This is a genomic window from Coprococcus sp. LG101-27 (genome assembly GCF_027695515.1).
Classification (GTDB): domain Bacteria; phylum Bacillota; class Clostridia; order Lachnospirales; family Lachnospiraceae; genus Allocoprococcus; species Allocoprococcus comes.
The window spans coordinates 1-57,042 of record NZ_JAQEUJ010000015.1; the positions used below are offsets into that span (position 1 = coordinate 1).

The window sequence follows — 57,042 nt, forward strand, 5'->3', positions numbered from 1 at the left end:
GACCACCTTGTCCTTGGCCTTGAGGTCAGACGCGTCGAAGGTGAAGGTAACGTCCACATCACCGAAAGCGGTTTCGGGAATGAACTCGGTCTCGGCTGTGACGGGGTTGCCGTCGGCATCGAGGAGCTGCTTTTTGGAGACCTTGCCGTCCTTGTCGGTGACCTTCTCGTAGAGGGTGCCGGAAACCTTGTAGGTCTTGCCGGGAGTCACGTTCATGTAATGGACGGTATCGACGATGGTGGCATTATCCTCGCCGATGAGGTTCTTATCACCATCAAGGGCATCCGTTGCGGTAGTGGAGAGCTTGGGCTTCGTGATGATGACAGTCTGGCCGGAATCATTCACGTCGGCATGGGAAGCAATCTCCTTGTCGTTGTGGGACAGGGACTCGAAGGCAACGAGAGAGGTACCTTCCTTGAGCGAACTGCCATCGAAGTAGAAGGTCACATCGACGTTTCCGTAGGAGTCCTCTGCGGTGAAGTTTGCTTCCGCAGTGACGGGGGTACCGTTCTTGTCTTTGAATACCTTCTTCGTGACCTTTCCGTTCTTGTCAAGAACCTTCTCATAGAGGGTACCGGTGACCTTGTAGGTCTTACCGGGGGTCACGTTGTTGTAGTGGACAGTATCGCGGACAGCGACATTTTCCTCACCCGTGACCGTCTTGTCACCGTCGGCAGCATCGACGGCGGTGGTGCCGATAACGGGAGCCTTCACGGTAACGGTCTGGTCAATGTCGTTGATATCCTTGTGGTCGGCAATCTCGATACCGTTCGTGGCAACAGTCTCGAAGGCGACGAGCTTGGTGCCGGTCTTGATGCCGCTGGCATCGAAGGTGAAGGTCACGGTCGTGGTACCGCTTTCGGCTTCCGCCGTGAACTCCGCAGTCGCGGTGACGGGGGTGCCGTCGGCATCCATGAAAGCCTTCTTGGTGGACTTGTCCATAAGGGTTCCCGTGAGCGTGTAGGTCTGCCCGGCGGTAAGCCCGGTGTAACGGACATAATCGGTAACGGTAACATCATCCTCAGCGGTGACGGACTTGCTATTGTCCGCATCGCCCACGGCGCTTGTCGAGAGCTTCGGCGTGAGCACGGTCACCTGCTGGGAAACGTCGGATTTATCCCTATGCTCGGCGAGCTTCGCACCCTTTGCATCGGTAAGCGTCTCATAGACCACGAGGGTCTTCCCCTTGAGGTCGTAGGAATCGAAAGCGTAGTCAAGCGTGACGGAACCTGCGGAGTCCTCAGCCGTGAAGGTCTTCTCGGCAGTGATAGCCTGACCGTTAACCGTGACGGCATCGCCGGTAGCGGCATCATGCAGCTCACCGATGACGGTGTAGGTCTTACCCGCGACGAGATGGCTGTACTCTACCTTGTCGGAAATCTTGACGGTGCCGACCCCAACGTAATGGTCGCTATCAGAAGCGTCGTAGGCGGTGGTGTGGATTTCCGGCTCCGGGTCATCGAAGGTGCCGAGGTCGATGGTCTTGGCATCACGGGTCACAGTAACAGTCGTGTTGATGAGCGCATAGCCCTCATTAGCGGAGCAGCGAAGCTCTTCGACGGAATAGGTGTCAAAGGGCAGGGCACCGAGCTTGTTGTCCGCCTTGACGGCATCGGAGGTGGAAGTGGTGCCGTTCCCATCGAGCACGCTGTTGTTGCCGAACCAGAAACCGGCGTTAGCATCGAGCTTCGTGCTGTCGATGGTGTCGCTTGCGGTCAGCGCCCAATCGTTCGCGTTGGTGTTCGAGTCATGCGCGTTCCAAGAGGACGCGGAGCTGAAATAGCCGTTCTCGTCGGTCACGGCGATGTGGGACTCGCCGGTAGTGAGGGAGGTCACCTTGAAGGGCACGCCTGCAAGGCGGTCGGAACCGTTGTCGGATTTCTTAGTGAACTCGATATCGGAACGGTAGACCTGCTCGGCAACCTCCGGGGCATTGTAGGTGATAACACCTTCAACGGAATTGTTTTCCTGAATCTTCTGGAAAGACACTTCATCAGACTTTACGTAGCCCATTGGGGCTTTAGTCTCACGTATGACAACGGTGCCACGTGGAAGTGCAGGAGTCCCATCAAGTCGATACCAGAAGGCATCGCCAGAGACAAAATGAGCAATGTCAAAGCTACAGAAACCGTTGGAGTCTGTACTAAACGTCCAAGAACGCATCGGCTTCACGTCGGCGTTCTTAAGGTCATCGTAGCTCTTGTAGTCAAGGGTGGCGTAGTAATCGACGGTGAACTCGGCACCTGCAAGGGTGGCGGAACCCTGCGGGAGGTTACCGGCGCCGTTATAGGTCTTCTGGCCGTCGAATTTACCGAGAAGCATACTCATAGGGTCATTTGCGGGATTGTCGCTGACTGAGAGCTTCACAGGCGAGGATTCGCGATTCGCGCCGGAAACATCTGCGGTGTAAACCTGCGAATCGGTGAAATATCCCTTGGGAGCCTTGGTCTCCTTCACATAGTAGCGTCCGGGATTGAGCGAGACGGTGTTCGCGTTCCCGCTTGCGTTCGTCGTAAGGGTCGCTACCTTGTTCGAACAGTTGGAGTCAGTGTAGACCCCATATTCGGCACCTGCGAGGGAATAGCAGTCATTGGCATCGGTAAGGGTCTTATTTGAGGAGTCCTTATGCAGTGTCAGATATCCCTTGTGCAACGTCTTGATGACACGGTAGTAGCGAACGGGATACTTGGGCGTGATTTTGGAAATCACGTTGCCGCCTGCGGAGTTCGGAAAATAGCCCTTTACAATTCCGTCCGCGTGGCTGGAAGAGTGCCAGTAAAGGTCTTCCGAGCTGCTGCTACCCCAGAAGAAGCCGATATGGCAGTCTGAATTGCTATGATTCCAGTCCACCGGCTCCATGTAGATGATATCGCCCTTCTCAAGGATGCCGGACGCGAGCATCTGCTCTTTGGAGCTGAACGTGTAGCTGACGGCATTGTTGTCGCGACAATACTCTTCCCATTTGGAGGCGTTCGCTTCGTTGCCCCTGTTGTAGCCGTCCTTGGCGGTATAGTTTCCGATGATGGATGTGTTCGCTCCGCAGGCACGGAGGACGGCAACCACAAAACCGGCGCAGTTCATATAGGCACCGCTACCGTACTCACCCTTCGGTTTCCAGCAGTCCCAAGTGTTGATTGCACCGCCCTCGCCATGAGGTCCTTTGTTGCCGTAAGGTGTGGTGAGGTAATACTCGTCGTTCTCGTGCTGGGAGAGCACGGACTCGACCGTCTTGGTGGCACCGAGTGCTTGGTCGATGGTCTGACCGGCAGCATAGGTGCTAACACCCGATTTCTGCGCGGCGTAGGCAAGCCCCGCAGGGCACGCCGATTGGAAGATGAGCACTGCGGTCATGACCGCAGTGAGCACCTTAGATTTCTTGATTCGTCCGAGAATCTTCATGTGTTCTTTTCTCCTTCCTTGTTTGCGTGGTTTTCTGTAGCTTCGTTGGTGGTTCGTTTGAACTGCGTTTCTCGTTTCGTTCTATCTCTAACCGAAGTCATATCCGCCGATAGCCCCGGTGTTGTTTTCCTCGTTTTGCCCTTCCCCATCATCGTCCACGAAACCCTCGTCCTGAGAGATTTCTGCATCGCGGATGCGCTCGATGGCGGATTCGGTGTAGCCCATGATGCGGGCAATCTCATCATCCGGGTACGTCGGGTGCGCGTGCTTCAAGTAGTCGAACACGGCGATGGCGCGACGGTTGACGGATTGCACTGTGGCATCGGAGTAACACAGCTGCTCCATGGCGAAGAACCGCTCACCGTTTATCAGCTCATCGCCCTCCCGCCACAGGAGCTTTTCGCCGTCCTTCTTGAGCCAGACTACATCGTCCAGCTCATCTGGCGAGACGAGGAGCATGGCACTCCCGACCTGACGGGTGGCGGCGGGAACCTTGGTGCCCTCAAGGGTCACCTGTCCGCCTGCGTGCTGCGGATTTCCGTCATACCAGTGCTCTGCGAGAATGATGCCGTTTTCCTCAAGGGCACCGAGGTAGAGGTTCCAGTCGGTAAGGATGTTCGTTCCCTTCGCGCGGAACGGCTCGGAGTTCGTTTGGGCGGATGAGTCGAACTTCTCGTAGCGGAAGGACTTGTAGAGCACCTCGATTACCATGAACTGTCACCTCTTTCCTCTGTACTACTGGGCGATATCCTGCCCGGTTCGCGACTTGGTGGACTTGGCGGGGTCATCGCCTGCGAGCGCGTCCTTCCCGGTCTCCATGTCGCGTGCTTCCCCCGCAAGGCTCACGCCGTCCTTGGCGGCGGCACGCTCTGCGGCTTTTCCGGCCTTATAGGCATCCTGCGCCACCTTGAGTGCGTGGGTGAGGTCAGTGGCCTTCACCTCGTAGCGCTGATACGGGTGCTCGGCATCGTCCTTCTTCCCCGTCCAGATGGGCACCGGCTCGTCCTTCTTGAACGAGACCGTGGCGCGTCCCTTCTCAAGCATGTCCTTCTTCATGTAGTCGGAGAGGAACACATCGGTTGAGAAGCCGCTCACGTCGATGCCGTTCACCTTCGTCCCCTTGGGGAAGGAAACGAAGCACTTCTCGAAGGTGCGCCCGTCGCTTGTCTGAATGTCGTGGGGCGTGAGGAAGGCGGCGGGCATGTTGATTTTGGCGTAGTTGTCTGCCTTGGGAGCCTGCTCTGGCCCCGGTGTCTTCTTGGGCATGTTTTTTCATCCTTTCTGTCTGTGCGGAACTTGTAGTCCCGCGCGGTGTGTATACGGTACCCGATTTTAGCACAATGGTGTGTTTTGGCTGCTTAGGATAGCTGTCGGCGAACGGATGCAAGTCCGGTTCGAGTGAAAGCGGCTCATGCTTATCGCACCCCCTTCACATGGTTCGTGGGTTGTTCCGCGCGGGTCGTATCGCAGGTTTCGAGCACGGCGCTTCCGGAAGTGCAGTCATGGGATTCGGCGTTCAGGTCGTAACCGCTTTCCAAGGCATCCGTGAACTCGCTACCGTATACGTTTTCGAGTGCCGCGTGGCACGCATCCTGCATTTTGGCAAGGCTCATATGGTCTGCCGATGCGAACTCGTTTAAGTCACGCATATTGCCCATGACTTCGGTATCGAAGGTGAAGGCCGGGTAGGAGCAGAACCCCGAACGCATGAACTGGCCGGTGAAGGCTCCGAGCTGGGAGATTTTCGAGAGCATCGCTTCTCCCATGTTATTGGTGTCGAGGAAAACGGTCGCGTCCTGTTGCAGTGGGGAACCGAAGTTCACGGTGACGCTGCTCCAAGGCTGTCCGAACGATTCGTCGGTTGGGTCGGAGAGATAGGCGGTCACTGCAAGGTTGCCGTCCGCATAGGACTCCTGTACAAGTTCGACCTGCTGGGTGTATCCGAAGGCATCGAAGGAGAACTCGATGCCCGATTTCTCACTGTCGTTTCCTCGCAGGTTCCCGGAAAGCATGTCCGGGGAGAGCGGTATGGCAGGGCGGTCTGGTGCGGATGTGGTCGTATCGTAGGGCGCTTCCGGGGTCTGGGCTTCTGGCGCGTGGGGCATGGAAGCCTGCCCGAAATCCATGTTCCGAATATCCTCGGGAAGCATATCCGGTGATAGGAGTGTTGCCATGTCATTCCTTCCTTTCTGGCGCTACCTGCGGCCTTTCTTCGTGGGTTTTCTCGGTGTGAAAATGGGTTCTATCGACCCATCCTTTTGAAGAACGACTTTGCAGTCAAAGGTCTTCCCGGCCTTGGACTTGCAGCCCCTTAGCGGAACCGCCTTCCCGTCAAGAAGGGATGCGGCCTGCCCCTCGGTGAACTTCTTGGTGCAGAAGCCGAACAACTTGAACCCGCAGCCCGCGACCTCCTTCCAAGTGCCGTCTTCCTGCTTCTCGTTCTTGATGGAGGAGCAGGCGTAGATGGAGCCGGTCTTTATAACGTCCTTGCCGCACCTCGGGCACTTGCCCACTACGGTCTTTCCGGTACCTGCGATGGATGCGCCCACGTAGGCGGTCTCGCGGTGGTGATTGAAGACCTCGATGACGGAATCTTGCAGGGCGTTCACGTCCGCCTTACCGTCTGCGATATCCTGTTGGATGAGCCACCATCTTGCGGTCACGTCTGCACCGCGAATCTCCGGCGGGAGGAGTGCGTAGAACGCCTTGGCCTTATCGGTTGCTCGAACCTTTCCCTTTCGTTCCTCAAGGTAGCCACGGGTTTTCAGACCCTCGATGATGGAGGAGCGGGTGGCCGTCGTTCCGATACCGCCGTGTTCGCCCTTCTTGCCGTCATCCTTACGCTTAAGGGTTTCCCGGATTTCCGGGTCTTTGACGTACTTCGCGATGGATGCCATGTCTGTGATGAGGGTGCCCTCCGTATAGGGTGCGGGCGGGGTGGTCTCCCCTTCCGTGATTGAGCAGGAGATACCGGCAAGGGTGTGGCTTCCTGCGGGAACCCATGGGTTCCCCGTATCGGAATCCTCTCTGACACGGCTGTTTGAGATGTTCGGGAAGACAGCCGTGAACCCCGCGTCCGAAAGGCGCTTCGCTGTGAGCTTAAGCGTTCCGCCGTCCACGCTTACCGTGCTCTCGCTCACGTCGTACACGGCGGGAGGAAGAAATTGCACCGCATAGCGCTCACAGATGGCGGTGTAGACCTTGGCTTCGTCCGGTTCCATCGCGGACACGGGTGCATCCGCTTCCTGCGGGATGATGCCGTGGTGGGCGGTCACGTTCCCATCGTTGAACGCCTTGGAGTGGAGCCGGTAATCCAAAGACCAGCGCACGCCGAGGTTCTTCATCGCCTGCGCAAGGACTGCCGGTGCCTGCTCTCGGTGCTCTTCCTTGAGGTATTGGGAATCGGAGCGGTTGTAGGTGATGGCTTTGTACTTATCACGCAAATCCTGCGTGATTTGCTGAGTCTCGGCGGCAGTGAAGCCGAAGCGCTCGCTCATGTCGGAAAGCAGCACGGTCAAGTTGTAGGGAAGCGGCGGGTTCTCCTGCTTTTTCGATACGGTCGTTTCAAAGTGCAGGTCGCGTCCGTCGAGCTTTTCCTTAAGGGCTTCCAGCGTATGCCGCTCGAACAGATGCTTCTCACCGGCAAGCAGCTCCTTTCCCGGCAGATACTTGAAGGTGAGTTCTCCGGCATCCGAATCACCGCTTGCAAACAGCTCGTAGAACTTTCGGGTGACGTGGTGGGCGATGGCTTCGTCGCGTTTCACCACAAGCCCCAGCGTCGGGGTCTGCACGCGTCCGACGGTGAACAGGCCGTCGAGACGCTTGGTGGCGAGTCTCGTCTCGTTCACGCCGAAGCACATATCCGCCATCTGTCGGGCATAGGCGGCGTTGCCAGCGCCCCGGCAGGAGTCGTTGGGCACGAGCTTGTCGAATGCCTTCACGATGTTCTTCTCGATGTTGTCGTTCACGTAGACGCGCTCGACCTTACCGGCGTAGCCAAGGTAATCCAAAAGCTCGTCCACGATAAGCTGCCCCTCATCGTCCGGGTCACCGGCGGCGATGACGGAATCGCAAGTTTTAAGGAGTCCCGCAATCTGGTCTATGAGGGGCTTCTTACTCTCTCCGGTCTTCTTATCGACCGCCGGTTCCTTCGGCCAGTCGTGAACCTCGATAGGAAGTACATCAAGGCTCCAAGGCATTCCCCATTTTGGGTCGATGGTATCCGGTTCCACCAGTTCCAAAAGGTGCCCGGCGCAGGCACAGACCGTGTAGCCGTTTCCCGAGATGGGAAGGCGGGCACTTTCGGACACCTCTTTTCCTGTGATGGCGCGGGCGATATCGCGGGCGAGCATCGGCTTCTCCGCGATGACTAATTTGCTCATATGGCTTTCTCCTTTCTGCTTCATTCAAGGGGCGAAGGTTAATATCCCCTATCCAGCCGGTAATCGTTAACGGCCTGCGTATCTATCCAAGGCACTTCGGGCGTTGCAGAATCCTGTCAATATCGAGACCGGAGCAGTTTCCCGCAAGCGGAAGACCGGATAGGTCTTCGAGCGCTTCGATTTTCTTTCCGCTTACGAACACGAAGGCATCCATATCCCGTAACAGGGCGAAGTAACGGATGAAGTTTTGCCTGCTGTAGACGCTTAAGACCATATTCGTCTCCACTTCGCGCCCTCCGTAGTTTCCTGTGCCGTCCGGCTTGATGCCCGCGATGAGTGGAGTGTCGTAGGCATCGGTCGCGAGAAGAATGGCAAGCAAAACATCGTCCCTGTTCGGGCTGTTGGCGAGAACCACCGGGGAAGCAAGAAGCTCGGGAAAGCGCTTTACCTGTGCGATGGAGAAGCCGTGCCGGTGGGGGTTGTAATCGGATTTCGGCGTGAGAGCCTGAAAGAGATGCTTCTGCGTGTAGAGCATGGGGCGTTGCTCGAACCCGGTCTTCAAGAATATCTCCGGCGTGTCGCAGACTTTCAGGGCATCGTAGGGGTTGTATGCGCCGCAGGCGGCAAGGTCAACTTCGTGCCCGAACCGCAGGTACTCGCTGCATCTATTCGCATGGGCTTCTTGTGCGCTTGCGCTTCCGTTCCCATCCTTAAGGCGGGCGATGCCGCACGTGTCAAGATAAGTCAGGCGTTCATCATCTGGCATTGCCACGGAGTTCTCATATTCGCAGATGGTAGCGATAATCTCGAAGTCTTTTTCTCCTTTCGTCATTCGCACCTCCCGTTCTTTCTCGCGTTTGTGGAGATGCCGCTCCCATACGGGATGCGGCATCATGTCTTTCTGTTTTTTGTCACTTCGTGTTCTATCCGATGTTCTGGTTATCCTTTCCGGGCGCATCCCTTGCAGGCGCATCCGCCGCGAGCGCGTTCCTGCCGAACAGGGAACCTATCTCCTTGAAATTATCAGTCATCTATTTCACCTCCTTGTCCGGGTCAACTTCCGGTTCATCCTTGGTCTCCGTCTGGGTGTCGATTTCCTTCCGTGCAGAAGCCATTTCATGTGCTTCCTCGCCGCATCCATATTCCTCATCGCCAAGGGTGCAATCATCGAAGAAGTCCTTTGGCAAGTTCGCACCCATGACCATGTTCATCATGTTCAAGGCAGAGTCGGAGTTGGGGCACTGTATCCATGGGTAATCGTCCTTCTGTACGCGCCCGCGCAGTAAAAGCTCGCCGAGGGCTTGCTGCCATGGGGTGATATCGACTTCCCTGTTGTACAGCCGGAAATCGGTTATGGTCTTGCTGCCAAAGCAGGAAATCATGTCCGCGATATCGGAAAGCGGCACCTCGTCAAGGTCGATGGACTCGCAGGCCACCTTCCAAGCGCCGGTGGCATGTCCGGTCTCCGGGTCGCGGACTGGAAATGCGGTAGCCAGACTGACGATGGCACCAAAAAGTCCGTTGGTTTTTTTCCTCTTTGAGAAAGCGAAGTTGTCTTGAATCTCCGTAAAGTTGTTGTCGAGATATTCATCTTCCAAACGGCTCCAATCGCCGAACCATTTGGGATTCGATATGTTGTTAAACATCTATTCCATCTCCTTGTTCTGATTGATTTTCGGGGTGCCATCAAGTCCCGCCCGCTCCGCAAGCGCTTCCTTGCCGGATGCCATGTCACGGGATTCGGACTTGACACCGGTTTCGGTAACTTGTGTCTTCTCGGGTTCTGCATGTGCCAGCAGATGCTCCTTCATGGATTCCAGAGCCGGAAACGGGGTGCCGTCCTTAGCTTCCGCGAGCAGATAGCGCATCTGCTGGGAGGTAAGGGCTGGGGTGTGCATAAGGATTGTGGAGACCTTTGCCATAGTGGCATCGGAAAACTCTGCCGCCGTTGCATCGAAGACGGCCATGAGCTGTTGCGCGTTCATCCCTGCGCACGCCTGCATGGTCATCATGAGAAGCGGCGCGTTATATCCGCACCGGTTCACGGCATAGGCACAGGCGCTCATCTGCTCTACGGAGAGGGAAGCCGGGAACAGCCCTGCAAAGTCCGCATCGCTCAGGTCTGCAACCGGGGTCTGCCCGCGCATGGCGGCAAGAAGCGCGATTTGCTGCTCCGGTCTGTAGTCCGGGTTCATGATACGCGCCACCTGCGCTTCGGTCAGCGATTGCTCACCGGTATAGGGGTCATAACATGCGTTTTCCATGGCGGCGGCGATGACCTCCATGCTCTCAGGGGTAAACGCGGGCTTCGCGATGGCGCGGACGGTCTCATAGGGGATATGGCCTTGCAGAAGGATGTTGTTGATGGTAAGCAACTGGGAGCGGGAGAGACATTCCACAGGCAAGTCGCTCCCGCCGTGTGCCACGACCAGATAGGCGGCTTCCATGCGCCGTGCGTCCATCTGCGGGTATAGGAAGCGTGTGAAGTCTCCGCCCCTGATGGCGATTTTCGCGATGGCCGTCATCTGGGCTGCGGTGTACTTGGGGGTCGCGAGTGCATCCAGCACGTCTTCTCCCACCGCCGGGTTCAGCGCGGCGGCGATGATGGCATTGGCCTGAAAGCCATTATATTCGTGCTCGGTCAGGCGCATCGCATCGGCTTCGGTTAAGCCACGGTCGATGGCCTGTTCGTACTGAACGAGCTGCTTGTCGGTAACGGCTTCCGGGTCGAATGTTTTTCCAACCGGTGCCATAGGCATTCCTCCTTTCTCAGGAAGCAGTTCCGCTACAGGGACGTATCCGCCTGTTCCGAGCGCGTCGGGGCATCCTTCGTCCCCGATTGGTCATCGAGCGCGGTGGATGCGGCCTTCGCATCGTGGGCTTCGGATGCGAGAGATGCGTCAGGTTCTTCCTGCTCGGCAGATACAGGCTTCTCGGTTGCACGCATGGCTTCGGCAGGGGAAGCGCCATCCATCAGCGCGAGGTCTACCGAACGCAGCTGCGCAAGGTCAAGCTCCGTCACGGGGAGGTCTTTGCCGCCGTGGAACAGCACGGAAACAGCCGCCTTAAGTGTCTGCTCGTCCATATTGCGAAAATCGAGGGGGTTCTTGCCGACAGAAGCGATATCCAGAAGACCGCGCATCTTACCGGACGAAAGAGTCTTGTCGGCTATCGTCTCAAGCGTCTCTGACGAGACGTGCGGGTTACGGGCGGCTTCCATGAGGATATCCGCCTGCCTGTGAGAGAAATCATGTTTAGCAATCTGCGTAGCGATGGGAAGCGGCACATGGCTCTCCATCGCTTCCGCGTAACGGGGGTAGTCTACGTTTTCAGGCACCGTCGCAACGCCCTCCGGCACCGCTTCATAGGAGACGATATTTCCGTCGATGCAATAGCCGAGGTCGATGGAAAGATAGCTGTCAGCTTCCTTGGTCTCGGGGGAAAGCTCGCTCTCCTTAACGAGTCCCATGATGCGGTACACGTCCTCGGGGGTCGCACCGGAATCGAGAAGTTCGTGAAGGGTGTTCTCGATAGCACCGGACACATCCTCCATCTCCGGGTCGGACGTGCGCTCACCGAACGCGAAGCAGGGACGGGCGAAGTTGGTGTTCAGGGTATCGACGGTATAGACCCTGAGTGCATACTCCCCCGGAGCGTACCAGTAGTCCTCATCGTTGGAGTAGGTGAGCAGGAGGGAGAGGTCAACGGGAATCTGCTCTCGCCCAATCCAGAAGTCGTTATCTGGCATGGCAATCATCCTTTCTGTGTTTCTAGTTGTGCGGTTTACTGGTTTTCTGTGGTTCTATCTAACGGGAGAGGTCGGGCTTTGCGACCAGATGCTCGCGGGAAGGTGCGGCAGATGCGCCTGCAAGCTGTTTGGAAGCGGCCATCATGTCCTTGGCTTCCCCGGAGAGGGAGATACCGCCACCGCCCTTTCCTCCGATGCCCGCACCCTTTGTCACGACGGCCTGAACGACCTCTTTTGCGGCCTGCTTGGCGGTATTCACAAGGCCGCTTCCCGTGCTGTCACCGAAATCTTCTGCCATGTTCATTTCTCCTTTCTTGCCAAAACGCCTAAAAAAGGTCGTTTTCGTTGCTGTCTCTCGACTCATTCAGTTTCCGAATCATATCGAGGGCGGCTTTCCTGTTCTCCGGGAGAGCGAAGCGCGAGAGGGCGGCTTCTTTCGATTCCCCCGAAAGGGAATAGCCGCCATCGTCCGCACCGGGCAGGATGCCGATGCTTGGCTCCCAATAATAACTTATTAAGGGGAAGGGGCGCACCGGTTTCGGCACGCCCCTTCGGTGAGCGGTAGCGGGTTTTCGGTAAGCGTCTATGCGCCGAGGATTTCCTTCGCCCAAGAGCCGGACTTTACAAGCCCCATCATGGTCGTGATGAGAACGGCGATAGTCTTGATGATGACACCGAACGAGTCGAATGTTTCTACGCCCTGTGCGAGACCAAGCATCTCAGCCTTTCCAAGTCCGCCGGAAACCGCGAGGGCGGTCACAAGATGCGGGTAGAGGTAGAGGATGAGAACCATGACCACGCCTGCGAGGGCTGCTGCCGCAAAGTTCTTGAGGTAACCGATTCCGATTTGCTTCGTCTCCTCGAAGCCGAGAAGGGAAATGGGAATCGGAGAGAAGGCGGCATAGACATAGAGCTGAACGGAACGGCCGAGGGCAACGACCATCGAAATGGCATAGAAAACGAGTCCGACCACCCATGAAATGAGTCCGAAAATCGAAAGGAGGAAGCATCCGCCGAGCGTAGCGTCGGCTGCATCATCCTTGGTCATCTCGATTCCGGGTTCATACCAGTTTTTCGATTGCAGCTTGTCCGACACGTTACCAACGAGGTCGTTGAAGATGCCGTAGATGGCAGAAACAAGGTCGAGGGCGTTGTCGATGAAGTAGCTGAGGATGCAGTAGGTCACCACGAGGAACACGATATCCTTCACGGCGGGAAGGGTGCTCGTCGCGTCGATGCGCTGGCTAATCTTGATGAGTTGCATCAGCATGAAGAGACCCAGGATGGCATGGGCAACGGGGATGACCCCGGCTTGATAAAAGTCCTTTATCACGCCATACGGCTCGGTTGTTCCGAAAAGCTCGTTGAACGGCCCGGAAATGAACCTCGCATCAAGCGTCTGGTTGATGACACCGAAATAGGTGTTGAAGAGCGTGGCAGCGATTTGGAGAAGCCACGTTTTAATCATGTTGGGGATATCAAGGAAGTCCCCGATGACACCCGCGTAGGCCGGATGGGGAATGAGGAGCACGAGTGCGCAGGCGGCGAAGAGCGCGAACGTGCCCGCGAGACAAGCCTTTCTCCTGCGCAGGGGAACCGTCTTCGTCTCCTCCCGCTGTGCGGCTTGTAAAGTCAGTTGTTCATTCATAGAGATTCCTTTCTGCCTGCATGGCGACGCTGCCCTAGCCCTCGAAGGAAAACTCGCCCGTGGACTGCTCGTAAACACAGGTGACGGAAACAGAGTTCGAGTCGTTGAGCTTGAAGTCCGTGGTGATGACCCCGTTCTCATAATCGAGGTTCACGACTTTCTGCCATGTAGCTTCGGTGACAGAAGGGTAATGGACGGCGCACCACTTGGAGAGGGCGGTGATGACGGCCTTCTCATCCCCGCCGAAGAGTTTCGTGACCTCGCTGTTCATGCCCTTCACGGTAATGTTTGCCACCGCTTCGGCACGCTCGTATGCGGTGTTTTTCTGAGCGAACATCGTAGAGCTTGTAAGGGTGGAGATGGTGTTCTCACCGGGGGTCTTAGAATCGGAGTTCACCGCAGCACCACTGCCATCCGTGTAGGTCACGATATGGGTGCCGGTATCGGTCTCGAAGACGATGGTATAGAGATAGCCGCCGTACCCATCGGAGGTCTTTTCCACGCGGGAGATGGCGTAACTATGGACGGTCGGAGTTCCGTTCACCGTTTCCACGTAGGAGTCATCGGCAAACTTGAGGGTGTAGCGTCCCTCGCTTACCGACCAGACGGAAGAGGAGAGGGTGTCGATGAGTTCCTTGGTATCGGTATCGTATCCCTTGATGATTTCCTTCTGGGCATCGGTAAGCTCCACCTTCCCGGTTTCCTCCTTCGTCTTCTTCTCAGCGGCTGTGGTAGTGTCCGTGTTATTTTCTGCGTGCTGCTCCTTTGCGGTTTCCGCGCGGTGATGCGACACGTTGATGGCGCTCATGGCAGAGCCGCAGGTGAACATCAGGAGCAGGCACAGGGCGATGACGGAAAACTTCTTGTGTTCCGCCATCCATGCTTTCAGTTTCTTCATAGCAGGTATCCTTTCTGGTTTCCTAGCGCCAGTCCCATGGATAGCCGCAGACAACCCATCCTCTTCCGTTTTGGGAAACCCAATCGGACAGGGAGATGGTGCGCAGACCGGAGTAAATGCTATCCATGACCTTGCCGTCACCGATATAGATGCCGACGTGCCCGTAAGCGTTACCGGCGGCGGTATTGGAGCCGTATTGGGCGGAGATGAGCATTCCTACCTTTATCTGGGAGAGGTCGGTGGTGGCGCGTTTCTGGCTGTAATTGGCACCGTATCCCTGATTGCCGAGCTGCGTATTGCCGTTGCCGCCAACGGGATGACCAGCTCTTGCATAGACCATTGTTGTCCATGTGGCGCAACGGTCGGCTCCCGGCCATGGAGTCTGTGAGCAGGCGTTTACGATATCCTTCTGCCACTGGTCGGCGCTCTGGTAGTCCTGCCCGCCACCGGGAATGAGGGTAGTGCCGGAGTACCGATTCTTAAACTCCTCTGCGGTCATGGAATCGAGCTGCGCGACGAGCGGATAGGCTTGGCAGATGGAACGGTACTGGGCGATATAGCTGTCCTGCGACGCGGTGTAGTACCCGCCCTCGCCGAGGGCACGCAAAAAGAGTTCGGAGTTGTTGGTGTCGATGGCCTTCTGGTAGTTAGGGACACGGGTGTAGTTGGATTGTTTATACAGATGCTCGCACCGGTATTTCATGTACGAATCATCGTCTTTGAAGACGGCGAAATCCGCGTAGGTCTTGTAGGCAGAGCCGGAAGCACTGTATTCGGTGGTGAGCATTTTAACGGAACCCGTGATGAGTCCGCCGTAGTCATAACCGGCATATTTCACGCCGCCGTAGTTGTGGTACAGCCGCCCGAGGTCGGAACCGGAGTCCGAGGTGCCGTTCTCAATCATCATCTGGCCGAGGAGTGCCGAAGCGGGATATCCGTACTGCTCGTGGGCGTTCAGGCACGCGAGCACGAGGTCGTAGGTGACCCATGCAGGCATCCCGTCAAGGGATGCGCTCTTTTGCTCCTCATCGGCGGCACCTCCACCGACAACGGAAATCAGGCCGAAGGCCAAGATGAAGGCAATGATGAGTGGAAAGAATTGGGAGATGGCACCGGCAAGTGATGAAAGCATTCCCTTGATGCCACCGGAAAGAATCGTGAGCGCCTTTTTCTTTCCCGCTTGCGCCGCAGCATTCTCGTAGACGTTCCTATGGAAGTATTTGGAGAACTGCATCCGCTTCTGGGCAGCTTTTTTATCCAGTTTCTCGGTGCGGTATTTCTTTTCCGAGAGGGCACCGAGAGAGTCTTTCTTTTCAAGTGCATCCTTACCGGAACGAAGGTGCTTTCTCGCCTTTCCGGCAAGTTTCGCGCCGGTGTGCGTGGTTGCGACCAAATCGTCCGTGCCTTCCAGCTCGGAGTCTTTGAGAGCGTTGTGGGCAGCTTTTGCGGCTACACCCTTTGCACCACGTTTCAGGCTCTTATTCAGATTGTGGCGAGACTGCACCTTTTTCGTGAGGGCATTTTTTCCGGTTAGCTGGCTACGGGATTTTCCGTCAAGGGCATCGGCGGCGGAAGTCTTCTTACGTTTCCTTGCGATGGCATCGAGGGCGGTACTTCCCGCGCCGTGCGTGCCCTTCTTGCCGACGGAATAGAGGTCACCCTTTAAGGCTTTGGCGTTCTTATCTGCCTTTTCCACCAGACCGGTATTGACGGCATCCGTCTTTTCGGTCTTGAGGAGATTGCTCATGGCTTTCTCACGGTCGTTTCCGCCGGTCGTGAAATCCGAAGCCTTCATCTGACGTTCACCGTCCTTTCCGGGGTCTTCTTACTGGGTTGCTAGATAACGGGTTTTGCATCTTTCTTGTCCCCAAGCCCCGTCTTCTTCGTCTCATTGGGGTTCGTGGAGAACAGGTCATAGAGAACGTTGCCGGACGGGAACTTGCCGCGAATCGGCACGCGGGCGTTTCCTGCGATGAGCAGGCCGTCACCCGGCTCTGCGGACTCGTCGATGCATTCCTCCTCCTGCTCGGACAGGTTCAGAAGCTCCGCCCACTTCATGCGGTCGAGCGGGGACTGCTTGAGAAGCATGAGGAAGTCCGCGTTAAGGACGATATTTCGCGCCGCTTCGTTGGCGAGCATCGCCGTGGCGTTCTGACTGATACCTGTCAGCAAAAGTCCGAATTTTCGACCCTCATTCGAGAAGCGGGAGAAGTAGTTAAGTACCGTCGGGTACGCGAACATACTCTGCATCTCCTCGACGTAGAGCCATGTGCGGACGTTTCGCTTTGCATTGAAGTACATGCGGTTGCGGACGGCTTCGCAGACATTGATGAGGGCGAAGACCAGCATGGAATCCGGCAGGTCTTTCAGGTTGAAGTCCACGATGCGGGTGTTGAAATCGACGTTGCTCTGATGGTTGAAGAAGTTCATGGAACCCTTCACGAATCGCTCGTAACGGAGTGCGATGACCTGTGCCTGCTCCTCCGGCTGCTCGTTCGCGGCATCGTAGAAGTCCTGTAAGGTCGGCGGAAGATTGTCTCCGCGCTCTGCGGCCTTCTGGAAGGCAAGCTCGGTGCAGCGCTGTACGAGCGACTGGTCAACCTCAGAGAAGTTCGACCCGGCTTCGGCAGCGGAAGCGCCCGCCTGAGCTAACATCGCGTCCACCTTGAACGCAATCTGCTCGTTTCTCGTCATGTGTTCCACGGATACCGTATCGAAGGGGTTCAGATGGGTTCCGGTACCCACGCCGAAGTGGTAGGTGCTGCCGCCGTAGCGTTCGGCGATAGCGGTGTACTCGCCTGCGCGGTCGATGACGTAAATCTCGTCCGTCGGATTGGAGAAGATGGTGCCCGTCATCTCGGTCTTGGTGAACATACCCTTACCGGAGCCGGTCTTGCCGCAGACGAAGCCCATCGGCGAGGTGAGCTTCTTGCGGTTGCAGACCACGAGGTTGCGGCTGTGCTTGTTCTGGCCGTAGAAGTTGCCGCCTGCATCGTCAAGCTCCTGCGTGGCAAACGGCACGAGGATGGAAACCTGCGCCGTGGTGAACATGCGGGAGATTTCCACGTGGTTATGGCCGAGCGGGAGGATGGAATTAAGTCCCTGACGCTGGCGATAGTCATAGGTGTCAAGCTCGATGGAGTTCTGACGTGCCGTGGAGATGATGCGAAGCACCTGCGTATCCAGCGCTTCCTTGCTCTCCGCGTAAGTGTAGACAAGCCCCGTGAAGACATAGAGACGCTGGTTCTTGTTCTGCAAGTGGTCGAGCACGTCCTCCGTCTCCTCCTTGGAGTATTTCAGCTCCTGCGGGAGGATGGAGAAGTCATAGCCTTTGTTCACTGCCGAGCGCTGTTCCTCGATGATTTCCTTGTCAATCCATGCGGAACGGGTGCGCACGTAATTGATAGCCTTGGATTTATCCATGGGCTGCACGTACCACGTGATAGCCATGGGGATAGGAAGGTCTGCCATGTCGGCAAGTGCGCGGTCGGAAAGTTCCGAGCCGAACTTCTTCATCACGAGTACCTGTGCGTAGACCCCGTTATCGAGTTTTACGCAGTCGTTATAGTGGCCGTCCGGGCGGAAATCAATCTGCGTCGGTGCGATGCAGTCCTTGGTAGTCTGTAAGCGCTTGGCGGAAATATCGCGCTGGTAATCGAACAGGAACGGCTTATAGGGGTTTAAGAGTGAATGGATGACGGAAAGGCGCTGGGTGCCGTTCATAAGGTGTGCCTTGCTGCCGATGGAGTTTAGGATGCGGGAGGATTCGACCTCGATACGGGAGAGCTGACGCGCTGCATCTTCTGCGGTGTCTGCCGTCACGGAATAGGTGAGGTAGCGGTTCCTGCGGATGTTGCTGACCCCCTCCTTCACCTTATCGTTCAGGATGTTGTTGAACACCTGCGCGTCGTTCCTTGCAGCATCGTTTGCCTGACGCTCCGGGTCGAAGAACTTGCGGTGGCCGACCTCTTCCTTGAGGAGCGGCGTGTTGATGACGCTCATCTGCACGAGCGTATCCGCACCGAACTGGTCGTAAAGGCGGGTGATGGCGGAGAACATGGCTTTCTGCTGCTCATCGCGCACCGAGTGGTAACTGGTGTCATCGAAGGCGATGGAAGAGGAGAACATCCCCTCCTCCACCTCACAGATGCCGTCCTGATACATCTTGTTGTAGCCGATGTAGTTCACCACGTCTTTCGCGGAGTCGCGCTTCTTTCTGGCATCGGCCATCTTATCGGACAGCTCCTTGTCCCTGTCCTTTAACTGGGACTTGACGGAGCTGTAGGTCTTTTTCGCTTCCTTCTCGGCCTTCTTGGCTTCCTTTTTCCTGCGCTTCATCTCGCGCTTGGCGTGCTTCTTCTCCTTTCGGGTCAGCTTTCCGGCACCCTGCGTGACGTGTGCGACCTGAGAGATGGCATCCATGTCGATAGCGCCGGTATCGGAGCGCAGGGGCGCGGTGTTCCCGAACCCGTCACCGGATGCGTGGACGAACGCGTCCACGTCAAATGCGGCGTTAAGAGATGACCCGTCCTGCCCTTGGGGAGTAGGATTCGATGCCGCGAAGGTTTCCCTGCTTTCGGTAGTGTTTTCCATAGATAGTTCCTTTCTGCTTGCTGTTTTCCGACTCAGAGAGAAGTCCCGCAAGACGCATGGACGGCTTGTAGAAGATGCGGTCGTTCGTGAAGTTTGCCTTAAGCCAAAGCGGCGCAAACTGCTCGAAGGGCATCCCGCAGGGCTTCACGAAGCCCACGCACCAAAACGGCAACGAGACGGCATAGATAAAATAGGTGCAATCGCTGACGTTCAGTCCCAAAACGAAGTAGATGTAAAGCCCGGCAAGTACCGAGACAGAAAGCGCACCCGTGATGGATACCAGGGTGCGCATGGTCATCTTGCCTACGATTTTGGGCTGATACTCGGCGATATCCTTGTGTACTGCTACAGAGAGCATGTGAGATATCGCTCCTTTCTAACCCGCGAGGGAACCCCAGTTGATACCGGTCTTGAAGTACACGGCAGCACCCACGACGATGGCACCGCCGATAATCATGGCGAGGGCACCGGAGAGCTGACCGCCGCCGCCCTGCATACCGTCCTTGATGGTAAGACCAAGGTTCACAAGGCCGAAGACGATGAGGATGCCGCCGAGGGCGGTCACACCATCAGAGAGAAGGTTTTTCACGTTTTCCAGCATGGTTGATTCCTTTCTTGTTTACTTGTTTTCTAGTAACCGTACAGATGGGCAAAGGCGATACAGGTAAGTCCCGCGACGATGATTGCAACGGCTTTCCGTATCTCCCCGCCCCCGCCGCGAAGAAGTCCCGCGAGGGTCATCCCAAGATAGATGATTCCCACGACGGTGAATGCGCCCGCAGCGGTTCCTATCGCCGGGGCGGCGAGTTTGACGAGTGTTTCCAAGTTCCTTCCTCCATTCGTCCCCTTTCTGCCTTTTTCGCGTGGCATTTCTCTTAATTATAAGTGACTACCGGTTTAGCAATATGCCCAGAAGCCCCTTCCTTGATTTTTTCCATGCCGCCCACTTCCACGCTGTGAACTCCGCACCCATATCCTCATCGGGGGTGTACGGCTCGCAGCCGTTTTTCAGATACCGCTCGAAATCGAAGGAGTTCTTATGCAAACGCTTCCAGTTACGCTTATCTACGATATAGCGGTATCGCTTATGGGCGTGGGGGTCATACTTATCATCCATGAGCGGGTTGGTACCGGCGATGAGCAGGATTGCCTTTAGGCGGCTCATCTTGCCGATTTCTGCTGCGTCGATAAGGTCACGACCCTGAATCTGCAAGTTCTTACTGGCGCTTGAGGATTGTCCCGTGGACTCGTTATAAGTCATCTGATGGATGGTCTGCTTGCCAATCATCTCCGCAATCTCCTTGTTGGTGGAGTTAGACTTGCCACCGAGGAAGAGCGTTGAGTCGCAGCAGTCGATGATGGTCTGCGCCTTCTTATCGTATTTGCTTTCCAGCTGGCTCATGGATTGCAGGATGATGGTGATGCCGATGTTACGGGAACGGGTGACCGCGATGGTCTCCTCAATCTGCGGGATAGTGCCGATGTTGGCGAACTCGTCGAAGATGAAATGCACCGGGGTCGGGAGTTTCCCGCCATAATCCGAAAGGGCTTTTCGGCACAGCTGGTCGATGGTCTGCCACATGAGGATGGCGAACAGGAAACTGAGGGTCTTGTCGGTATCGGAGAGGATGCCGAAAATCGCCACCTTCGCATCCGGGTCACCAAGGGTGTCAATCTCCATCTCGTCATAGGTCAAAAGCTCGCGCACGCCGTCCGTCGCGATGGGCGCAAGGCGCACGTTGCAGGAAATGAGGATGGATTTTAAGGTCTTTCCAGAGACGAAAAGTCAAGGACTTTTTCATCAAATTCAAAAAGAAGTCACATTTTGCGGACTTCCTCACGGAGCAGACGCTTGATTTTGTCCTCCATCGTCTCTTTTGCGGTCTGGCTGAAATGGACACGGACGATATAGGTTGTCTTGCCGATCTGCTTTCTGACAGTCGGGCAAGTGGCGGTGTTGGTTGCGGTATTGTTCATTCAAAATCCTCCTGTAAATGAAAAATGCCCGGTGACTGTTCATCATCGAGCGGTGTCGGTATGAGGGAACAAGGCAAGGCGGCAACATTAAGGTATCTATAAAAACCTTGCCGTCTTTGCCATGCTTGCCGTGTTCCTGTTGTCAGTCTCGGAGATAGCAGACCCATGCTGTGCCGTCTTTCTCGGTCACAAGTCTGTCCCCGATACGGCTCTTTGCCGTCCTCATGGTGCGTGAGGAAATCCCACGCTCATTGACTGCCTTTTCCAGTTCTGCGCTCGGCATACGCTTTCCGTCCGCAAGCAGTTCCAGAATGAGCATTTGCGCCTGTGCGGTCTTGCTCTCGGTCTTGGCGGTGTCCGTCCCGGCAAGAAGCTCGTCAGCGGTAATGTCATAAGCTCCTATCCACGCAAACCCTTTCTCGTCTCCCAGAGAAAAGGCAATGGACTGTCCGGGCGGCGCAAGGGAGCTTTTCTCATGGATCAGCACCCTCGTTGTGGGGCTGTCCTTCAGCTTGCCGATAAAGAGCAGACTGCGGACTGCCGCCGTAATGTCGATAGACCCTAATCCCCGGTAGGTGCTTTGCGTTCCTGCGGCTTTGTTCAGGTGTCCGATCAGCACGATAGCGCACCCGGTAGCCTGTGCAATGTCTCCCAGACTGCGGAATATCGGGCGCACCTCGTTTGCTCTGTTCATGTCCACATCTGCACCCAGAAAAGCCTGTACCGGGTCAATGATAACCAGCCTTGCGCTGTTTTCCCGGATTGCCCTTGCTATGCGTTCATCGGCAAGGGTCAGCGGTGTGTCTCTATCGTCAATGACAAGCACTCGTTCAAGGTCTGCGTCTGCTTCTATCAGTCGGGGCTTGACGGTATCACCCAGACCGTCCTCGGCGGTCTGATAGATGATATTGAAAGGCTCAAGTGTCTCCATACCGGGCAAAGGCTTTCGATTGGTGCAAGCCGCCGCAAGGCGCATGGCAAAGTAGGTCTTGCCCTCGCCGGGATTGCCCTGGATAATTGTCAGCTTTCCAAAGGGGATATACGGAAACCATAGCCAATCCACGCTCGTCAGCTCCACATCTGCCATGCGGAGCATGGGGACAGGCTGGGCGGTGGGCAGCTCTCGCAGCGTGATTGTCTCGGCTATGAATTTGCGGCTGGGAATGTCCCCTTGCTGACGGAGAATATCGTTCCAGTCTTTCCTTACCGGGACAAGGCGAATGACGGCGATCTCGCCGGGAATGTCCTGTGCCAGCCGGGTGCAGGCTTCACTTCCTGCGGTGTCGCTGTCAAGGCAGAGGAACACTTTTCGGATGTCCTTGCGTTCAGAAAGAAAACGGTCAAGGGCTTTGCCTGAAACGCCGCCCAGGGCAAGGTAGCTCCTTGTCTGCCAGTCCTGCGGATAAAGGCAGATAAAGGACAAAAGGTCAATCGGTGCTTCAAAGACAAAGAGCTGGTTGCCGTTTCCCTCATAGTGGAACGGATAGGATTTGTCAGACCCGGCAATGTCCTGTCTGAATGGGTCTGCCGTTCCTCGCACATGGGCGTATCTCGGCGTACCGCTTCGGTCTCTGCCGACAAACACAACATTGTGCCGCTTTGCGTCCTCGTAAATATCCCCGGAAAGAAGAAAAGCCTCAACAAGCGTTTTGTTGAGACCTCGGCTTTCTGTGAGATATTGGATTGCTCTGTCGGCTGTCCTGTTGTGCAAGGGCAAGTGAAACGCTGTGGGCGGTGCTGTGCTGGCTTCGCTCTGCCCCTCGGCGCTTTCGCCGGTTAAGAGCTGGACTGCTTCGGGAAAGGACTTGCCGTAAAACTCCATGACAAAATCAATAGGATAGCCGCCCTTGCTCTGGCTGTGGCGAAACCATTTGTTTCCCCGGACGGTCAGGCTGTCATGTTCTTTCCAGCGGTATTCCCGTCCGCTTTTGATAAGTGTCTCTCCCTGTGTGCGGAGAAAATCTTCCAGACTGACGGCGTTTGCCCGGTCGATCTGTGCTTGGGTGTACTGCATGGGCGTCCTCCTTACTTCTTGAAAACAGCGCATCGTCTGCAAATGCCATGCTCACGCTCGTCCAGCGTGTAGGGGCAGTTCGCACATTCCTCGCCGTACTGTCTCATGATAACAGGCAGATAGCCCAGCTCCTGCAACATATCAATCTGGCGGTCGGTGAGGGTGGCTTCAAAGGCAAGGCATTTCCGGGTGTGTTCGTCCAGCTCGATCAGGTCGGAAAGCGGTCTGCCATCGGTCAAAGCTTCTCCGCTCAAAAGGCGTTTTGCCGTTCTGCGGATGGGGTTGTACTCGTTCTTCCAGTCGTATTTTTTCATCGTGTCATATCCTCCTTTTTCTGTCGTGTTTGGGGTCGATTTTGGAGCTTTTGTTCCTCTGTACGCTCGTTAAATCGGGCGGCAGTATCTACACATGACTTGACCTTCCAAAGGCGGTGTAAATCGTCTCTGACGGTCTTAAACTCGCCATAGGTGGTGTTGTGCGCCTGTTCCAGCTCGTCATACTCGTCGGACAGCTTTTTCATATCCACCTTGCCGTCTGGGAACTCCCCGGTCAGCTTTCGTCTGGCGGCGTAGAACTGTATCAGTTCCGCTTCATGCTCTGCCTTGTACTTGGCTCTGGGCTTCTCAAGCTTGATTTTCTGCAAGCCGTCATAGACAGGCTTCAAGTTCTGGAAAGCGGCGGAGCTGTCATAGAGCCGCTTAATCGCTTTCATTCGTGCCGTCTGCTCATCCAGCGTTTTCTTCAAGCTCTCTGTGGCAGCACTGTGTTCGCTGACACGGCTTTCCAAATCTTCAAGAGTGTAAATGCCGTTTGCCCGGAGATAATTGAAAGTCTCGTTCATCTCCTTTAGGTTGCTGACCTTGCCTTTCTGCGAATACGCCCCGGCTCTGCGCTGGGTGTAATAGGCGTTCAGCAGCGAAACAAGGTCGGGTGCCTGCGGCTTGGCAAGCTCTGCTTTTGCTTCGGCAATCCAATCAAACAGGAGAGTGATTTTCTTCTTGATGTCCCGGATAACGGCATTGGTGGCTTTGATCCAGCGGTTGAACTCGCCTTTCTCGGTGCGTATGCCTTTCTTCTCCATTGCCCGGACGGTTGCGCCCTCGTGGATAGTGGGAAGAAGCTCCACGCCCTGACGCTCATAGCTCCGGTGGTCGATACGAACATCAATACCTTTTTCCGCAAACTTGGCATTGCATAGCTCCGCCCATGCTTCACGCCAATGTTCCAGCGTTTCGGGACTGCCCCAGTCGGTAGTGGGAACGGCGTTGAAAACAAACTCGCCGTTCTGGTCTCGGATACGGTTGCCGTCCTCGTCCAGCTCGTACACCCGGCGTTGCTTTAGTCCCCATTTGCCGTTCTGCTCGATGGGACGGATGGGGCAAAGCACATGGAAGTGTGGGTTTGGTATGCCGCCGTCCTCCCGGTCGGGCTGGTGTACGGCGAAGTCAACCACCATGCCCCGGCTCACAAAGTTCTCCAACAAAAATTGCCTTGCAAGAGCGATGTTTTCCTCAAGGGAAAATTCATTCTGCAAGGCAATGTCAAAGCTGTATGCAAGCTGGGCGTTCTTTCCACGCTCGGCTTTTTCCACGGCGTTCCATAGGGTCTGGCGGTCTGCGTATTCGGGCGGTGCATGGGACGGCAGGAGAATGTCAGAGCAGATCACGCCGCCCTTGCGGGTGTAGTCGCTGTATTCGCCGTAATACTCGCTATACAATCGCTCCCCGGCTCGGTAGGCGGCAGAAGCGATAGCGGACTGTCCTGCGCTTCGCTTAGTCTGCGTGACGCTCAGATGAAATAGTGCCATCGGCTTTCAACTCCTTTTCTCTGTTTGCTTGGCTGATATGAGTAATCGCCATGTGACGGACGGCTCGCTGGACTTCGGACAGGGAAAAGATGTGTTCCATCAGCTCTGTCATTTCGGTGCGTGTGAGATCTTTGACCTCCGGGGCAAGGCTCTCAATCGTGCCGCCCAGATTGCAAAGGCGGTGGGTGCGCTTGGTGCGTTCGCCTTTCTCCAGATACTTCTTTCTATTCTCCAGACGCTCCAGCTTGTGTTGTTCCTGTGCAAGCTGCGTCTCGGCTCGTTCCTTTTCGGCTCGGAGCTGGTCAAGGGTTTTCGGTTTTGTCATTGTGATTGACCTCCTTTTTTGATTTTGGGGATAAAAAAAGACCGTCAACTTTTCGCATAGTGCGACCAGTCAACGGTCTGATTTTCGGTATTTATTTTTCCAAACTTGCTGGCGGCGAACAGCATTTTATGCTGTTTGCGGACGGCAAGTCCACAGGGGATAGCCGCATTAGCGGCGCAAGGGGGTGTAGCCACCTTGACGGAACGAAGTGACGCAACTTTCTCGGTCGGGCAGTTTTCTTCTGCTGACAGAGAATGAAGCTCCGCAGGACGCACATACTCCCGATAGGAGAGTATAGAAGTGCGCCCTTTAGTTCCTAAAGGGATTTTCTTCTGACCCAAATTATATAAAATGTAGATCAAGACATTTCTAAGAGGTACTCTCAGATTTTCACAACATAAGGTTCATCTTCAATAATACCCTGATCGTGGGTAACAATGATAACCGTTTTACCTTCTTCATTGAGTTCGTGCAATAACCTCATAACAATATCTCTATTTTTCTTGTCAAGTGAGCCAGTAGGTTCATCTGCCAAAACAACAGAACATTTTTTCATCATAAGACGAGCTAAAGCAACTCTCTGTTGTTCACCACCGGAAAGCTGATAAACTTTTTTGTTAACTTCCTTTGATAACCCCACACGATTAAGAGCTTCTTTAAGTGATACTTTAGTTCGGCTTGATTTTTTAATCAAACTTAAATTTTCTTTAACTGTCTTATTTTCAAGCAGTGCAAAATTCTGAAAAAGAAACCCCACTGTATCCGCAAAAAAACTGTTTTTATTTTTAAGCCGGGTAATATTCAGCCCTTCGATTATGATACTGCCGCTATCCGGTTTTTCGATACCACCAATCATATTGAGTAAAGTGCTTTTTCCACTGCCGCTATCGCCGCTGATTACTACAAAACTTCCATCCGGAATTTCTAAATTAAAGTTAGAGAAAATTATTTTCTCTCCAAATGCTTTATTTAAGCCACGAATTATAATCATAAACATCCTCCCTTCAATGACTTTGAGATATTTGTTTTTTCAACCCACATAATATTTGTGAAAATGATTGCCATTTCAATAATGGTGAGCAACGCTCCAATCAGTAAAGCAATCCCGACACTTGCGTTAGATATAAAAATTGAAACAATGCAAATCAATATCACAACGGCTATATTTTCTAAGAGATTAACGGAAATAAATCTTTTGTGCCTTTCATAAAAGCGATAGCCCAAAACCTTTTTGAGGGAGATTTCCATCGCATTAAGTCTAAATTCCATTTTCACTTCAGATATGATGATAGCGATATCTAACAGCAATACTAATACGCAAAGAGAGCTTATAAAGCCAATCAGTTTCACGAGGAAACTATGACTATAAATGTAATCCTCTCCGACATTCGTCAGCATAAAATAGTGTGAACCAAGCTGTTCTGAATATTTTTTCGCAACACTGCGAATTGTGCTTTCATCGCATCCGTAGATTACCTCACCATTATATGTTCCTGTTTCGATATAACTTCCATTTAAAGCAACAGCCTCATTTGCCTGATAAATCACAATCGGATTTGTTACTCTTGACAATCCGTCAATAGCCTCTTCTCTGTTCGAATTGAGATAATAAAATTGTTCTCTGCCAGAATATTCTTTATAAACAACACGCAGTTCTTCTGCATTTTGGGTAAGAGAGCCAATTTCCTCTTTTGCGATATCTTTGTATGATTCCGCATTTCTTCCCTTTGGCACGAAGACCACGATATCCTCTTTTTCATCATCTTCAGTAAGCATATCAGAAAACCCTTGTAGCATATCTCTGGCATTATGATTTACAAAAATATAATTATCCGTATCGCTTATCCGGCTGCCTATGCAGACCACCGGATTTATCGTGTTGTATTCATTTTCGTAAAGGTCATTCCAAAATTTGCTCTCTTTGGATTCCTCCTCATTTTCTTCAAAAGGAGGTTCAATCTGCATAACTCCAAAATAATAATCATTATAATGATTTTCTAAAAGAGTAGTGTTTGTAAGTAAATTACCTTGAATGCTACTGAGATTTGTAGTTATTGTAAAAATTGTCATAGCAGTAGCAAATACTTTAAGACCGTTCAGAAGATAAAACATACCTTTTTTATCTGAAGCATTGGCAAAGGCTTTTTTTACATCAAAGCGGACAAAAGCAGCATAAGGAATTACGGAAAGAACTGCTCCGGCACAATACACTGCCAAAATGAGATGATCTTCATACGCTCCCGATATAAATTGAGAAACAAGCAACTTTGCTAAGACGAATAATGCAGCATATGAAATCATATCAGCCACTACAGCTTTTAGAGCAATCACAGCAGCATTTTCGCCCAGAGAAGCTCGTACAACTACTTCCTTTTGCCTGCGTATCACCTCAATCATATTAAGTACAATCATCAATATGGCAACCAGGCCCCAAACAATGAACATCATATCAGTTTCGGTTGATTGCCAAAACTCTGGCTGCGATATAGAATATTCTTTTGCCAAATCTTGATATGTGGCAATAATGTCATCATCATCACCGATATAGCTGACCATTATTTCCTGTCCATTGCCTGTGTTTTTTGCTTCTCTAAAATCTTCAAATTCTATTACGGTGATTCCACCTATCAAAGCCGTATATGTTTTTTCCTCAATATCCATTGTGCTTTTAAGACTATCCCGAACAACGGTATCATCACCATAAATATAAAGTCTTGTCTGATAATTAGAAACTCTCTGATTAAAAGTCGAAAAAATATGAACACCATGCTTCTCAGCTGTATCTTCTGCATTGGCTAAAAATGAATCCATATCGTCATTAGTAGTTGTGTATCTGGACGATAAATAATAAGCACCATTAAAGTTCCAGAGCATATTTTGATATACTTCAGCTTGCATAACAAAAGCAAAAATAATCGTAATCAACAGCAATATATTTCTTATATGTTTCATTTGAAATTCTTAAACCTCCTTTGAATAGGTAACAGACACACGATTGCCCAAAATACTAATATGGATTTTTTCATACAACCACATTCTCTTGTTAGATTCTAATTTTCCGTTTTCTTTATTCGCATAAATTGTACCATAAAACTCGTGAACAATTCTACCGCAACTTTGGACTACATGAGAAAAGTCCGAACAGTTTTCTGCCCGGACTTCCTCGCTCAATCATAAATCAATTCCGCTTTCACAATCTCCTCTGCCTGTGCCTTGCAAGCGTTCATCTGCCGCACCCATTCCATTTGGTTTTTGGCTTTTAGTTGCTCGGTCACGCCGTTTTGCTCTGCCAGTGACCGCACGATCAGCTCCATGCGGTTTCGTGCCGCTTCGTCAATCTCGGCGCAATGCTCAAAGAGCTTGTCGGATAGCACCAGCTCATTGAACAGTATCGGACGGTGCATTTCCAGATACGCCTTGCGAAGTCTGCCGTAGTGTCCGAGGGGCTTGGTCTTGCGGATAACGATGTTCGGGATAAGATAATCGCCGTTCTGTGTATAAGTGATATTCATGCTGTTTGTACTCCTTTCATCGGCTCTCTCTGCGGTAAACTGCTGACAGGGACGAACACTCCCTTTGCAATATCCTCCGCACGAATAGCGGCTTTCTTGGCTTCGATTTCTGCCTTTTTTCTCCCCTTGATTTTGTCCTCGTATCGCTTCTGCGCTCCGCTGGCTTTCCGCTTCAAGTAGTTCTGATGAAGCCTGTCCTTGCGTTCCTCACGCTTGCGGATTTCCTCTAATTCCTCCGGGGTAAGCTCCGCTTCTCCAAACGCCGGGGGAACGAATCGCCCAACAAAATTGAAGTAAATCTCAACCTCCTGTGTGGTCTGTATACTTCCTTTGCGGTCACGCTCATGCACAAGAATTTTCTCGATAAACTCGTTGAGCATGGCAATGGTCAGCTTGTCGAAGTTCTCATACTTACCAATCAGAGCGATAAAACGGTCAGCGTCCTTTTCGTGCTTCTCATAGCTCTTGACAGCCTTTTCCAGAACAGAGATTTCAGCGGTAAGCTCGGACTGTTCCTTTTCGTATTGAGCGTCCAGAGTGGCGTATCTGCTGTCGGACAGCTTGCCTAAAATGTTGTCCTCATAGATTTTGCAGAGCAGGACTTCCAGCTCGGAAACTCTCTGCTTTGCTGTGGCAAGGCGTGTCCGCTGTTTCCTGACCTCTGCCGTCTGCTGGCTGGACTGTGCTTCCTGCACCACACGGACAAACTCGGCTCTGTCATGCTTGGCATATTCGGCAATAGCTTTGAGCATTTCGGAAACAAGGGACAGTACCACATCTTCATTGATACGGTGCTGTGTCGTGCAGAGCTTTCCAACTGGGACTTTGCTGTATTGGGAACAGGTATATTGAGAAATACGCTTGCCGTTGTTGGTACGGTGGACATACATCTTGCCGCCGCAATCGGCACAATAAAGCAAGCCTGTGAGGGGAGCTGCTTCGCCCCAGCCGTCCGGGTAGCGTCTGACATTCCCACGGATTTTCTGCACAAGGTCAAAGGTCTGCTGGTCAATAATGGCTTCGTGCGTATTCTCAAAAATCGTCCATTCGTCCTCCGGGACATAATGGCTTTTCTTGTCCTTGAAGTGCTTTCGGGTCTTGAAATTGATGGTGTGTCCCAGATATTCACGCTTTTCAAGAAGGTTGCAGATGGTGGAAGAACCCCAGCCGTACACATCTTTGAAAGTCTTATTCTTGTTCACGCCCTCGCCGTGCTGGGCAAGGTAAGCGGACGGAATGAGAATTTTTTCTTCTTTCAGCTTGCTGGCGATCTGATACGGACCGTAGCCCTCAATCGTCATGGCAAAGATACGCTTGACCACCTCTGCGGCTTCGGGGTCAACCAACCATTGGTCTCTGGCTTCGTTCCAGAGATAGCCGTAAATGACTGTGCCTGTGAGGTGCTTGCCGGACTTGCCTTTGGACTGGAAAGTGGAACGGATTTTACGGCTGGTGTCTCTGGCGTAATACTCGTTCATAATGTTGCGGAAAGGGGTAAAATCATCGTCCCCTCTGGCACTGTCCACGCCGTCATTGATGGCGATAAGGCGAACGCCACGCTGACGCAGGATTTCCATAATCTGACCGACTTTCAGATAGTCACGACCCATGCGACTCATGTCCTTGATGCACAGATACTCCACATTCCCGGCTTCAACCTCTTTCATCATTGCCAAAAATCCGGGACGGTCAAAGCAAGTACCACTAATGCCATCGTCCGTGAAATGGACAATGTTCGTAAAGCCCTGCCGTGCGGCGAACTCCTCCAACATAGCCTTTTGATTGGAAATGGAATTGCTCTCACGCTGTTGGTCATCATCTTTGCCAAAGTCATCACGGCTCAGTCGTTCGTACAGAGCTGTGATTTTCTCGTTTTTTCTCATAACTTGCGCTCCTTTCTTCGGTTTTAGGTTGTGTGTTCTAAGAGACTTCCCAACCGCTTGATTAAGAAGTCTTTTAGAGCATACAACACCTGCGGCCACCTTGAAGTTTTTGTAGTTCATCAGGGCGAAGTCCTCGTCGGCGGAAAGTCCCCCGCAGTCGGCGGGCTTCACACCGTCGGAGTTGCGCTTGAACTTACTGGGCACCCAAGACCAGCCGTTATCTGCCTGCTTGGTGCCAAAGCTCCTTGAGAGACCGGCATTTCCCGCAGTGTCAGGAGAAGAGCCGTCGTTTTGCTTGTATTTCTTGCCCTCCTCGATTTGGAGGAACATGAGGTCAAGAGCGGACTTGAAGTTCTCATCGTTCTCTCGTGCTTCCGCAAGGGAGAGGAGCGTGAGAAGCGAGGACATGTTGTAGTCCTTCGCCGGGAACCAGTCACGCAACAAGGCGATGAGCGCCGTGTAGAGCATCTTTTCGGCGTTCTCCCAGAACGGGTCACCGCTCGATTTCCCCTCGGGGTTCGTGTTCATAATGAAGCAGTTCACGAAGGAGAGGATATCGGTATCCGTCTTCACGTACTTTAACGGGTTGTAGTGCATGGACTCATCAAGGTTGATGGTATTGAAGCTCTTGAGCTTATAGCCGTTGTCCGTGAACAGGTATCCGGCATCCTTAAGAAGGGTTCCCTTTGGGTCGGTGACGAAGTAGCTGGTGTTGAGCTGGCAGATGTTCGGTGTCACGTAGTTAAAGGTCTTACCGGAGCCAGAGCCGCCGACCACGAGGACGTTTAGGTTGCGGTCATATTCCGGGTCGAACTTGGGGCGGTGCAGGGCAAGGCCAAAGTTCTTGGTGAAGAGAAGATTGTTGTCTTCGGTCTGCAAGTCCTTGAACTTCTTTCCTTCCTTCAAAGTGCCCCAGCGGGCGGAACCGGATTCTTCGCCGGAACGATAGTTTCCGATGAACGCCACGTAGCGAAGCCAAATCATCCAGATAATGAGAAAGCAAGCCCCGCCAAACAGCAGGGAGTTACTGGTCATATCGAGGGCAAACGGCGCATCCCCTATGGTCTCCCACATGGTGAGCATGGCATCGCCCAGATGGTCGAAAATCTGCCCCGGATAGGTGACGAGGGTTTCGGCATAACGGTCACCGAGATAGAAGAAGACCGTGGCGATGAAGAGGGTACCGAGTGCCGAGGTGGCAATCTTCTTATTGATTTCCGGGTTCGCGCTATTTGCCATATGCATCCTCCTTTTCCACTGCTTCCAGCACAAGCAGGAGCGTGGTCACAATACTCGTGCGCGTCTCCCGCGTGGCCGCGTGGCGGAATCCTTCATAGCAGGTGAGCGAAAAATCCTCGGACACATCAATACCGTTGGAATCGCGCGGAGTGAGACCGTCGCAACGGGAAAGGGCGGAAGGCTCCCAAAGGGTCGTGATGCCATCTTCCGATTTCACGCGCTTGCACCCGGACTTCATTTCATAGAAAAGGTTGTCGAGGGTGGTATGGGTTTCATTGTCCTTTGGCAGGGCGGCATCAAGAAGGGAGATGAGGTTTCCGATGGTACACTGGGAAGGCTCGCACCAGTCCCTTAAATATCCAAGGGCTGCCATCAGAAGAAGTTTTTCCGTCTTCTTAAAGAAGTCCCCATCTGAATCGGAAAGGTTCACGATGGATTCTGCGATGGTCTCGATATCGCTGTCCGACTCCATGGTAAGAAGCGGGGAGCATTTCAGCCTGTCCGGCAATTTGTCTTTGAGGGTCATGGTTTATCTCCTTACAATGCGTCTTCGCCGTTAATGGGTATAAAGGGCAGGCTCGAACCATGCTCCCGCGTGGTTTCCTGCGCCTTCGTCTCCGTATCCATCTGGTTCTTGGCAGCGGTCATATCCCGTGCTTCCCCCGTGAGGGAATAGGACTCGGAATCATATTGCTGCTCCTTGCGAATGTCGGAAGGACGAATCTCACTTCCGGTCTGCTCCGCGTCCATGACGGCGGTGCGGGAATCGGTATCTGCACCATCGTGGCTCTCAATGCCGGAGTTCGGGTCGGGCGTGCGCCCGTCGTTATCCATGGAACCGTCGGATGCAACCGGCTCTAGCATCTGTTGTTCGTCACGCATCTGCTCCTGCGCCAGACGCGCATTCTGCATGGCAAGGTCTCCATCCGGGAGGGTGCCAGTGTTCTTCGGGGTATTCTGCTCGAACCAGTTGTGGGTTACATCGAGGTCGTACCGGTTCTTTAACGTCTCCGCAGAGACCGGCCAGTCGCGACCGCGCTCATACGCCGGTACCGAACCGTCCGTATTCAGACTTGCAGGCTCGTAGACCATGACCTCACCCTTGCTGGTTTCGGTCACGCCGAAGCCCTGCGCGTTCATCTTGCGCTCGAAGTCGGAAAAGTCCGTGCAGTCTTCCCTTGCCTTCTGGGCAGCGTTTCGGATGTTCTGGGTATGGATGGCGGTGTCCTCGGGACGAAGTGTGGCAACCTTATCGCTGCGGGCAGGTGCATCCTTTCCCGGCGCGTCATAGGTCTTTTCCGGGGCATCCGTTTTCACCTGCGTCGCGTGAACCTTGTAGGGGGCACCGACAGAAATCACATCGAAATCCTCATGGGTCTCACGACCAACCATCTCGGTAAGCTCCTTGTGGGAGTAACCGGAGAAGAAAATCGAATCGTCGATATTAAGGTTTTCGGTATCCTGCTCGCTAAAGAGCATATCGTAAGTCTCGTCTGGTGCATCCTTGTAACGGATGGTGACCGGAATGACCGTTACGTCCTCTGCCGGGAGGTCGGGATAGCTTGTCAGCTCTGTGAGGGAATCCATGGTCTTCTTATTCACGGGTTCCGCGTGATTCAGTGCGTCGGTGATACGCTGCTCATCGAGACGCGCCATCACGTCCTTAAATTGCGGGGCATACCCTGCGACGGTCTTAGCATCCTCCTTGGCAAAGGCAAGGAATCCGTTTCCCTGTTTGTCCGTGTAGGCGGCGGCATAGGTACCATTCTCGCGGCATACCTGCGCATAGTAGGCGGCTTCCTCGGAAGTACCAAAGGGCACGACCACCTGCTCACGAGAGGATTGCTTCTCAGCCATGGCTTTTGCCTGCGCGGGAGTGTTCCCTTCTTTCTTATAATGGCGCTGCCACCAGTCAAAAGCACGTTCCCTGCCACGTCCGAACCGCAAGTAGTTCTCCACCTGCCTTGTGACGAAGTTTAGGAGGGCGTTTCCCATGTCATCGCCGAAATCCTGAGCCATGTGGCATCATCCTTTCTTTTCCGATTTCCTGCTTTTTGAAGCGGCAAGAATGCCGTCTCCTTGGGGACAGATTATAACGCAGGCTATTTTTCTATCCCTCTGCCCTATACACGAACATGCAGGTAGAAACTGCCAAGGCAGAGATGCCGATGATAGAAAAAGACACCATTTGGCATCAAATGAACCCATTTGCGCCTATTTGCGAACGTTGACCCTTTTCTCGTCCGGGTAGAGGGATTCGCCCCTCAACCATCCCGCCCACAAATCTTTCATAAATCCGCAGGCGGATTGACGGAAACATTTGGAACGGAAAAGTTGACCGGCTCCGACTTCCGTGCATTCGCCTTCGCTGCCGCGATGCGCCGGACGCAGGAAAAGCGAGGGGCTTTCCCGTCGGGCACCGCGACCGCTCATTATATGCACGGAGATTGCTTAAATGGGGCGCTGCCCCAGACCCCGGCCACTCCGCGCAAGCCGCAGGATTTTGTCCTTTCGGCGGGGAAAATACAAGTCTTGAATGTTTACTGGCTTTCTTGTAAAATATATATATAGCAAGATGGTTGATACCTTCTTGTGAGTCGAACAGGAGGTGGTCTTCACCGATGAATCAGGAAGAAACGATGCTTAAGCATAAGGAGAGATACAAGAAAACGATTAAGAATCTGACCGTGATGAGCGATATTTTCGCGCGGAATGTATTCAAGGATAAGAAAGCCTGCGAGTACGTTCTTAGAATCATCATGGAGGACAAGGATTTGACCGTCATCGACAATGAGACGCAGGTGGATTTCAGAAACATGCATGGCAGAGGTGTCGTGCTGGACTGTGTGGCAAAGGATGGAAGCGGACGCATCTTCAACGTCGAGATACAGCAAGACGATGAGGGGGCGCACCCGAAACGTGCCAGATACAACCTCGGGATGATGGATTCCAACGTGCTGGATACGGGAAAGAACTTCGATAAGCTCCCGGAAACCTACGTGATATTCGTCACGTTGAAAGACGCACTGGGGCACGGACTTCCGATAGCCCATATCGACCGGATAATCCGCGAGAACGGCAAGGAGTTCGGGGACGAGGAACACTTCATCTACGTGGATTCGAGCAAGGACGATGGCGGCGAGCTTGGAAGACTGATGCACGATTTCCGTGTGAAGGAAGCGAAAGAGATGCAGGCGGGAGCATTGAAAGACCGCGTGCACGAACTGAAAGAGACCGAGAAAGGAGTGGAGCATATGTGCAAGGAAATGGAAGCCCTGCGTCTGGAAGGCGTGGAGGAAGGAAGACTGGAAGAGAAAAGAGAGAATGCCAAAAGCATGGCGGAAGACGGCATGACGGTAGATAGAATCGCAAAAATCTTGAAAGTGAACGCCCAGATGGTGCAGGAGTGGCTTGCAGGTAGCGTTTCTACGGCAAGATAGATAACCACTTAGACGGCTTTACGGTTTTACGACTCTGCGGGTTTCTGGCTCGCAGGGTTTTTGAAAACAGGTAAATAATTTTGTTAATGAAAAACTCGTTACAAATGGGGACATAACCCAGTTGATAACGAGTTTTTTGTTTTGAAAGACGATAGTTTTGATTGCACACTGATTGCACACCTGCGTATTTTTTTGTTGTTTTATAGGTTGCTATATTGCCTTATATTGCCGGAAAATCGCTTATTTTTCGGCATATGGAAGGTTGTCGAAATCGAGTTTGAATAGTTGACGCTGGGCTACAAAGCCCGTAACCACGGGGCTTTGCGGCTTTGGGTGTTTGAAATTGCATTATCATTGCATTTTTATATTTCTTTGTGATACATTGCAGTATGCTGATTACTGGTATAATTAGCAATACTTTGAGAAGCTGACTGGTAGCTGAGAACCCCGGTCAGCTTCTTTGCAATCTCAATATTGGTGTTTGGATACAGATGACCATAAGTTCCTAGTGTCGTCTGTATTTTTTCATGTCCAAGACGCTCTTTAATCAGCAGTGGATTTTCGCCCATGCTGATAAGCAGGGAAGCATGCGAATGTCTCAGGGCATGAATTTTGATTCTGTGGACACCAGCTAAATTTGCCAATTTCTCTAATGCTCTTGGAAGCGTTGTTTTGCTGGTGGGTGTACTGTTATAACTCAGTACGAATCCACAATTTGGTAAAACCTTTGCCTGGACCGCCTTCCATTCTTGTAATTCCTTGATGGTATCAGCATCAATATAAATGGTACGGTTGCTTGCCTGCGTCTTAGGTTCAACGAATTTGTAGTCATTCATTGTTTTATAGTACAGTGTTTTACTAATAATCAGCATACCTGTTTCAAAATCAATATCATCCCACTGTAAGGCGGCAGCCTCTCCAATACGCATTCCAGTCATAAATAAAAGCCAGAACGAGATGAAGAGATAGTGCTCGTAGTAGTCACCTTTGTACAGCAGGGATATTACCTTCTGAAACTCCTCCAAAGTCCAGAAGTCGATCTTTACTTTTTTAGATTTGATATTGCCGATCATGCGGGCAGGATTCTTCTTTGCAAGTCCGAGGATAATCGCCCGGTCAAAAGCTAAACATAACATTCCCTGAACAATGCGTACATAGTTTGGACTGAATTGTTTTGCCAACTTGAGCTGCCAGGTCTGTACATTTATCGCTTCTATTTCGGACACTTTCTTCTTGTAGAAATAGGCAAAGTGTTTTTGAATGGTCGAGTAACGATTCTTGTAGGTACTTTCTTTCACCTGAGTTTTGTACCACGGAAGATAGATTTCTTCAATAAACTTTTTGAAGGTAATGTCTTCCTTCTTATCAGCTAATTCTTCCGTTGATGCAAGAATCAATTTGGAATACTCGGCACGGGCTTCTTTTTTTGTTGAGAATCCGCTGCGGTATTTTTGAATCTGTTTTCCGGTTACAGGATGATATCCGAGGTTGGCTCGAAAATAATAAGTGCCGTTTTCTGCTTTTTTAATTGGATCTTTTGCCATGATTTCACTCCTTACTAAAATGCAAAAAGCACGATCATTCTTGCTTATCGGGCAAAGTAATCCCTAATAATTCTTCAACGGCTTCTTTTGGAACCCTGTCTAATTTTCTGGATTGATAATAGGTATGCCCCTTTTCTACCATAAGTTCCTTTGCTTTTTTGATAATATCAGCAGCAAAGGAAGGACCGTAGCCTAATTCAATCAAATCCCTTTTTGTTACAGTTATCATGAATCTCCTTTCCACAGACAGGGAATCAACTTGATACCTGTCTATTATTATATCAAATTTTGAGTAAAAGTTCTCTAATAAAAGCGCTATAAGCTAAAATCCCAAAAGTCTATGTTATTCTTTCAGAAGCCAGTTCCTATGCCCGTTCCGGCCACGTAAAACGGTGTTACTTTGTAACTATTAAGCTGCAGGCGTGCGAAGATGCAAACTATCTGCAGTCACCTATATCAATCTCCCGAAAGATTTCTTTTGTTTTCAAGGTACGGCGAATGGATATATTACCCATTCAATTAAGGAATAGGGGGCTTTTCTTTAAGATTGAAAAATTTTAAGAAAAAATGATAAAAATAAAAGCTGCCTTGATTTGGCAGCCACGGAAATCTATTTGCGTTTTAGAGCCAGACGATTCAGCATGGAAATGAGCGCAAGCATATCCTCGTCATCGAGTTGTTTCATCAGATCAGTTGCTTTGTCAATCAGAGGAAGATTGTGCAGCTCTGAATCGAAGAACTGTTGAGGAGTGACTTCCAGATAGTCACAGATATCCAGAAAGCTCTGCATGGTAGGCAGAGAACGTCCGGAAGTGAGGGACTGGATGTAGCTTTTATTTTTGCCAAGATCCAGACTCATCTGATATTCAGATACATTTTTCTTTAAACGCAGTTCGCTGATGCGTTCTCCAATAAAGTTTTTATCCATACATTTACACCTCTCTTCCACATTTTAAACTATTTACTTACAGCAAATTACGGAATAAAATAGAGATATATTTGAAATATAGTGATTATTCCGTAATATAACCGTAATTTACTAAAATGATACAAAAAAAGAAATTATGGATGATAGAAAATGGATTTTGGGGTATGATGATAGCAAAGGAAGTGGATGTCTGTGCGGATTATAGGAAATGAGCAGGAAATTGAATGGGCGAAGGAAGCACTGCGGAATCAATGTAACGATTGTCCCTACTTGGACTGCTGTAATGAAAAGGCGAAAGAGGAGTCAAAGCAGTGTGGAACGGTTCGGTTTGGCTGCCGGGAGTATCTGAAAGAGAAGATTGAATTCGTAGTAGAAAAATAGATGTAGTATTTTGAACAAATATAAACACCATATATAGTATAAGCCTGAATTGACATGAGGAATATCTTGTGCTAGTATACTGATATAGTTTATTTTATGCACACCCTTTTTGGGGAGTTTCGGGATTCATAAGAATCTCCAAACTTACAGGAAACAGCAGGAGCTGATTCCTGGCATAAGTAGTTTATGTTTGTAGTGAGTGTCACGGTATGCCTTTTTTGGCTGCGTGGCACTTTTGTTTTTTCAGGAAGAAACCAGACTTTTAAGAATGAACAGAGAAAAGACTCTCTTTTCATTCTTTTTTTGTGCTTACATTTAGGTTTCGGCATAGTTGCATGCCACAACCAGCTTCGGCTGTTGATGGATAAATATTATTTTAAGAAAGGTGGAATAAGAACATGAATGAAGCAAGAGTGTATGCAGATGGATTTGAGAGATCCTTTGCAGAAGTAAAAGATCTGCTGGAGTTTCTGGCAGAGAGAGGAAGAAATGCCAAATGGATCAGAAAGCCAACGAATACGTTACGGCTGGCACCACTGGAAAAGGAGGCTCAAAATCTGGATGCGGCAGATGCATCCATGGAAGAAATTTTGGAGGATACAGAGAAGAATACGCAGCTTGTACTGAAAATGAGAGGAGAATCCTATCCGGTACGTGACTGTGCCATCCGCACCATTTTAAGCCGCGCAGGTGTCAATGGAGACGGGCTTCGCAAGCTGGATAAGGCAACATATGCGAAGGTAGTCAATTACTGCCTGCGGGTTGCAAAAGGGGATGCCCTGATTAAGATTGCGGACGGAAAGGTTTCCGCAGTACATGGCGGGGATAAACATGATTATTGCATCCTTGATATGAAAGCCATGTTTGAGACAACCTGCGAATATCTGAATCTGAATTTCAAAGGCAGTGTTTACATGGAGGGCTCTGGTATCTATGACCATTCCATTGTATCTGCCATGTGGAAGCTCGGAGGAAGTCAGGAACTTCTGGATACTTACCGAAAAGCACTGGATGCACACGGAATGGATGAGAAGATCCTGTCACCGGCACTTCGTTTTACCACATCTGACGTGGCAGCGAGCGGTGCAAATCTGTATCCGATGCTTTTGACAGACGGACCAAACGGCGTTATCAGTCTGGGAAGTCCAATCAAGCTGGCTCACGATAAAGGGGCAACGATTCTGGACTTCCGGAAAAATCTGGAGCAGGTATGCGCCCGCTATGTGGATGCGATGAAGAATCTTACTCAGCTTATGGACATTGAGATCCGTAATCCGGTGAACTGCCTGAAGCTGCTGATGAAGGAACTTGGCATTAAACAGAAGATCCGGAATGAGGTGGTGGAGCTATTTGTATCCCAGAACGGGGAAGGTGCCTGTACGGCACATGATCTTTATTATGCCATGAATGAAGCCTCCTTTTTTGCAGCCTGTGAAGGAATGTCCGGACAGGGCATCCTGAAGCTGGAGGAGGATATTACGAAGGCGCTTATAAAAGACTGGAAAAAATATGACGTTTATGGAGCAGTCAAATGTTAGGAGGAATTGGAATGAATAACAAAGCAGAGTATACACCGGAAAAGGTTGTGGATATCAGTAACCTGTCAAGAGAAGACTGGTTGGAATACCGCAAAAAAGGAATCGGCGGCAGTGATGTAGCGGCAATCATGGGGATCTCTCCATTTGCCACTATCCGGGATCTGTTTTACAACAAAACAGGTGTGCAGCCGGTCATTCAGGAGGAAGAGGAAAGCAACTGGGTTGCCAAGGAAGTCGGACACCGGCTGGAAGATCTGGTGGCAGAAATCTTTTCCAAAAAGACCGGACTGGAAGTATTTCCGGTACGTGTCATGTTCCGGCATCCATTATATCCGTTCATGCTTGCAGATGTGGATTTTTTTGTTCGTATGCCGGATGGGACATTTGCGATTCTGGAATGTAAAACCTGCAATTATAATGCGAAAGATAAGTGGGCTGATGAGGGTATTCCAGCTCATTATGTGCTGCAGGTAAGGCATTATCTGTCTGTGATGAATATGCAGAAAGCCTTTATCGCATGCCTGTATGGAAATAACGAGAATGAGTTTGTGTATCGCACCATTGAGCGTGATCTGATTGAGGAAGAAGACATCATTGATCAGGAAACGTATTTCTGGCAGGAACATGTATTGAAAAATGTAGTACCGCCGCATAACGGGAATTCCGATCTGGTTCTGGCAAATATCCGTAATTATGGTGGTTTTGCAGACAAATCTATTCCGGAAATTGTGCTTTCCGGTCTGGAATCAAAAAATCTTGAGAAGTATCTTACCCTTTCGGAGGAAAAGTCACAGTTGGAAAAACGGAAAAAGGAAATCGAAGCAGAACAGCGGGCAATCAGTGTTCCTTTTGTGGAACAGCTGGGGCAGGGCTGCAAGGCAGTGCTGGAGGACGGTACGAACCGTTACCGTATTACCTATAATCCGACCAGACGTACTTCGGTTGGGAAAGACCAGATGGAGAAGCTGAAAAACCAGCATCCGGATATCTATGAGGAATATACAAAAACAACGGAGAGCCGTACTTTCCGAATTAAGAAGGAGGCGGCGTAATGAGAAAACCAAATGAACGGATGCGGATAAAAAGCTGGAGGGATATAAACAATGAGGTGCAGATTTAAACATAAGATTTTCCAGAATGAGGAGAATGGGTATACGATTGCCATATTCACCACACAGGATACGTCTGTCCCCCTGTCAGCCAGAGACAAATATCTGGCATCCCGGAATATCATCGGCTTCTCAGCGATTGGATTCGGTCTTCCGCTTACAGACGAGATTGAGCTTGAGATGGAAGGCAGATGGGAGAGCGGAGAGCATGGAACTCAGTATCAGGTGGAAAATTTCATGGAGGTTGTACCACGGACAAAGGAGGGTATCTTAGGATACCTTTCTTCCGGTGCAATCAAAGGTATCGGTCCCAAGATGGCAGATACTATTTTCCGGAAGTTTGGGCTTCAGACACTGGAAATCATGGAAAACAACCCGCAGGAACTCTTGAAGATCCGTGGAATTTCCGAGAAGAAGCTGGCTGCTATTGTGGAGTCCTATGGAAAAAACCAGGTGTTCCGGGAACTGATGACGTTTCTGGCGCCTTTTAAGGTAACACCCAAAAAAGTGAATATGATTCTGAAGAAATTCGGAAATGAATCGGTGGATATTATCCGGCACCGCCCTTACATGCTGAGTGCAGTCAAAGGCTTCGGGTTTCTGACTGTGGATGCGATCGGAAGACAGTGCTGCTGTGCACTCAATGATCCCATGCGGATATCCGGGTGCATCGGACATATCATGAATCAGGCAATGAAAGAAGGACATCTGTTTAAGCAGCGTCAGGAGGTTATCAGGGAAGCACTGGAAATACTGAACCGGGATCTGCAGGTCATGGCAGTATCGGAGCAGGATGTCAGTCAGGTGCTTTACCGGCTGGTGCTGCAAAAAAGCATTGTTGTGGAGGAAGAACGGATCTATTCTATCCGGCAGTATGAAGAAGAAACACAGACCGCTTCCATGATAGCCAGACGGCTTTTGGAGAAGCCGGTTTTGCTGTCCATTGAACCGGAGCTGGAAAAGGCACAGAAGACACTGGGGATCACGCTGTCAGAAACACAGAAACAGGCAGTGCGGATGGTGTTTGCACATCCCATCAGTATTATTACCGGAGGTCCCGGAACCGGAAAGACAACGGTTCTCAAGGTGATTCTCTATATCCATCAGGCGTTATGCAGGTCAGAGGTACAGCTTATGGCTCCGACCGGACGTGCGGCAAGACGTATGGTGGAGAGTACCGGCTGTGAAAATGCATCCACGATGCATCTGGCCCTGGGGCTTTTGGGAGATGATACGGATTTTGAACCGGATTTTGAGTACCTGTCTGCCGGATTTCTAAATGTAGATGAGGTGTCCATGGTGGACATGCATCTTGCCTATGAATTTTTCCGGCGGGTTAGCAGACATGCCAGAGTCCTTTTAGTCGGGGATAAGAACCAGCTTCCATCCGTAGGAGCCGGGGATGTGTTCCGGCAACTGATTGCCTGCGGGCTGATTCCGGTCACGGTACTGGATCTGGTTTACCGGCAGGGCGCTTTGAGCAGCATACCTTATAATGCAAAACTGATGCAGGAGAATAAGACTAATCTGAGCTTTGGGGAGGATTTTCAGTTCATTGCCTGTAAAGGAGCAGATGAAGCGGCAGAGATTGTCCGGAGGATTTATCTGGACGAGATTGCAAAAAACGGCATGGATCAGGTACAGATCCTGACTCCGTATCGGAAACGCAGTGCTGCCGGAGTGGATGAATTGAACAAATCTCTGGAGGATTTTGTAAATCCGCCAATCGCAGGGAAGAAGGAACTGCATATCGGCAGTCAGGTGTTCCGGGTTGGCGATAAGATTTTACAGAATAAAAATACCGAGATGGCGAGTAACGGCGATCTGGGCAGGATACTGGACTGTATCACGGATGAGGATGGAAATGCCAGGGCAGTGATCGGATTCCCGGATGGGCGGCAGGTGCAATATGAAGCTGACCAGATGGAAATGATCGAACATGCTAACGCAACAACCATCCATAAGGCACAGGGTTCCGAATGTCCGGTTGTCATCATCCCTTGGGTAAAAGCCTTTTATATGATGCTGAAGCGCAATATTCTCTATACCGGAGTGACCAGAGCGAAAAGCAAGGTTTATCTGGTAGGGGAATGGGCTGCAGTCTGTCAGGCAATCCATACGGATGACAGCGGGACAAGGAACACCATTCTGAGTGAGCGGATCGTACAGTATTACGATCAGTATCAGAGTGAACAGAAACCGGAAATGGAGCAGTTAAAACTTGTTGTTTAAAAATATTTTTCAATTTTTGAAATAAGCGGACTATTACTCTTATATAGGGGAACGTCTGCTTTTCTAAATGAAAGGAGCAGAGAATGAAAGAATTATTGTATAAGAAATCAGAGGCAGTTGCCGCTTTGAACCGTGTGGATGGCTTCCATCCGATGGAACTGGCAAGAAAGATTGGAGAAGAAGGGCAGGAGGAGCAGCTTTATCTGGATGTGAAATACCGGAAGCTATGGTTTCGTCTGGTCAATCCGGCAGGAAAGATCATCAGCCGGATTATCACTTTCACAGAGAACATGGCAGTTGTGGAAGCACGTATCTATCTGGATAAATGTGATCAGGAAGACAATTATGTAGCCAATTCCTTTTCGCAGAAATTCCGGAGCGATGACCCGAAGTTTGGAGACAAATTTCTGGAAATGGCAGAAACAGCAGCCGTAGGAAGGGCATTATCGGATGCCGGATATGGTGTGCAGTTTGCGGATGTGGGAGAGGAAAATGATCCTGCACAGGTAGATGCCGGAATTCCATATCAGAATCCACAGATGCCGGATTCAGGTGCCATGGAAAATGCAGCCATGCCGGATTCGGGTGTCATGCCAAATGCCCCTATGCCAACTTATGGAGAGATGCCAGGTCAGCCGGAATATGCAGGCCAGCAGATGATGAATCAGTTCTATCAGCAGGCACAGGCGGCGGGAAGCACCATTTACCATGGCAGTGGACAAATGCCTGGCTACGGTTCCGCTCCGGCTGCCTCTACGCCGCCAAAGACCGGACAGATGCTGCAGGGAGCATTACAGAATCTGGATACGTCCCTTCCGGTAGAAGAACTGATGAAACACATGAACTATGAAATGGCAGTCGGGACTGTGATTCCGGGAAAGGGAAAATACGGCGGAAAGACCATGGGACAGGTGGCAGTTGAAAGCCCGTCAACGATCCAGTGGTTTGCCGAGCAATATTCCGGACCGAACAATCTGGTTCCGGCGGCAGCAAAGGTAATTTTACAAAAAGCAATGCCGATGGCTGGTTAAGGAAGAACCCCGCAGAGAGCTTTTTTCTGCGGGGGAAAGGAGGAAGAGACCGGGATGTATTATGATATGTCTGGGTTTGATTATGGAATACTGGATGTGGTGCAGGTGCTGCATCTCAGAAAGCGGCGGGGAAACTATTATGACTGCCCGTTTTGTGGAGAGACGCATGGAAAACTGAATATCAATGTGGAAAAGAATGTATTCCGGTGCAACCGCTGTGATGCGTCCGGGGGGATGCTGAAGCTTTATGCGGATTTGCACAATGTTACACTCTCCGAAGCAAATCAGCAGATCCGGGAAGCATTAGGAAAAGGAGAATACCGGACGGATTATATCAAAGCAACGCCGGTACAGGAAGAAAAGGCAACGGCAGAGCTTGCACCCATAGAGGAAATCCACCGGACGTATCAGAGAATGCTGTCCATGCTCACGCTTAACAGGAAGCATCAGGAGGATCTGCAAAGACGAGGATTAAAACCGGAACAGATCGAAGCACAGCGTTACCGGAGTGTCCCGCTGTTTGGAATGAAGAAGCTGGTCAAAAGGCTGGCAGAAGAAGGATATATGGTGAAAGGCGTGCCGGGATTCTACCGGGATACAGACGGAAACTGGACGATTAACTTCAAAGCAGAAAACTCAGGAATCCTGATTCCCATAGTTTCTTTGGACGGGTTCATCCAGGGTTTTCAGATCCGGGTAGATCATGTGACTGACACGAAAAAATATATCTGGCTGTCCAGTGTCAATTATGACCAGGGAGTTTCCTCCGGAAGTCCGGTACATGTGATCGGTGATCTTGCCGCAGAACGTGTCTATCTGACCGAAGGAGCCTTAAAAGGGACCATAGCCCATTATCTGTCCGGCGCTACCTTTGTGTGCGTTGCCGGAGTGAACCAGTACCGGAATCTGAAACCGGTGCTGGAGCGGATGAAAGGATATGGGATGAAACAGCTTTTGGAGGCGTATGACATGGATAAGAAGATGAAAGTAGCCTGCAATAAGCATGACAGTAAGTGTGCGGTCTGTTTTGAGCGTTCCCCTGTTATCTGCCAGCATAAGGCGGAGAAACGGAGGATTATCCAGAACGGCTGCAATAAGGTCTATGAAATCTGCCGGGAGCTTTCCCTGCCGATGAACCGGATGGTCTGGGATATGGACGAGAGCGGGGAGTGGAACGGGAAACACAAGGGGATTGATGACTATTTAGCCGCCATCAAACAGAAGGAAGGAACCGGGGCACAGACTTCGGCTCTTCCGAAAGGAGAACAATCATGAGAAAAAAAGGAAATACGGTTCTTGCAGGACTCATTATCTGCCTGTTGCTTGTTTTTCTCGCAGCGGCAGGAAAACTCTTTGGTGCTTATCTGAAGTATCAGAAAGGGGACGTAAGTTACGAGAAACTGCAGGAATATGTTCAGGAACCAGAGGAAGAAGAATCACCGGAGTCTGAGAAAGAAAAGGAGGAACCTAAGAATAGGTATCTAGAAATTGATTTTGCAGGTTTAAAAGCGGTTAATCCGGATGTCATAGCGTGGATTCAGATTCCGGCACTGGATATTAGTTATCCGGTGGTACAGGGGAAAGATAATGCATATTATCTTCATCACCTTTTTTCGGGAGAATCCAATATCAACGGGAGCATCTTTGTGGACTGCCATAATCAGCCGGACTTTACGGATCAGAATACGATCGTGTACGGGCATAATATGAAAAACGGGAGCATGTTCGGAACTCTGGATAAGTACCAAGACAAAGAGCTATTTGAACAACATCCGGAGTTTTATCTCTATTTGCCGGACAAGATCCTCAAGTATCGTATCTTTTCCTGCTATGCGGGAAGAACCGGAAGTGAGGGATATAGGTATCATTTCCCGGAAGCGGAAGATTTTCAGACGTTTCTGGATACGGTGTCTTCTTATAGGGATTATGATACCGGCACCGAGCTGTCGGCAACGGATCGGATAGTTACGCTGTCTACCTGTGTCAATTCCAGACGGAATTATCGCTATCTGGTACATGGAAAATTAAGCAGTGAGATCATCACAGAGGAATAAAAGAATCGTGCTGGTGTGAGAAGAAATTTCTTATGCCAGCTTTTATTATGGGAGGAAATGTAATGGGAACAGCATTGGTTATGGAACATGCAAACGCACTGGCACAGATGATAGTCAGTGAAAAGGACAAGTTATTTGATGAAAGAGTGGAGGCTCTTGTAAAACTTTATAGAAGGGCGGAATTTTATCTGAAGCAGGGATTTCTGGAGAGCATCGTCTGCGAGTTCCATCGGAAGAAAGTGGAAATGATTATGCAGGCGGAAACAAAAGGAGAGATTACGGAAATACTGAAGTTATCAAAACCGCATTTTGACGGGAAAAAATTTGTCTATACCTCTCCGTATGCTGTGGAAGAGGAAGAGCTTCTCCTTTGGTCTCTGACATCACTGCAAGGTCCACTCCGGGATGAAGGGTATCGAAGATATCGGGAATTATTTGAGAAGTGCCTGCCGGAGATGGCAGAAAAGATTCCGGCGTAGAACAATGGCATAACAAAGGAACGAAAAAACTATCTTTTATTTTACTGTAATTTCACTCTTTATTGAATCTGCAATACTTTACAAAGTTTTTTACGGAAAAATGCTTCGGATTAATATACTTAACACCAGTATCTATCAGCTTAAATTTTGAATAACCAAACACCAGTGTTTCATTATTCACAAAAATCGTCATCTATCCAGAAAGCAGGTAAAATATGTTCACAATAATCAGAGTATTTTCTGCATTCAATACATTCTTCATCTAAAGAATCTACGCCGACATAATGAATATGATAATCTACAGTATCGTTTACAAATCTTTCAAGGAAGATGTTCAAAACAAAGGCTACTCTATCATCACAATAAACATAACCAATTAAATTCTTATGAATGATACAGTAAACGAGATAAACACAGCGTGTATCAACGATGCAGTTGAAATTGTATCCAGATTAAAGCCTATTTATACTTTAAAGCATGCACGGAGACAGCAAGAAGACCTATTCCTGTACGGAAGAGGTCTTCCCGTCCTTATACTAAAGTTAATTGGTATGCTGAAGTCCCGCAAAAGCAACATTTAATTTACCTCCAGATTACCGCTTTTAAGAGATAGATAATCGGAACTTCCGCTAAGCAGATAGAAAAAATATTCCCCTTTTTCATCTGGTGAGAAACTATATTTTCCACTCAGTTCATCGAACACTTCTCCTTCATACATTATCCCGTCTTTTACATAACCGATAATCAAATCTTGGGATACTGTAATGTCTGATTTATATTTATCAAACGAAATGACTATATTATCTTTATCAGTTAGTTCCCATCCCTTTCCATTGTCTTGTGTAAGTACACAAAGTGAATTGTTGATTAGAATTATTTCTGGAATGATATACATTTCATCTGATTTATCAGTAGGAATCTCTACTATTGATGATGGTATGAAATTAGGCATCAGACTGCTTTTAACAATTCTGCTTTCAGGAAATTCTGATGAAGATTTGGCTAATTCCTCAATATCAACAACTTTCCCATTTTCATTGGTATATACACCGTCTTTTAATATGATGTAGCTTCTATCATTGGTTTCTGTCCCGATTAAATGTCGATTGCTGTCATCAATTAAAGCCGATGTTAACAGATGACTGATTGCAGCATATACAGGCATACACAAAAACACTGAAACCACAGTTACAATAATTGCAGTTCTATAAGTGAACTTTAAAGGCTTATGTTTTGAAGCTGTTTTACAAAATACATTTTGACGTATCTTTTGTTTGGAATATTTTTTCAGTATTTTATTGCAATCATGAAAATACACTTCCTCAATAAAAGATTCATCAATTTCACTCATTAACTCATTCAAAGAAAATTTTACAGTCTTCATATCTAAATCCCTTCTTTTCCATTTTTAGTTTTAATTTTTTACGTCCGCGTAACAGTTTGGATTTTACTGTAGATTCTTTTAATCCGGTTTCTTCTGCTATTACAGCGATTGTCTTAGTGTAATAGTAGTACGAGATAAAACATTTTCTTTCGTCAACTGATAGTTCATATATGCTTTCTTTTAAGCATTTGATTACTTCTTCTTTTAACGGCCCGTATTCAATATGTTCGTTCGTTCCAACCTGAAACGCATCTTCGTAATTTTCAAAATGCATCTTAGAGGTTTTTCGTAATGCGTTTTTTGCCATGTTTCTTGCGATTGTTCCTAAATAGGGTTTGAATGTGCTGTAGTTATCTGTATCTAAATCTGCACTGTAATTCCATAGAGCTACAAAAACATTAGACACGACCTCCTCCTTGTCTTCATATGGCAAAGCACTTCCAATAATATTCTCGACTATGTATACAACATATCTGTAGTATTTGTTCATACATATTTTTAAAGCGCGCTCATCTTTATTTTTTAGTTCGAGCATCAGTTGTTTCTCATCTATGTTAAATAACATGCTTCTACCTCATAAATTCAGTGAATACTATAGCAGTGGTTTAATAATGGGAATGTGTATTTTCAAAAAAGGGAACCGAGAAACCAAGTTAAAAAGCTTCAATTAAAATCAGGATAAGTACTCACCAGCACTTGAAATATTTTCCACTATTAAAATGTAATAGAAAATGATTTGATTGTAAAGGCATCAGAGGACAGATTAGTTACCATGCCGTAATAGTAATCTGTTGCCTGTGTCGTAAATCCTGAACGCAAACCACTTGCTGTAATCTCACGCACAAATTCTGATGAAGGTCCAGCTACGTATGCGCGTACTCTTGAACGATGAAAAGCAGAACGGCTCAAAGTGTAATTTATAGTTATGTATCTGCCGCTATTACAATAAAGTCCCATACTGTTATTTGATGGTGTTAATATGGCGACTTCGCCATTTTTCAATGTGATTCCGCGCCAAGTATATCGGGCATATGCATTTGGAATAACACCTTCTTCAACAACTTTCTGCAGGCTTTCGTCAGCAAACACAGTGTACTTCCATTCAATCATATTAGGGTCATCTGTAAGCGGCTCTGCTGCAAAAACATTAACACTTAGCGACAGCATCATAACGAGTGTTAGGATAAAACTGATTATTTTTTTATAAGCCTTCCTATATGTACACGACTCCTTTCCAAGGTTCCCTTTGTAATAAGATACACAGTAAATATTGTAACGGTTGCATTTATTTAAAAAATTAAAAAAGATAATTTTTAATTTTTGTTTTTTGAATTTTTTGATTGGTAAAATAAGAAAATGGATTATAAAGAGTTGCACTCTAGGCACCTCCTACGTACAGAATAAGTATCAAATACAAAGGAGTGAAATCATTATGATTAAAAAATTAAGAGTAGCCGTGGATCACGGGAACCGGAACATGAAAACCTGTCATTTTATCTTTACCACAGGACTGACGGAACAGGATAAAAAGCCTGCCAGGGGAGAGAAGTATCTGAAATATCAGGGAAAGTATTATACCCTTAGTGAGAAGCGGATTCCGTACCAGAGGGACAAGACGCAGGACAGCCGGAACCGATTCTGGATTCTGACCTTATTTGCCATTGCAATGGAGCTGGAGCAGAAAAGCCAGATCCAGCCGGAGGATGTCATTCAGGTGGAACTTCCGATTGGGCTTCCGCCGAAGCATTTTGCAGAGCTTTGTGAGAGATATGAACGCTATTTCAAAGGGGACGGGAAGGTGCAGGAACTGTGCTTCAACGATAAAGTCTATCACCTCTGTATACAGAATGTAATGGCGTTTCCGCAGGATTATGCAGCCATGATGACGAGGATGATGGAAATCCGTGAGATTCCGAAAGTCGTAGGGATTGATATTGGCGGATTTACTTCTGATTATCTTCTGATGAGAAGTGGCAGACCGGATATGGATTATTGTGATTCTCTGGAAAAAGGTGTGATTACCATGTATAACGATATCATTTCCAGTATTAACAGTGAATATGACATGCTTCTGGAGGAGGCAGATATCGACAGTATCATCAAGGGAAAAACGCAGTATTATGAGGAAGCTGTTGTACAGGCAGTAGAAACCATGGTTCAGAATTTTGTTACCGATCTTCTGAACAGCATCCGAGAGCGGGGCATTGATACAAAATCTACTTATACGGTGTTTATCGGCGGCGGAGCAGTGCTTCTGGAACGATTTCTAGAGCAGGCAGACCGGTTGGGAAAACATACCTTTATCCGGGATATGAAAGCAAATGCCGATGGATATGATCTTTTGTATCGCATGACACAGGCTGGAGTGTGATTTTATGGGAAAGAAAAATCCGTTTGTATTCACTATTGGTTTTGATAAGTCGGATCCAGATCACGTGTATGTGACAGAACTTCTGAATACGACAGAGAAAAAAGCAAAACTGATCGTTGCGGCAATTCTGGCATATACGGGAAGAACGGATGAGACAGGTAATGGCAGTATAAGCATGGAACCGGATATGCTCCGGCCAATGATGCAGCAAATCATCCGGGAAGAAGTAAGAAAGGTATTGGAAGGGCAGGACGTTTCTAAGATAAATAGAGAAATGCCCACAGAAGTTGATTTGATGGAAGAAGAACCGCTGCGGATGGATCAGACTATGAGACAGAATGTAGTGGATGCTATCAGTGCATTTCGCAGGGCATAAAAAAGCAGGAGAGATACACATGCTTATGGCAGTGTACTCTCCTGTTCTTTGTATCAGAATGGGAATAGACAGAAAACTCACAGACTATTCACAGATTACTCACAGATTGTCTTTGTATAATGTGTAGATGATGAAGGATACGGGAGAGCCTTAACTTAGGTTCTTGAATCCATCCAGAAGTCCACGCAGTGTAGAAAGGGCAAGCTGTTTCTGCTCCTCCGGGCAGGAATTTAGTTCTGCCATGATTTGCTGCATGGTAGAATCCGGGTTCGTTTTCTGGTTAGAAAATATAGCATCTATGGAAATATGTAAGTAAGTTGCCAAGGCATAAAGTGTTTCCAACTGTGGATTGCCAATATAGTTTTCAATATCAGAGACAGTCCGTAAAGAAATCTTTGCCTGTTCCGCAAGGCTGTTTTGCGAAAGATTGCGGCGGAGACGTTCTTCCCTGACTGCATCTCCCAATAATTTTTTCACCATCTATATCACCTCACTTAATGCATATATTTTATCGTAGATTAACACTATACGAAATGCGTTAAAGTGCGTTATGATAAGCAGAATAACACATGCACAAATAGAGAAACATGGAAGTAAGTACGACAGACATGAATGGACAGCATAAGATAAAAGCCAAAGAGGAACTGAATCTGTTAAAAAAATCTTATCCATACAATGTGTCGGAGAGAAGTTAGAATATGCAGTATATGAGATACTATCATCGCATATCCTACACAATTACATAGAAAGAGAAGTATCGGCTGGACTACGAATAGAGTGGTCCAGCCTTTCTTTTTTTCGAAAAAATGAAGGCAGTGTCACGTTTTGTTGCCGCTCACCGCCATCCTCGGAATTTTTTGGAACGTGATAAAAAATTTCGGAGGATAAAACAAATGAACAAAAAAACATATACAGGATCAAAGATACAAAATCACTTTACAGCATATCTGATACAGTTTGTCCGTGGAAAACGACATGATTATCTGGAGAAGAAAATCCAGATGGCTGATGCAGAAGAACTGTTGGAGGATATTGGACAGATGGAGGCAAGAATTGTAATCGAAGAATTGCTGGAGAACCAAACGAGGGAGCAGCTTTTATTGCAGGAGGCACAGGGGAAATATCCAGAATGGAATAAGATGTCAGATGAAAGACTGATGAAAGCGCTTCATACGCTGCGGGATGAAGAACGGAAGCTGATTTACCAGCATGTGTTTGAAGAACGTACTTTTGAGGAAATGAGCAGGCTAAACGGGTTATCAGAGGAGCGATGCAAGGGTATTTATTATTATGCAATCCGGAAGATCCGCAAGGTGATGGGAGGTGAAAACTAATGAATTTTGAACGATTACTTTTAAAGGCAAAAGAAGGAAATGCAGATGCGGTACTGAAGATTTTAGAGATATATAAGCCGCTTTTAATTAAGAATGCGATTGTGAATGGCAGATTTGATGAAGATCTGTATCAGGAACTGGTAAGTACATTGCTTCAGTGTATCCAGAGATTCCAGATAATTGAGTAAGTTATCTTAAACAAAGGCTGCAATCACTCTCAGGGGAGTAACATCCTCTGGGAGTGATTGTTTTTTGAAGGGTGATATTGCCTCAGTTCGAAGCGGCAGACGGTGTTGATCTATTATGTTGCCTGATGCTTTAATGCTCTTTTGTTGTTGCCAGTTCTTTATGAAGATGTAGAGCCATAAACACAGTAACAATAGCAGAAATTACATCGGCAATCGGTTGTGCATATAGTATTCCATTTATGCCCCAGAATGATGGGAGCAACAGAATGATCGGAACAAAGCAAATACCTTGTCGGCAAGCCCCAAGAACGAATCCGGCGGTGCCTTTTCCAAGTGCAAGAAACAGAGAAGAATACACTGTGTAAAATCCAAATACGAAGAAGGAAAATCCATTTGCCATTAGCGATTTTTGACCTACAGAAATCATCTCTGTATTGCCTTCTGTAAATTGCGAAATAATCTGTGTGGAAAATAGGGCTATTGTCAATCCCACAACTACACAAAATATTGTTGACCATAAGATAGAAGTTTTAATTGCTTCCCTGAGCCGATCAAACTTTTTGGCACCATAGCTAAAGCCGGCAATTGGTTGGAAACCTTTTAAGAAGCCGAACACAACCAGAGTTCCCATTGAAGTGATTCTTGTAACAGCGCCCATTCCGGCGATAACAGCATCTCCATAGATATTAGCTTCCCGGTTTATGAATGCGATAGAAAGGCTTGTAAGAAGCTGGAAAGTCAATGTGGGTATACCGATTTTCAGAATTTCAGTTATGATCTGCTTAGAAGGACAAAATTCCTTAATGGAAAATGTAAAAGCGCTTTTTTTCTGTAATGCATAAATTAAATATACAAGAGTAGAAGCCATTTGAGAAATTGCTGTAGCGATTGCCGCACCAGCAACCCCCATGTCGAGAGTATAGATGAAAATAGGATCTAAACCAATATTCAATACAGCTCCTAATAATAATGCACACATAGTTGTTTTTGCGGCGCCTTCACTTGCAACGATATTGTTCATCGTTACATTAAATACATTGAAAATACATGAAATAACATAGATTCTTCCATAAGAAAGGGCGTATGGCATAATCGTGTCTGTTGCACCTAACATGGTTAAAATAGGTTTCAAAAAAATTGCAGTTCCGATAATAATAACTGCGCCAATACAAACACTGCTGTATAATGCAGTACTGGCGACTTTACTTGCAGCTTCCCTATCTCCTCGCCCTAAAAGTCTTGATAAGTAGGAGGCGGCACCATTGCCAAACATCAGACCTAAACCAACAACTACTTGTCCTAAAGGAAACGCAATGGAAATTGCACCCATTTGACTCTCGCCAAGTCCTCCTATGAAATAAGCATCCACCAAATTGTAGAGAGCGTTAATAAGCATACCAATCATTATCGGTATACCAAGAGCCATTAGTGCTTGGGGAACAGGTGCATTTCCTAATAAATCCATTTTGTTGTTATTCTTGTTCATTTCAAATACTCCTTTCAATTAAGAATATAAATTATAGTAGTATAAATTATAGTATACTACGTGAGAGAATACTACTATAATTTATAGTAGTTGTCAAGCGTGTATCCTGCAATTTCCTTGACAAGAGGTATAAAATCAAATACTATAAATTACAGTATATATAACCGTAAGTATTTTATAGCTTTCGTGGATATAGAAAGTGGGTGAACTATGGCTACAATAGATTTAATTGTGTTAGGAATATTGAAAAAGGAACCGATGGGAGCCTATGATATTCAAAAATTAGTGGAATATCGTAATATATCAAAATGGGTAAAAATCAGTACACCATCCATTTACAAAAAAGCAATTCAGTTGGAGGAAAAAGGCTTCATTAAAGGAGAAATTGTGAAAGAAGGTAAGATGCCTGAAAAAGCAGTTTATTCATTAACAGATGAAGGCGAAAAAGAATTTGTAAAGCTTATGATGGAAACAGCCTCTAAACCCATTCACTTTTTTTTAGATTTTAATGCAGTAATTGTAAATTTGGATAAGTTACCGCCTGAAAGTCAACAATCATGTATTGCCAGTATTGAGGAAAATATTGAAATATTAAAAACTTATCTGGAGGAAAATCTTCGAGAGAAAGAGAATGATCCGGAAATCCCTAAGACTGGTATGGCAGTATTGCAACAGCAGATAGTTTTGGCGGATGCTATTGAAAAATGGATTATTTCTCTAAAAAAAGACTTTTGATGAAGAAGTCACTAGCTGATTTCTTATTAGGTCTGCAGGATTGGGAAGAAACAGGGATGGATGCCGACCTATGTTCCGGCTTTGTAGCCAGAACATAGAAATTTTCTTAGTGGGGAATCTCCCTCAAACCCGGTGCTCCTTATATCCTGCAGATTAAACTTCAAATTTATACCCATATCCAACTACTGTTTTTATGTAATTCTTGTCGCTGGAATACTTTTTTATCTTCTTGCGTATTTGAAAAATAGTGTTTTCCACGGCGTGGAAATAACCATTTGCTTTTTCATGCCAAACTGCTTCATAAATCTGTTGTTTAGTAAAAGCCATCCCTGGATTAGAATATAGCATATAAAGTACATCAAATTCTTTTACAGAAAAGTTAATGTCTTTTCGTACTATTAAGCCGTAGGTCGTAAAGGTCTGCGACTTTAACTTTACCCGGAAAGGAGCTGCCACATATATAGGCAGTGCTGTAATTTTAACAGTAACGGTCACCAATCTATGGGGATGGCTTGTATATCCGGCTGAAATGCTAAAAAATCAGTGGTTCTTATTTATCACTTCACTCTGCCCCGGTAATTATGTGTTTGCCGTTTCTGGCTCTTGCAGCTATTGCGATTCTACTGGTCTATTACCAGACTATTTGCAGGTAAAGCATTGCTCTGGTTTTGAATTTGAGTTTTGGCAGTCTAATAATAGCATTTTAGATTAGCTGTGATAAGGTGAAACAGATTAGGAGGAAAGTAAATTGCATTACAAAGACAAAAACCTACAGATAGATATTCGCTGTCATACTGTTTTTATGAATGATCAAAAGATTGAATTGAGTCTGAAAGAATTTACGGTACTAAAATATCTAACAGAACATCCTGGCTGGGTATTCTCTCACGAGGAGATTTATCGTAATGTCTGGAAGGAAGAACCGATTGACTGTGCTAATGCGGTTATGTGCTGCATTAGCCAGCTTCGTAAAAAGTTAAAAGTAGATTCACGGAACTGGAATTACATCCGCACCGTCCGAGGTGTGGGCTATAAGTTTCAACCACTCTCAGGGGAGTAACATCCTCTGGGAGTTTTTTGTCATATTTGTTGCACTTTTCGGCTCTGGTACGTACAGAAATAGAAAAGAAACATATCCCAAAATGTATACATTTTAGAAGTACGTTCCGGAAAGAGGGATTATATTTCAAAAAGGTTACACACACAGTTTTGAAATATACCAATAAAAGTGTGGATATTTTGGGACATGGAAAGGAGAAATGTGGATGCAGATATATGGATATCACCGTACCAGTACAAAGGAGCAGCATCTTGACCGTGGCATACAGGAAATTGAGCGGTACTGTAACGAGTATGAGATGGCACTTACGAATATTTTTACGGATCAGGAGACAGGGAAGAATTTTAATCGTCCGAGATATACCGTTTTAGTGGAGGATGTCCTGCGGCCGGGAGATATTTTGATTGTTACAGAATTGGACAGACTGGGAAGAAACAAGTATGACACCATGCAACAGATCCAGCGGATTAAGAACATGGGAGTGCGGCTTATGGTTCTGGAACTGCCGACTACGCTTATGGATTTATCTGTGATGGATAATGCGATGGCAAGGATGATGCTGGAAACAATCAATAACATGATGCTGGAGCTTTATGCTTCTATGGCGCAGGCAGAGCTGGAGAAAAAGGAGAAGCGACAGCGGGAAGGGATAGAAGCGAAGAAATTGCGGGGCGAATGGGATGATTATGGAAGACCAAGTGTGATGAAGCAGGAAACTTTTGATGAGAACTTTCAAAGCGTAGTTTCTGGAGAAACGACACCTACACAGCTTCGTAAAAATTTGGGAATGACGCACTCAACTTTTTATCGCTATCGAAAAACTTTTTATGAAAAATACCCGGAACTTTCAAATTCTGCAAATTAAAGTCCTATTACTTATATAGACCAAAGAATTTCAGGAGGAAAGAAATATGAGTGAAAAGAGAATAGGTACTTTAATTTATGATCCATCAATGGGAAGATTTGATATCCGGTTTGGGATTGAATCTTATTATGGAGGTCTTCATTGCGGAGAATGTTTTGATGTGAAGGTAAAGGATGCATGGATTCCGGTTCGGATTGAAATGGATGAAGACTGGTATCTGGTAGGGCTTCCTAAGACGAGTCTCAGTGGACTGACGGTTCGAATGTAGGAGGAGCATATGATGGAAGCTAAAAAGAAATATGAAAAGCCGGCATTCCGATTGGTGACAGATTTGGGGAGTATTTTGGAATGTCTGTATGAGGTATATGGAACGGATGGAACGATGTTGATTGCTGGGAACAAGTTATCGGATACGGTAATCTATCCGTTTATCCGCATGATTAAAAAGAAATGCAAAGCAGTGGATGCGGAAAAGCTGAATCTGATGCTCTGGAAGATTTATATGGTAAGTTCGAGAAAAGAAGAATTTGTGACGGCTGCTAAGAAAGAGCTGCAGCCTTATTTGACCAAGAAAGATGAAAAACAGATTGACACCACATATGACACCACATATACTATAGATAGGAGGCATTAAAGATGTCGAAATGGGATAAACTATTGACAAGAATTTGCTCATTATCGAAAGACCTTCGTTTTGATGAACTAAGAAAAGTATTAGAAAGTTATGGATATGAGATAAATGCTCCGAGAAGTGGGAGCAGCCATTATACATTCCGTAAAGCGGGATGCCAGCCGATAACAATACCGAAACACGAACCAATCAAGAAAATTTATGTTGAAATGGTAAAGCAGATTGTAGAAAGTGAGGCGAAAAACGATGAAGACACTGAATGATTATTTGGCAATGTCCTATCGCATGGAAATTGTGGAAGATAAGGATGAAGGTGGATTTGTGGTTTCTTATCCGGAACTGCCGGGATGCATCACCTGTGGAGAGACGATAGAAAGGGCAGTTGAAAATGCAGCGGATGCAAAAAAAGCATGGTTAGAAGCTGCACTGGAAGAAGGGATTGAGATTCACG

At 48.9% G+C, this 57,042-nt stretch carries 58 protein-coding genes (1 of these 58 only partly in view); 20 read left to right on the forward strand and 38 right to left on the reverse strand.

Features of this window, described 5'->3' with window-relative positions; genetic code table 11:
- The 29 genes from PG766_RS10785 to PG766_RS10925 form a co-directional block, all read right to left on the reverse strand.
- Window positions 1-3,399: VaFE repeat-containing surface-anchored protein (locus PG766_RS10785; RefSeq protein WP_270590792.1), on the reverse strand; the 3,399-nt coding region annotated here is incomplete at its 3' end.
- Between the two features lie 87 nt (window positions 3,400-3,486).
- Window positions 3,487-4,110 carry a hypothetical protein gene (locus tag PG766_RS10790; protein ID WP_270590794.1) on the reverse strand — a complete coding sequence of 208 codons (624 nt, stop codon included), beginning with the start codon at window positions 4,108-4,110 and terminating at the stop codon, window positions 3,487-3,489.
- Window positions 4,111-4,134: 24 nt separating this feature from the next.
- Complete coding sequence (locus tag PG766_RS10795; protein WP_270590795.1) at window positions 4,135-4,665, reverse strand: hypothetical protein; 531 nt, start codon at window positions 4,663-4,665, stop codon at window positions 4,135-4,137.
- Between the two features lie 149 nt (window positions 4,666-4,814).
- Window positions 4,815-5,573, reverse strand: coding sequence for a DUF4313 domain-containing protein (locus tag PG766_RS10800; protein ID WP_270590796.1), 759 nt, complete (start codon window positions 5,571-5,573; stop codon window positions 4,815-4,817).
- Window positions 5,574-5,594: 21 nt separating this feature from the next.
- Window positions 5,595-7,781 (reverse strand): type IA DNA topoisomerase, encoded by a 2,187-nt coding sequence (locus PG766_RS10805; protein WP_270590797.1) that lies wholly within the window; start codon window positions 7,779-7,781, stop codon window positions 5,595-5,597.
- Between the two features lie 82 nt (window positions 7,782-7,863).
- Entirely contained in the window at window positions 7,864-8,613 is a 750-nt protein-coding gene (locus tag PG766_RS10810; protein WP_117786606.1) for a MuF-C-terminal domain-containing protein, read from the reverse strand.
- Between the two features lie 199 nt (window positions 8,614-8,812).
- Window positions 8,813-9,427, reverse strand: coding sequence for a hypothetical protein (locus PG766_RS10815; protein WP_118453032.1), 615 nt, complete (start codon window positions 9,425-9,427; stop codon window positions 8,813-8,815).
- A complete protein-coding gene (locus tag PG766_RS10820; protein ID WP_270590798.1) occupies window positions 9,428-10,534 on the reverse strand; it encodes a hypothetical protein in 1,107 nt (368 codons plus the stop codon).
- Between the two features lie 32 nt (window positions 10,535-10,566).
- Entirely contained in the window at window positions 10,567-11,529 is a 963-nt protein-coding gene (locus PG766_RS10825; protein ID WP_270590799.1) for a hypothetical protein, read from the reverse strand.
- Window positions 11,530-11,587: 58 nt separating this feature from the next.
- Window positions 11,588-11,827: a hypothetical protein gene (locus PG766_RS10830; RefSeq protein WP_117527892.1), complete on the reverse strand. Its 240-nt coding sequence runs from the start codon at window positions 11,825-11,827 to the stop codon at window positions 11,588-11,590.
- Between the two features lie 285 nt (window positions 11,828-12,112).
- Window positions 12,113-13,177, reverse strand: coding sequence for a type IV secretion system protein (locus PG766_RS10835; RefSeq protein WP_270590800.1), 1,065 nt, complete (start codon window positions 13,175-13,177; stop codon window positions 12,113-12,115).
- A 34-nt stretch (window positions 13,178-13,211) separates the two neighbouring features.
- Window positions 13,212-14,075: a hypothetical protein gene (locus PG766_RS10840; protein WP_270590802.1), complete on the reverse strand. Its 864-nt coding sequence runs from the start codon at window positions 14,073-14,075 to the stop codon at window positions 13,212-13,214.
- Between the two features lie 22 nt (window positions 14,076-14,097).
- A complete protein-coding gene (locus PG766_RS10845) occupies window positions 14,098-15,870 on the reverse strand; it encodes a glucosaminidase domain-containing protein (protein ID WP_270590803.1) in 1,773 nt (590 codons plus the stop codon).
- A 41-nt stretch (window positions 15,871-15,911) separates the two neighbouring features.
- Window positions 15,912-18,668 carry a VirB4-like conjugal transfer ATPase, CD1110 family gene (locus PG766_RS10850; RefSeq protein ID WP_270247063.1) on the reverse strand — a complete coding sequence of 919 codons (2,757 nt, stop codon included), beginning with the start codon at window positions 18,666-18,668 and terminating at the stop codon, window positions 15,912-15,914.
- On the reverse strand, window positions 18,589-19,026 hold the full coding sequence (locus tag PG766_RS10855; RefSeq protein WP_082430262.1) for a PrgI family protein: 438 nt from the start codon (window positions 19,024-19,026) through the stop codon (window positions 18,589-18,591). The genes PG766_RS10850 and PG766_RS10855 overlap by 80 nt, the downstream gene beginning before the upstream one ends.
- Window positions 19,027-19,044: 18 nt before the next feature.
- Window positions 19,045-19,269: a hypothetical protein gene (locus PG766_RS10860; protein WP_082421059.1), complete on the reverse strand. Its 225-nt coding sequence runs from the start codon at window positions 19,267-19,269 to the stop codon at window positions 19,045-19,047.
- A 29-nt stretch (window positions 19,270-19,298) separates the two neighbouring features.
- Window positions 19,299-19,493 (reverse strand): hypothetical protein, encoded by a 195-nt coding sequence (locus PG766_RS10865; protein ID WP_117527907.1) that lies wholly within the window; start codon window positions 19,491-19,493, stop codon window positions 19,299-19,301.
- A 64-nt stretch (window positions 19,494-19,557) separates the two neighbouring features.
- Entirely contained in the window at window positions 19,558-20,406 is an 849-nt protein-coding gene (locus PG766_RS10870) for a VirD4-like conjugal transfer protein, CD1115 family (RefSeq protein WP_334304426.1), read from the reverse strand.
- Between the two features lie 80 nt (window positions 20,407-20,486).
- Window positions 20,487-20,645, reverse strand: coding sequence for a transposon-encoded TnpW family protein (locus tag PG766_RS10875; RefSeq protein WP_006428300.1), 159 nt, complete (start codon window positions 20,643-20,645; stop codon window positions 20,487-20,489).
- 142 nt (window positions 20,646-20,787) lie between these two features.
- Window positions 20,788-22,659 carry an AAA family ATPase gene (locus PG766_RS10880; protein WP_270590805.1) on the reverse strand — a complete coding sequence of 624 codons (1,872 nt, stop codon included), beginning with the start codon at window positions 22,657-22,659 and terminating at the stop codon, window positions 20,788-20,790.
- Between the two features lie 11 nt (window positions 22,660-22,670).
- On the reverse strand, window positions 22,671-22,973 hold the full coding sequence (locus PG766_RS10885) for a hypothetical protein (protein ID WP_024729653.1): 303 nt from the start codon (window positions 22,971-22,973) through the stop codon (window positions 22,671-22,673).
- Window positions 22,970-24,466: a MobQ family relaxase gene (mobQ, locus tag PG766_RS10890; protein WP_117861104.1), complete on the reverse strand. Its 1,497-nt coding sequence runs from the start codon at window positions 24,464-24,466 to the stop codon at window positions 22,970-22,972. Before mobQ ends, PG766_RS10885 begins: the two co-directional genes overlap by 4 nt.
- Window positions 24,432-24,791 (reverse strand): DUF3847 domain-containing protein, encoded by a 360-nt coding sequence (locus PG766_RS10895; RefSeq protein WP_003500140.1) that lies wholly within the window; start codon window positions 24,789-24,791, stop codon window positions 24,432-24,434. The genes mobQ and PG766_RS10895 overlap by 35 nt, the downstream gene beginning before the upstream one ends.
- 382 nt (window positions 24,792-25,173) lie before the next feature.
- Window positions 25,174-25,782 (reverse strand): ATP-binding cassette domain-containing protein, encoded by a 609-nt coding sequence (locus tag PG766_RS10900; RefSeq protein WP_002593328.1) that lies wholly within the window; start codon window positions 25,780-25,782, stop codon window positions 25,174-25,176.
- Window positions 25,779-27,743, reverse strand: coding sequence for a bacteriocin-associated integral membrane family protein (locus PG766_RS10905; RefSeq protein WP_004845300.1), 1,965 nt, complete (start codon window positions 27,741-27,743; stop codon window positions 25,779-25,781). Before PG766_RS10905 ends, PG766_RS10900 begins: the two co-directional genes overlap by 4 nt.
- Before the next feature lie 215 nt (window positions 27,744-27,958).
- The gene (locus tag PG766_RS10910) at window positions 27,959-28,303 is read right to left on the reverse strand and encodes a TnpV protein (RefSeq protein WP_004845299.1); all 345 of its coding nucleotides are present in this window, start codon (window positions 28,301-28,303) and stop codon (window positions 27,959-27,961) included.
- Window positions 28,300-31,425, reverse strand: a complete 3,126-nt coding sequence (locus PG766_RS17130) for a DUF4368 domain-containing protein (protein ID WP_270590807.1) — start codon at window positions 31,423-31,425, stop codon at window positions 28,300-28,302. The genes PG766_RS10910 and PG766_RS17130 overlap by 4 nt, the downstream gene beginning before the upstream one ends.
- A complete protein-coding gene (locus tag PG766_RS10920) occupies window positions 31,415-31,951 on the reverse strand; it encodes a hypothetical protein (RefSeq protein WP_270590808.1) in 537 nt (178 codons plus the stop codon). Before PG766_RS10920 ends, PG766_RS17130 begins: the two co-directional genes overlap by 11 nt.
- Window positions 31,952-31,962: 11 nt before the next feature.
- The gene (locus PG766_RS10925) at window positions 31,963-33,444 is read right to left on the reverse strand and encodes a hypothetical protein (protein WP_270590809.1); all 1,482 of its coding nucleotides are present in this window, start codon (window positions 33,442-33,444) and stop codon (window positions 31,963-31,965) included.
- Window positions 33,445-34,004: 560 nt separating this feature from the next.
- Between PG766_RS10925 and PG766_RS10930 the strand changes: the two genes are divergently transcribed.
- Window positions 34,005-34,865, forward strand: a complete 861-nt coding sequence (locus tag PG766_RS10930) for a PD-(D/E)XK nuclease family transposase (protein ID WP_270205762.1) — start codon at window positions 34,005-34,007, stop codon at window positions 34,863-34,865.
- Between the two features lie 362 nt (window positions 34,866-35,227).
- Here the strand turns inward: PG766_RS10930 and PG766_RS10935 are convergent, their stop codons facing one another.
- From PG766_RS10935 to PG766_RS10945, 3 genes are all read right to left on the reverse strand, one after another.
- On the reverse strand, window positions 35,228-36,409 hold the full coding sequence (locus PG766_RS10935) for a site-specific integrase (RefSeq protein WP_005333347.1): 1,182 nt from the start codon (window positions 36,407-36,409) through the stop codon (window positions 35,228-35,230).
- A 34-nt stretch (window positions 36,410-36,443) separates the two neighbouring features.
- Complete coding sequence (locus tag PG766_RS10940; protein WP_005333349.1) at window positions 36,444-36,638, reverse strand: DUF3173 domain-containing protein; 195 nt, start codon at window positions 36,636-36,638, stop codon at window positions 36,444-36,446.
- Between the two features lie 381 nt (window positions 36,639-37,019).
- Entirely contained in the window at window positions 37,020-37,337 is a 318-nt protein-coding gene (locus tag PG766_RS10945; RefSeq protein ID WP_005333350.1) for a helix-turn-helix domain-containing protein, read from the reverse strand.
- A 192-nt stretch (window positions 37,338-37,529) separates the two neighbouring features.
- On the opposite strand from PG766_RS10945, the gene PG766_RS10950 reads away from it, so the two are divergent.
- The 8 genes from PG766_RS10950 (at window position 37,530) to PG766_RS10985 (ending at window position 46,161) form a co-directional block, all read left to right on the forward strand.
- The gene (locus tag PG766_RS10950; protein ID WP_425458801.1) at window positions 37,530-37,718 is read left to right on the forward strand and encodes a 2-ketoisovalerate ferredoxin oxidoreductase; all 189 of its coding nucleotides are present in this window, start codon (window positions 37,530-37,532) and stop codon (window positions 37,716-37,718) included.
- Window positions 37,719-38,116: 398 nt separating this feature from the next.
- Entirely contained in the window at window positions 38,117-39,256 is a 1,140-nt protein-coding gene (locus PG766_RS10955) for a hypothetical protein (protein ID WP_005333353.1), read from the forward strand.
- Window positions 39,250-40,308 (forward strand): YqaJ viral recombinase family nuclease, encoded by a 1,059-nt coding sequence (locus PG766_RS10960; RefSeq protein ID WP_005333354.1) that lies wholly within the window; start codon window positions 39,250-39,252, stop codon window positions 40,306-40,308. The genes PG766_RS10955 and PG766_RS10960 overlap by 7 nt, the downstream gene beginning before the upstream one ends.
- Before the next feature lie 51 nt (window positions 40,309-40,359).
- Window positions 40,360-42,597, forward strand: a complete 2,238-nt coding sequence (gene recD2, locus PG766_RS10965) for an SF1B family DNA helicase RecD2 (protein WP_117613308.1) — start codon at window positions 40,360-40,362, stop codon at window positions 42,595-42,597.
- An 83-nt stretch (window positions 42,598-42,680) separates the two neighbouring features.
- Window positions 42,681-43,628 (forward strand): hypothetical protein, encoded by a 948-nt coding sequence (locus PG766_RS10970; protein ID WP_005333375.1) that lies wholly within the window; start codon window positions 42,681-42,683, stop codon window positions 43,626-43,628.
- Window positions 43,629-43,682: 54 nt separating this feature from the next.
- Window positions 43,683-44,903 (forward strand): CHC2 zinc finger domain-containing protein, encoded by a 1,221-nt coding sequence (locus tag PG766_RS10975; RefSeq protein ID WP_005333381.1) that lies wholly within the window; start codon window positions 43,683-43,685, stop codon window positions 44,901-44,903.
- A complete protein-coding gene (gene srtB, locus PG766_RS10980; RefSeq protein WP_005333383.1) occupies window positions 44,900-45,682 on the forward strand; it encodes a class B sortase in 783 nt (260 codons plus the stop codon). Before PG766_RS10975 ends, srtB begins: the two co-directional genes overlap by 4 nt.
- Before the next feature lie 32 nt (window positions 45,683-45,714).
- Window positions 45,715-46,161, forward strand: coding sequence for a hypothetical protein (locus PG766_RS10985; RefSeq protein ID WP_005333384.1), 447 nt, complete (start codon window positions 45,715-45,717; stop codon window positions 46,159-46,161).
- 577 nt (window positions 46,162-46,738) lie between these two features.
- Here PG766_RS10985 and PG766_RS10990 read toward each other — a convergent pair.
- The 3 genes from PG766_RS10990 to PG766_RS11000 all read right to left on the reverse strand — a co-directional run bounded on the left by PG766_RS10990 (window position 46,739) and on the right by PG766_RS11000 (window position 48,922).
- Entirely contained in the window at window positions 46,739-47,545 is an 807-nt protein-coding gene (locus tag PG766_RS10990) for a hypothetical protein (protein WP_109215051.1), read from the reverse strand.
- Complete coding sequence (locus PG766_RS10995) at window positions 47,517-48,110, reverse strand: RNA polymerase sigma factor (RefSeq protein ID WP_020436704.1); 594 nt, start codon at window positions 48,108-48,110, stop codon at window positions 47,517-47,519. Before PG766_RS10995 ends, PG766_RS10990 begins: the two co-directional genes overlap by 29 nt.
- Before the next feature lie 149 nt (window positions 48,111-48,259).
- Window positions 48,260-48,922, reverse strand: a complete 663-nt coding sequence (locus tag PG766_RS11000; RefSeq protein WP_118709378.1) for a hypothetical protein — start codon at window positions 48,920-48,922, stop codon at window positions 48,260-48,262.
- Between the two features lie 55 nt (window positions 48,923-48,977).
- Here PG766_RS11000 and PG766_RS11005 point away from each other — a divergent pair, with 55 nt between their 5' ends.
- Together PG766_RS11005 and PG766_RS11010 are read left to right on the forward strand one after the other, a co-directional pair.
- Window positions 48,978-49,916 carry a ParM/StbA family protein gene (locus PG766_RS11005; protein WP_020436706.1) on the forward strand — a complete coding sequence of 313 codons (939 nt, stop codon included), beginning with the start codon at window positions 48,978-48,980 and terminating at the stop codon, window positions 49,914-49,916.
- A gap of 4 nt (window positions 49,917-49,920) precedes the next feature.
- Entirely contained in the window at window positions 49,921-50,292 is a 372-nt protein-coding gene (locus PG766_RS11010; protein WP_005333400.1) for a hypothetical protein, read from the forward strand.
- A gap of 150 nt (window positions 50,293-50,442) precedes the next feature.
- On the opposite strand, the gene PG766_RS11015 is transcribed toward PG766_RS11010, so the two are convergent.
- Entirely contained in the window at window positions 50,443-50,772 is a 330-nt protein-coding gene (locus PG766_RS11015; RefSeq protein WP_005333402.1) for a helix-turn-helix transcriptional regulator, read from the reverse strand.
- 413 nt (window positions 50,773-51,185) lie between these two features.
- Between PG766_RS11015 and PG766_RS11020 the strand changes: the two genes are divergently transcribed.
- The gene (locus PG766_RS11020; protein WP_023921559.1) at window positions 51,186-51,626 is read left to right on the forward strand and encodes a sigma factor-like helix-turn-helix DNA-binding protein; all 441 of its coding nucleotides are present in this window, start codon (window positions 51,186-51,188) and stop codon (window positions 51,624-51,626) included.
- Complete coding sequence (locus PG766_RS11025; RefSeq protein WP_005333406.1) at window positions 51,626-51,814, forward strand: helix-turn-helix domain-containing protein; 189 nt, start codon at window positions 51,626-51,628, stop codon at window positions 51,812-51,814. The genes PG766_RS11020 and PG766_RS11025 overlap by 1 nt, the downstream gene beginning before the upstream one ends.
- Before the next feature lie 130 nt (window positions 51,815-51,944).
- On the opposite strand, the gene PG766_RS11030 is transcribed toward PG766_RS11025, so the two are convergent.
- Window positions 51,945-53,300, reverse strand: coding sequence for an MATE family efflux transporter (locus tag PG766_RS11030; protein WP_005333407.1), 1,356 nt, complete (start codon window positions 53,298-53,300; stop codon window positions 51,945-51,947).
- Between the two features lie 210 nt (window positions 53,301-53,510).
- On the opposite strand from PG766_RS11030, the gene PG766_RS11035 reads away from it, so the two are divergent.
- Entirely contained in the window at window positions 53,511-54,035 is a 525-nt protein-coding gene (locus PG766_RS11035; RefSeq protein ID WP_005333410.1) for a PadR family transcriptional regulator, read from the forward strand.
- Between the two features lie 153 nt (window positions 54,036-54,188).
- On the opposite strand, the gene PG766_RS17135 is transcribed toward PG766_RS11035, so the two are convergent.
- Entirely contained in the window at window positions 54,189-54,530 is a 342-nt protein-coding gene (locus tag PG766_RS17135) for a winged helix-turn-helix domain-containing protein (protein ID WP_005333412.1), read from the reverse strand.
- 253 nt (window positions 54,531-54,783) lie between these two features.
- Between PG766_RS17135 and PG766_RS11045 the strand changes: the two genes are divergently transcribed.
- The 6 genes from PG766_RS11045 to PG766_RS11070 all read left to right on the forward strand — a co-directional run.
- Window positions 54,784-55,095 carry a winged helix-turn-helix domain-containing protein gene (locus PG766_RS11045; protein WP_023921561.1) on the forward strand — a complete coding sequence of 104 codons (312 nt, stop codon included), beginning with the start codon at window positions 54,784-54,786 and terminating at the stop codon, window positions 55,093-55,095.
- A 205-nt stretch (window positions 55,096-55,300) separates the two neighbouring features.
- Window positions 55,301-55,960, forward strand: a complete 660-nt coding sequence (locus PG766_RS11050; protein WP_118709376.1) for a recombinase family protein — start codon at window positions 55,301-55,303, stop codon at window positions 55,958-55,960.
- A gap of 46 nt (window positions 55,961-56,006) precedes the next feature.
- Window positions 56,007-56,228 (forward strand): DUF5348 domain-containing protein, encoded by a 222-nt coding sequence (locus PG766_RS11055; RefSeq protein WP_005333419.1) that lies wholly within the window; start codon window positions 56,007-56,009, stop codon window positions 56,226-56,228.
- A gap of 9 nt (window positions 56,229-56,237) precedes the next feature.
- On the forward strand, window positions 56,238-56,594 hold the full coding sequence (locus tag PG766_RS11060; RefSeq protein ID WP_005333420.1) for a hypothetical protein: 357 nt from the start codon (window positions 56,238-56,240) through the stop codon (window positions 56,592-56,594).
- Window positions 56,595-56,596: 2 nt separating this feature from the next.
- Complete coding sequence (locus PG766_RS11065) at window positions 56,597-56,854, forward strand: type II toxin-antitoxin system HicA family toxin (protein ID WP_005333422.1); 258 nt, start codon at window positions 56,597-56,599, stop codon at window positions 56,852-56,854.
- Window positions 56,838-57,042, forward strand: partial view of a type II toxin-antitoxin system HicB family antitoxin gene (locus tag PG766_RS11070; protein ID WP_005333424.1) — the 5' portion only. Its footprint extends 158 nt past the window's final position; 205 of the gene's 363 nt are visible here — the first part of the coding sequence; its start codon is at window positions 56,838-56,840; the stop codon falls past the right edge of the window. Before PG766_RS11065 ends, PG766_RS11070 begins: the two co-directional genes overlap by 17 nt.

What these genes read in the sequence shown, in the direction of transcription:
- PG766_RS10790 (WP_270590794.1), bottom strand. Translation starts at nt 4,110, where the DNA reads ATGGTAATCGAGGTGCTCTACAAGTCCTTCCGCTACGAGAAGTTCGAC.
- PG766_RS10795 (WP_270590795.1), bottom strand. Translation starts at nt 4,665, where the DNA reads ATGCCCAAGAAGACACCGGGGCCAGAGCAGGCTCCCAAGGCAGACAAC.
- PG766_RS10800 (WP_270590796.1), bottom strand. Translation starts at nt 5,573, where the DNA reads ATGGCAACACTCCTATCACCGGATATGCTTCCCGAGGATATTCGGAAC.
- PG766_RS10805 (WP_270590797.1), bottom strand. Translation starts at nt 7,781, where the DNA reads ATGAGCAAATTAGTCATCGCGGAGAAGCCGATGCTCGCCCGCGATATC.
- PG766_RS10810 (WP_117786606.1), bottom strand. Translation starts at nt 8,613, where the DNA reads ATGACGAAAGGAGAAAAAGACTTCGAGATTATCGCTACCATCTGCGAA.
- PG766_RS10815 (WP_118453032.1), bottom strand. Translation starts at nt 9,427, where the DNA reads ATGTTTAACAACATATCGAATCCCAAATGGTTCGGCGATTGGAGCCGT.
- PG766_RS10820 (WP_270590798.1), bottom strand. Translation starts at nt 10,534, where the DNA reads ATGGCACCGGTTGGAAAAACATTCGACCCGGAAGCCGTTACCGACAAG.
- PG766_RS10825 (WP_270590799.1), bottom strand. Translation starts at nt 11,529, where the DNA reads ATGCCAGATAACGACTTCTGGATTGGGCGAGAGCAGATTCCCGTTGAC.
- PG766_RS10830 (WP_117527892.1), bottom strand. Translation starts at nt 11,827, where the DNA reads ATGGCAGAAGATTTCGGTGACAGCACGGGAAGCGGCCTTGTGAATACC.
- PG766_RS10835 (WP_270590800.1), bottom strand. Translation starts at nt 13,177, where the DNA reads ATGAATGAACAACTGACTTTACAAGCCGCACAGCGGGAGGAGACGAAG.
- PG766_RS10840 (WP_270590802.1), bottom strand. Translation starts at nt 14,075, where the DNA reads ATGAAGAAACTGAAAGCATGGATGGCGGAACACAAGAAGTTTTCCGTC.
- PG766_RS10845 (WP_270590803.1), bottom strand. Translation starts at nt 15,870, where the DNA reads ATGAAGGCTTCGGATTTCACGACCGGCGGAAACGACCGTGAGAAAGCC.
- PG766_RS10850 (WP_270247063.1), bottom strand. Translation starts at nt 18,668, where the DNA reads ATGGAAAACACTACCGAAAGCAGGGAAACCTTCGCGGCATCGAATCCT.
- PG766_RS10855 (WP_082430262.1), bottom strand. Translation starts at nt 19,026, where the DNA reads ATGCTCTCTGTAGCAGTACACAAGGATATCGCCGAGTATCAGCCCAAA.
- PG766_RS10860 (WP_082421059.1), bottom strand. Translation starts at nt 19,269, where the DNA reads ATGCTGGAAAACGTGAAAAACCTTCTCTCTGATGGTGTGACCGCCCTC.
- PG766_RS10875 (WP_006428300.1), bottom strand. Translation starts at nt 20,645, where the DNA reads ATGAACAATACCGCAACCAACACCGCCACTTGCCCGACTGTCAGAAAG.
- PG766_RS10880 (WP_270590805.1), bottom strand. Translation starts at nt 22,659, where the DNA reads ATGCAGTACACCCAAGCACAGATCGACCGGGCAAACGCCGTCAGTCTG.
- PG766_RS10885 (WP_024729653.1), bottom strand. Translation starts at nt 22,973, where the DNA reads ATGAAAAAATACGACTGGAAGAACGAGTACAACCCCATCCGCAGAACG.
- mobQ (WP_117861104.1), bottom strand. Translation starts at nt 24,466, where the DNA reads ATGGCACTATTTCATCTGAGCGTCACGCAGACTAAGCGAAGCGCAGGA.
- PG766_RS10895 (WP_003500140.1), bottom strand. Translation starts at nt 24,791, where the DNA reads ATGACAAAACCGAAAACCCTTGACCAGCTCCGAGCCGAAAAGGAACGA.
- PG766_RS10900 (WP_002593328.1), bottom strand. Translation starts at nt 25,782, where the DNA reads ATGATTATAATTCGTGGCTTAAATAAAGCATTTGGAGAGAAAATAATT.
- PG766_RS10905 (WP_004845300.1), bottom strand. Translation starts at nt 27,743, where the DNA reads ATGAAACATATAAGAAATATATTGCTGTTGATTACGATTATTTTTGCT.
- PG766_RS10910 (WP_004845299.1), bottom strand. Translation starts at nt 28,303, where the DNA reads ATGAATATCACTTATACACAGAACGGCGATTATCTTATCCCGAACATC.
- PG766_RS17130 (WP_270590807.1), bottom strand. Translation starts at nt 31,425, where the DNA reads ATGGCAAATAGCGCGAACCCGGAAATCAATAAGAAGATTGCCACCTCG.
- PG766_RS10920 (WP_270590808.1), bottom strand. Translation starts at nt 31,951, where the DNA reads ATGACCCTCAAAGACAAATTGCCGGACAGGCTGAAATGCTCCCCGCTT.
- PG766_RS10925 (WP_270590809.1), bottom strand. Translation starts at nt 33,444, where the DNA reads ATGGCTCAGGATTTCGGCGATGACATGGGAAACGCCCTCCTAAACTTC.
- PG766_RS10935 (WP_005333347.1), bottom strand. Translation starts at nt 36,409, where the DNA reads ATGGCAAAAGATCCAATTAAAAAAGCAGAAAACGGCACTTATTATTTT.
- PG766_RS10940 (WP_005333349.1), bottom strand. Translation starts at nt 36,638, where the DNA reads ATGATAACTGTAACAAAAAGGGATTTGATTGAATTAGGCTACGGTCCT.
- PG766_RS10945 (WP_005333350.1), bottom strand. Translation starts at nt 37,337, where the DNA reads ATGGATAAAAACTTTATTGGAGAACGCATCAGCGAACTGCGTTTAAAG.
- PG766_RS10955 (WP_005333353.1), top strand. Translation starts at nt 38,117, where the DNA reads ATGAATGAAGCAAGAGTGTATGCAGATGGATTTGAGAGATCCTTTGCA.
- PG766_RS10960 (WP_005333354.1), top strand. Translation starts at nt 39,250, where the DNA reads ATGTTAGGAGGAATTGGAATGAATAACAAAGCAGAGTATACACCGGAA.
- recD2 (WP_117613308.1), top strand. Translation starts at nt 40,360, where the DNA reads ATGAGGTGCAGATTTAAACATAAGATTTTCCAGAATGAGGAGAATGGG.
- PG766_RS10970 (WP_005333375.1), top strand. Translation starts at nt 42,681, where the DNA reads ATGAAAGAATTATTGTATAAGAAATCAGAGGCAGTTGCCGCTTTGAAC.
- PG766_RS10975 (WP_005333381.1), top strand. Translation starts at nt 43,683, where the DNA reads ATGTATTATGATATGTCTGGGTTTGATTATGGAATACTGGATGTGGTG.
- srtB (WP_005333383.1), top strand. Translation starts at nt 44,900, where the DNA reads ATGAGAAAAAAAGGAAATACGGTTCTTGCAGGACTCATTATCTGCCTG.
- PG766_RS10985 (WP_005333384.1), top strand. Translation starts at nt 45,715, where the DNA reads ATGCCAGCTTTTATTATGGGAGGAAATGTAATGGGAACAGCATTGGTT.
- PG766_RS10990 (WP_109215051.1), bottom strand. Translation starts at nt 47,545, where the DNA reads ATGAAGACTGTAAAATTTTCTTTGAATGAGTTAATGAGTGAAATTGAT.
- PG766_RS10995 (WP_020436704.1), bottom strand. Translation starts at nt 48,110, where the DNA reads ATGTTATTTAACATAGATGAGAAACAACTGATGCTCGAACTAAAAAAT.
- PG766_RS11005 (WP_020436706.1), top strand. Translation starts at nt 48,978, where the DNA reads ATGATTAAAAAATTAAGAGTAGCCGTGGATCACGGGAACCGGAACATG.
- PG766_RS11010 (WP_005333400.1), top strand. Translation starts at nt 49,921, where the DNA reads ATGGGAAAGAAAAATCCGTTTGTATTCACTATTGGTTTTGATAAGTCG.
- PG766_RS11015 (WP_005333402.1), bottom strand. Translation starts at nt 50,772, where the DNA reads ATGGTGAAAAAATTATTGGGAGATGCAGTCAGGGAAGAACGTCTCCGC.
- PG766_RS11020 (WP_023921559.1), top strand. Translation starts at nt 51,186, where the DNA reads ATGAACAAAAAAACATATACAGGATCAAAGATACAAAATCACTTTACA.
- PG766_RS11025 (WP_005333406.1), top strand. Translation starts at nt 51,626, where the DNA reads ATGAATTTTGAACGATTACTTTTAAAGGCAAAAGAAGGAAATGCAGAT.
- PG766_RS11030 (WP_005333407.1), bottom strand. Translation starts at nt 53,300, where the DNA reads ATGAACAAGAATAACAACAAAATGGATTTATTAGGAAATGCACCTGTT.
- PG766_RS11035 (WP_005333410.1), top strand. Translation starts at nt 53,511, where the DNA reads ATGGCTACAATAGATTTAATTGTGTTAGGAATATTGAAAAAGGAACCG.
- PG766_RS11050 (WP_118709376.1), top strand. Translation starts at nt 55,301, where the DNA reads ATGCAGATATATGGATATCACCGTACCAGTACAAAGGAGCAGCATCTT.
- PG766_RS11055 (WP_005333419.1), top strand. Translation starts at nt 56,007, where the DNA reads ATGAGTGAAAAGAGAATAGGTACTTTAATTTATGATCCATCAATGGGA.
- PG766_RS11060 (WP_005333420.1), top strand. Translation starts at nt 56,238, where the DNA reads ATGATGGAAGCTAAAAAGAAATATGAAAAGCCGGCATTCCGATTGGTG.
- PG766_RS11065 (WP_005333422.1), top strand. Translation starts at nt 56,597, where the DNA reads ATGTCGAAATGGGATAAACTATTGACAAGAATTTGCTCATTATCGAAA.